Below are 57,671 nucleotides of genomic sequence, written 5' to 3'. Positions count from 1 at the left end.
GACGTCGGCGCCGAGGTAGGCCTCGGTCACCAGCGGGTCGTCGCGGACCTGCTCCGGGGTGCCGGCGGCGATGACCTTGCCGAAGTCCAGCACCACGATCTCGTGGCAGACCGACATGACCAGGTCCATGTGGTGCTCGACGAGCATGATCGAGCAGGCGGCGTCGGCCCGGTCGGGCAGCGCGGTGATCAGCTCGGCCAGCTCGCCGATGTCCTCGGCGCCGAGCCCGCCGGCCGGCTCGTCGAGCAGCAGCAGGCGGGGTCGGGCGATCAGGGCGCGGGCGAGGGCGACCCGCTTGCGCACCGCGTACGGCAGGGTGCCGGGCGCGGCCGCGGCGTGCCGCGCGACGCCCAGCTCGGTGAGCAGGTCGAGGGCCGCCTCGCGCAGCCGCCGTTCGTCGCGGTCGCTGCGGGGCAGGCCGAACAGGGCGGTGGTGAAGGCGGCCCGGGCGGCGTGGCTGGCGCCGGCCATGACGTTCTCGACGACGGTGAGGCCGGGGAAGAGGCCGACGCCCTGCAACGTGCGGGCGATGCCGAGGCGGGTGAGTCGGTGCGGACGCGGCCGGAACGGCCGGCCGTCGAGGGTGAGCGAGCCGCTGGTCGGCGGGACGAAGCCGCAGACCACGTTGAACAGGGTGGTCTTCCCGGCGCCGTTCGGGCCGATCACGCCGACGATCCGGCCGGGCGGCACCCGCAGGGAGACGCCGTCCAGCGCGACCAGGCCGCCGAACCGGACGCCGACGTCGCGCAGGACCAGGTCGGTGCCGCCGGCGGGAGTGTCGGTGGGTGGTGGGCTCATCTTCACCTCTTACGGGACGCGGCGACGGGGGAAAGCGCGGTGCGACTCGGGCGAAGCATCGGGGGTTATTACACCGGGAGTGTACTTTTAGCACGGACACCGTCAATGGCTCGTTACGACGCTGTGATCTGGTCGCGTCGTACCAGGACAATGCGGTCGACCCGGATCGTTGCCGAGCCGGGTGGCGGCAGCTATTGCACTTGCTGTGCAGGGGTTTCCAGCAGGTCCTGCTTCAGTTCCCGCTTGAGGAGCTTGCCGGTCGGGCCCTTCGGCAGTTCGGCGACGATGCGGACCTGCCGCGGGTACTTGTACGCGGCGAGCCGCTCCCGGCAGTACGCCACCAGCTCGTCCGGCGTCACCTCGGCGTCCGGCGTGACGCTGAGCACCGCCACGACCTCCTCGCCCAGCTTGGCATCGGGGCGGCCGAGCACCGCCGCCTCGACGACCGCCGGGTGGGCGTACAGGACCTCCTCGACCTCCCGGGGGTAGACGTTGTACCCACCCCGGATGATCATGTCTTTCTTGCGGTCGACGATGAACAGGTAGCCGTCGGCGTCGGCGTACGCCAGGTCCCCGGTGTGGAACCAGCCGCCACGGAACGCCTCGGCGGTCGCCTCGGGGTTCTTGTAGTAGCCCTTCATCACGTTGTGGCCGCGGACCACGATCTCGCCGACGTGCTCCGGCCCGGGCGGCAGCGGCCGGTCGGCGTCGTCGACGATGCGGGTCTCCACGCCCCAGATCGGCTTGCCGATGGAGAGCACCTTGCGCTGCTCGGCGCTGATGTTGAACGTGGTCGTGCTGGCCGTCTCCGACAGCCCGTACCCCTCCAGGATCACCACGCCCGGGAACCGCTCCTCGAAGGACCGGATCACCTCGCCGGGGATCGCCGCGCCACCGGATACGCCGACCCGCAGCGAGGAGAGGTCCCGACCGGTGAGGTCGGCCTGCAACAGGGCGAAGTACATGGTGGGTACGCCGGAGAAGATCGTGCACCGGTGCCGCTCGATGGCGTCGACCACCGGCCCCACCTCGAAGCGCGGCACGAGCACGATGGTGCCGCCGTAGCGCACGGCCACGTTGAGCACGCTGGAGAGACCGAAGACGTGGAACAGCGGCAGAACGGCCAGGCCGATGTCGTCGTCACGGAAGCCGAACAGGTCGCCGCCGACGGTGCAGTTCATGTAGAGCTGGAAGTGGGTCAGCTCGGCGCCCTTGGGCCGGCCGGTGGTGCCGCTGGTGTAGAGCAGCACGGCCGTGTCGTCGGCGTCCGTCGGCACGATCTCGCCGGTGTCCTCGGCCGCGTACAACTCGTCGAAGTGCCGGGTGCCGTCGGGTCGCCGGTCACTGCCCGGCAGGTTGACCACGTACGTCGTCACGCCGTCGACCTCGGCCGCCCCCTTGGCCGCCTCCTGCGCGAACAGCTCGAAGGTGATGAAGACCTTGGTGTCGGAGTCCGCCAGGTGGTACGCGACCTCGCCGGCGCGCAGCAGCGGGTTGAGCGGCACCATGACCAGGCCCGCCTTGAGCACGGCGAAGTAGGCGAAGAGGAACTGCGGCACGTTCGGCAGCTGCACCGCCACCTTGTCGCCCCGGCGCAGGCCCAGCCCGAGCAGGGCGGTGGCGACCCGCCCGGAGATCTCGTCCACCTGCCGGTAGCTGAAGGTCAGGGCGTCGAGGTGGCAGAGCGGCTTGTCGGGATGCGCCCGGCGGGGCTCCCGGAGGATGGTCGCGAGGTTGAAGCTCATCGGTGCTCCTCCTGTGCGGCGAGTCGCGGAACATCGAGCAACGTGGCAGCCGGTCTACGCCCTCCGCCCTCGGGCGTCAAGGCATGACGAGGCCGCCGTCGACCGGCACGGTCACTCCGGTCACGTACGACGAGGCGTCGCTGGCCAGCCAGATCAGCGTGGCGGCGAGCTCCTCGTGCTCGCCGAGCCGCCCGGCCGGGGCGAGCGCCTTGACCATCTCGAAGGTGCCCGGCTCGAGCTGGTCGCTCATCTCCGAGGCGAAGAAGCCGGGGGCGATGCAGTTGACCCGGATGCCCTTGCGGCCGGTCCACTGTGCCGCCAGGTCGCGGGTCAGGCCGATGACACCGGCCTTGCTGGCGGCGTACGCGGCCTGCGGGATGCCGCCCGGGCGCAGGCCGATGACGCTGGAGATGTTGACGATGGCGCCGCCGCCGGTGGCCGCCCGGGCGAACGCCTGGGCCATCCAGTAGCTGCCCATCAGGTTGACGTCGACCACCGAGCGGAACTGCTCCGGGGTCTCCCGGGAGGCGGGCACGGCGCTGCCGACCCCGGCGTTGTTGACGAGCACGTCGACCCGACCGAAGGCCTCGATGGCGGTGGCGACCAGCGCCTGGCAGTCCTCCGGCCGGCTGACGTCGGTGGCGCGGGCCGCGTACCGCCGGCCGGCGGCCTCGACCAGCGCGCCCGTCTCCGGCAGGCGCTCGACGCGGCGGGCGCCGAGCACGACGTCGGCACCGGCCTCGGCGAGCGCGCGGGCGAACGACACCCCCAGGCCGGAGGAGGCGCCGGTGACGACGGCGACCTTCCCGTCGAGGCGGAACCGGTCCATCACGCTCACCCTGGGGCTCCTCACGGTCACGGTGCTCTGGACGCCATACCGACCAGCCGGTATGTTCGGCGTCCGGCGACGGTAGCGAGCCGCCGACACAGCCGTCAATGGGGAGACAGCCATGGACTTCGAACCGAGCGCACGGTCCGCCGAGTACCTCAAGCGGCTCCAGGAGTTCATGGACGACCACGTCTACCCCGCCGAACCGGTCTACGCGGCCCAGCGTGCCGAGCTCACCGAGGCCGGCCGCCGCCACCACCTGCCCGCGGTCGTCGAGGAACTCAAGGCCGAGGCGCGCCGCCGGGGGCTGTGGAACCTGTTCCTGCCCGACATCTCCGGACTGACCAACCTGGAGTACGCCCCCCTCGCGGAGCTGACCGGCCGCTCCATCGAGCTCGCCCCGGAGGCCGTCAACTGCGCCGCCCCGGACACCGGCAACATGGAGATCCTGCACATGTTCGGCACGGACGAGCAGCAGGAGCGCTGGCTGCGCCCGCTGCTCGACGGCGAGATCCGGTCGGCCTTCGCGATGACCGAGCCGGATGTGGCCTCCAGCGACGCCACCAACGTCCGCACCCGCATCGAGCGCGACGGCGACTCGTACGTCATCAACGGCCGCAAGTGGTGGACCACCGGCATCGCCGACCCGCGCTGTGCCGTCATGATCGTGATGGGCAAGACCGACCCGTCGGCCGACACCCACCGGCAGCAGTCGATGATCCTGGTCCCGGTGGACACCCCCGGCGTCGAGGTGGTGCGCTCGCTGCCCGTCTTCGGCTACCACGACCAGCACGGCCACGGCGAGGTCGTCTTCACCGACGTCCGAGTCCCGGCGTCGCACCTGCTCGGCGAGGAGGGCGGCGGCTTCGCCCTCGCCCAGGCCCGGCTCGGCCCCGGCCGCATCCACCACTGCATGCGCGCCATCGGCCTGGCCGAGCGGGCGCTGAGCCTGCTGGTCCGCCGCGCCACCACCCGGGTCGCCTTCGGTCAGGAGCTGGCCCGCCAGGGCGTGGTGCAGCAGCAGATCGCCGAGTCGCGGATGGCGATCGAGCAGGCGCGGCTGCTCACCCTCAAGGCGGCCTGGATGATCGACCGGTACGGCGCCAAGGCCGCCCGCACCGAGATCGCCGCGATCAAGGTGATCGCGCCCCGGGTCGCGCTGGAGGTGCTCGACCGGGCCATCCAGGTGCACGGCGGGGCCGGCGTCTCCGACGACTTCCCGCTGGCGGCGATGTACGCGGGCGCCCGTACCCTGCGCATCGCCGACGGCCCCGACGAGGTGCACGTACGCGACGTGGCCCGCCGGGAGATCCGCCGCCAGCTGGAGTCGCGGTGACCGTGGCGATCGAGGCGGCCGTCAGCCCCGAGCGGCGGCGGGCGCCCCGCGGGTCGGCCCGGCAGAGCATCGTCGCGGCCGCCACCGAGCTGTTCGCCCGGCGCGGCTACGAGGCGACGAGCGTCCAGGAGATCGTGGCGGCGGCGGAGGTGACCAAGGGGGCGCTGTACCACTGGTTCGGGTCGAAGTCCGAGCTGCTGACCAGCATCTACCGGGAACTGCTCGCCGAGCAGACCCGGCGGCTGGCCGAGATCGCGGCCGGCGACGGGCCGGTCGGGGAGCGGCTGCGCGCCGCGGGCCTCGACGTGGTCGAGCACACCGCCGAACACCTGGCCGAGCTGACCGTCTGGGCCCGCTCGGCGCACCTGCTCGACGACGAGCACGCCGAGGCGACCCGCCGGGAGCGCCGGCGCTACCACGACCTGTTCCGCGACCTCGTGCACGAGGCCCAGTTGGCCGGCGTGGTCCGCACCGACGTCTCCGCCACCGTGGTCACCCACACGTTCCTCAGCGCCCTGGGCAACATCCACACCTGGTTCCACCCGGACGGGCCGCTGACCTTCACCGAGGTCGGCCACCAGCTCGTCGCGCTGTTCGTCGACGGCGTGCGCGCCCCGGCGGAGTCCGCGCGAACCGGGAACGCGGCGCGGGGCTGACGCCGGGCCAGGTCAGATGTTCGCCGAGTCGGCCGGCACGTCGGCCGGCAGCGACGGCGAACCCGCCGGCTGGTCGCCACCCGGGCAGGCCAACCCCAGCGTGTACGCGGTCATCGACAGCGACCCGTACGCGTACCCGTCCACCAGCACCTCGGGCCGGGTTCTGGTCGCACCGGCGATGCCGGCGAGATAGAGCAGCGGGATGAAGTGGTCCGGCGTCGGCACCGCCGACCCGAAGTCGCGGTGGGCGTCCAGCCGGGCCGCCTCGCTGGGCTCGTTTCGCATCACCTCGCGGGCCGCGTCGTCGAAGCGCCGCGCCCAGTCGAAGCCCTGGTCGACCCGCTGCGGATCCACCCCGCCCAGGTTGTGCACCACGTTGCCGCTGGCCACGATGAGCACCCCGCGCTCGCGCAGCGGCGCGAGCTGGGCGCCCAGCCCCAGGTGATAGTCCAGCCCCTTGAACGCGTTGATGCTCAGCTGCACCACCGGGATGTCCGCCGCCGGGAAGGCGTGGGTCAGCACCGACCAGGTGCCGTGGTCGATGCCCCACGAGTCCACGTCGGCGCCCACCCAGGTGGGATGCACCAGGTCACTGACCTCCTCGGCCAGCTCGGGCAGGCCCGGCGCCGGGTACTCGACGTCGAAGAGCTGCGGGGGGAAGCCGTAGAAGTCGTGGATCGTGCGCGGCCGGGGCATCGCGGTGACGGCCGTCGCGCCGATGTACCAGTGCGCCGAGATCACCAGGATCGCCCGGGGGCGCGGCACCGCCCGCCCGAACGCCCGCCAGGCCGAGGTGTACCGGTTGACCGCCAGGGCGTTCATCGGGTTGCCGTGGCCGAAGAAGGCGGCCGGCATCGTGCCGGGGCTGGTCTGACCACTCATGCCGCTCCCTCCGGTCGTGGTCCGAGGGTAATCCGGCGCGGTCGGCGTAGCGGCGGATCGGGCGCGGAACGCGCCGTCAGGCGACGAGGTAGGCCGACGGCACCGCGTCGGTCAGCCACACCCCGTTCGCGCTGCGGTAGAAGACGTGCCCGTCGCGGGTCATCGCCGCCGCGTCGACGGTGAGCACCACCACCGCCCCGCTGCGGCGGGCACCGACCCGCCGGGCCGTCGCCACGTCCGGCGAGAGGTGTACGTGGTGCCGCCCACCCCGGTGCAGGCCGGTGGCCCGGATCGAGTCGAGCGCGGCCGCGCCGGTGCCGTGGTAGAGGCGCTCCGGCGGCGCGGTGGGCGCCAACTGGAGGTCGACCGGGATGGAGTGCCCCTGGCTGGCCCGGATCCGGTCCACCCCGTCGGCGCCCCGCTCGACGGCGAAGCGCTGCTTGTCGTTACCGGCCACGACGGCGTCGAGGTCGGCGCGGTCGATCCGCAGGGCGGCGAGCAGGTCGTCCACGATGACCCAACCGGCCCGGTCCGGGGCCAGGCCGAACTTCCCGGGCTGGTGGCGCAGTGCCAGTGACATCCGCTTGCTCAGCCGCACCAGCGCCCGATCGTCCATCGCACCATTGTCGGCCACGGCCGGACGCGGTGGACGACGGGATACCGCCGGCCCCGGACGCGCCGGGGCGGGGCCCCACCACGGCGCCCGGGGCGAGGTCGCTGCCCGCTACGGGTCCCGCCGGCTGAACCGGGTCGCCGCCGGGCCGTCGAGCCGGCCGGACGGGAGCCGGCGCCCGCAGACCACCAGCAGCAGATCCTGGGCGAGCCCGCGCACGGGTGGACCCTCGCCGTGGCACCAGTCGAGGTCGGTCGCTTGGAGCTGGACGCCGGTCAGGTCGGTGCCGAAGAACGCCACGTTGCGTGGCGACATCCCGGTCAGCACCATGGCGATCCGGTCCGGCGGGACGCGGCGGTCCAGCCCGAGGCCGACGGTGATGTCCAGGCCGTGGATGACGTCGTGCGAGAGCGCCCCGCGCACGCCCCCGCCCGGCGGCGTCCACCGGTGCTCGACGTTGTCCCGCAGCGCCGCGAGCAACTGCGCGGGCGACAACGCGGCGGCGTCGCGGCGGGCCGTGCGGTCGGCCATCCGGTTGACGTTCCCGCGCGCCCTGGCCAACTCCATCACGGTCCGCCCGAGCGAGGTCCGGAACGGCATCGTGGTGTGTGCGACGACCTCCCGCACCCGCCACCCCTCGCACAGCGTCGGCGCGTCCCACCGGTCGGCGGGCAGCGCCGCCAGCAGGTCGACCAGTTCCGCCCGTTCCGCCACCACCGCGGCGCGGACTTCGTCGTCGGTCATCCGGATTCCTCCCGTCCAGTGCGGGGCACCCTTCGCCGGGGCCCTCACAGCTGATACGGGCCGGACCCGCGAAACTCATCGGTCGGTGGGCGTATGGTCGCCGGGTGCGGGAGGAAGCGGTCGCCGAGGACGTCCCGGTCGAGCTGCTGCGCACCGAGCTGACCGGCTTCTGCTACCGGATGCTCGGCTCCGGCTTCGAGGCCGAGGACGCCGTGCAGGAGACGTTGACCCGCATCTGGCGGGCCGCCGACCGCTACGACCCGGCCCGCGGGTCGCTGCGGACCTGGGCCTACCGGATCGCGACGAACGTCTGCCTGGACATGCTGCGCGGCGCGCAACGCCGGGCCCGGGCGATGGACCTCGGCCCGGCCGCCGAGGCCGGTGCGGCGCTCGGGGCCCCGGCGCCGGAGCACGTGTGGATCCAGCCGGTCCCGGACGACCGGGTGCTGCCCGGGTACGGCGACCCGGCGGAGCACGCGCTGCGGCGGGAGAGCATCCGGCTGGCGTTCGTGGCCGCCCTGCAACACCTGCCGCCCCGCCAGCGGGCCGTGCTGATCCTGCGCGACGTGCTCTGCTGGCGGGCCGACGAGGTGGCGCACCTGCTGGAGGCGAGCGTCGCGTCGGTGAACAGCGCGCTCCAGCGGGCCCGGTCCACCCTGCGCACGGTCGCCCCGGACCCCGGGGAGCGGGTCCGGCCCGCCGACGCGGCCCAGCGCGAGCTGCTGACCCGGTACTGCGCCGCGTTCGAACGCCACGACGTACCAGCCCTGGTGGCGCTGCTGCACGCCGACGCGACCATGTCGATGCCGCCGTTTCGCTGGTGGCTGCGCGGCCGGGACGCGATCGCGCAGGCGCTGTCCGATCCGGCGGCGTCGTGCGCGGGCGCGCGGCTGGTGCCCACCGCGGCGAACGGCGCGCCGGCGTACTGGCAGACCCGACCGGGGCCCGACGGCGTCCACCGGCCCTTCGGGCTGGTCATCCTGGACCTGACCGGCGACCGGGTGCGGGGCATCACCACCTACCTCGACGCGGACCGGCTGCTGCCGCTGTTCGGCCCGCCGGCCCGCTCGACCGGTCCGGCGCCGGCAGCCTGACGCCCCGGGCCCGGCCCGGGAACTGGCGGGGTCACGTGGAGCGGACGGACGGTGCGAGTCGGGTACCGGCCGCGTAACCGGCATATCCGATGAGATACTGCCACGCCTGGTCGCGCGTGCTCACCGCCGGCACCCCCGACACGACGTGGCTCATCGCCTCCACCGGCGGTCGTGCCTTGTCATGCGGCCGACTTCGCCTCGTCGGGTAGTTCGACGCTCTGCTGCCCGACCGCTGCGGCGGCCCGGCGGACCGCGAGGGTCTCCCGGATCCGCCGCCGGGCCGATCGACATTGTTGCTCATCGCGGTAGCTGCGACGAACTGGCCCGAAAATCATGTCCGACTCCTGATCGACACGGGGCGCGGTGGGCATCTGGATGTGCGGAACGGTACGGAAGCCACGGGTCCGGCGGTACGGAGATCCCGCTCGCAGGACTGCCGGAGCCCAGCCCACGTCGACCCTCGGCTTTACTTGCTTGACGAAGCAAAATTAGCCGTAGGTTGGCTGATCGACCAAGCATTACCCGTATGGCTACGGTCACAGAGCGTGGCGTCCGGATGGTGTGGGGCCGGGGCGGCAGTGCCACTCCGGCCCCACGACGAGCCGTGCCTACCGTACGGTCAGCGGCACCTCGATCTTGTCGATGTCCGGTGAGTAGACCGGCGTCGTGCTGTCGATCTCGATCGTGTTGGCGCCGGCACGCAACTGCATCGCTACGGTCAGGGTAGCCGGGATGTCCCAACCACCGCTGGGCGGGAAGGCCAGGGTGACGGCATTCTGGCCGTTGGCCGAGACGGTCGCCGAGCGCGGGTCGTTCGTGGTGTAGCGGATGTTCACCTGGTAGGTGCCCGTCTTCGGCACGGTGACGCCGTTGATGCGCAGGGCGCCGCCGTTGTAGAGGTTGCCGACCTTCGCGCCGCCGGAGCAGTTGGCGCAGCCGCCGACCGAGGCGCCCCGCACGAGGGTGTTCGTGCTGGCCTCCGCCTCGTAGCTGGCCACCTTGGGGGCAACACCCGTCGGGGTGACCTTGAACAGCCGGGAACCGTGCGACGGTAGGGTCGCCGAGATCGCGCCGTTGTGCACGCCCAGTTCTTCGCTCCGCCACACGTCACGGACGGTGGCGGTGCCGCCGAAGCCGAAGCTGCTCCAGTTGGCGGTGACCTGGGCCGGGAGGCTGCCCATGTTGAACAGCGCGACGGTGTACGAGTTGTCGGCGTTCTTCATTCCCCAGACCTGCGCGGGGCCGGTCGGGGTAACCGGCCGGGCCGGGATGCCCTGCTGGTCGATCGCGATCACCTCGCGGTTGGTGAGCAGGGAGAGGCCGTACGCGTCGAGCTTGGTGAGGTCGTCCCCGATGTAGAGCGGGGCCGCCGAGATGGCCCACAGCGTCATGTAGCTCTGCCGCTCGTCCTCGGTGAGGCCGTCCATCTCGCCGTTGCCGACATTGAGGGAGTCGAGGTTGTTCCAGCCGCCGGGGCCAGCCCAGGGCGTCCAGCCGGGTACGTTGTCCCACCGGACCTTCACGGAGTTGTTCCAGGTCACCAGCGTGTCGCAGTAGCACTCCACGTCGGTGTCGATCCGCCAGCCGTTGGAGTACCGCTTCCAGTCGGCGGCGTGGTTGCGATCGAGCGACCAGGACAGGAGAAACTCGATCGGGCGTCCGGTCCTGGCGATGGCCGCATGCCAGGCGGCGACGTCCGCGACGTTGTTGTAGTTGTCGCCGCTGCGGAACGAGCCCGGCCCGACGCCGTCGAACTTGAGGAAGTCATAGCCCCAGTCGGCGATCAGCTGTGCCTGCGAGTCGACATACTTCTGCGCGCAGGGCTTCGAGAAATCGATCTTGTACGCCCCGTCCCAGCCGTTGGTCGTCCGCAGGTCCGGGTAGACGATGTCGGCGGTGGTGCAGCCGGGAGCGTTCCAGATCGGCACCGTGCCGCCGCCATACAGGGGCTTGTTCAGCCCGACGGTGAGGTAGATGCCGGCTTTGAGGCCCTTGGCGTGGACGGCGTCGGCGACGTACTTCATGCCGTGCGGGAACCGTTCGGGCGAGGCGATCTCGCGCCCGTACCCGTCGGAGTTGATCTCCCATTGGTAGTTGGTGGACCAGCCGGCGTCGATGTTGACGTACTCGTAGCCGTAGGGCTTGAGCTTCGTGGCGAGCACGTCGGCCTGCTGGAGGACGTTGGCCTCGTTCAGCCAGCTCGCGGGGCCGTTCGGGTTGACCCCCGGGTATTTGGTGGCCTGCAGGCTCCAACTGCTCCACCCCAGGTAGGGGCGGGCCGCGACGCCCTGCTCCGCCGCCTCGGCGGCCGCCTTCTGCGCGGCCGCCCGGTCGGCGGGCGACGGGTCCTTCGTGGTGGCGCCGGCCCCCGCGCTGTTCGGCGCTGGGCTCGGCTTCGGACCGGGTGCGGCGGCCCGCGTCTTCGCGCCGGGTGCGGCAGCCTGCGCCGGGATCGCGCCCGCGCCGATGGCCACCGCGAGGGTGGCGGCGAGCGCCACGCCGGTGCGGACCCGGCTCTCGCGCCGGATGGGCGGTTCGACTCGCTGCGCGGTGGTGCGTAACGGTGACTTCACAGTCACACCTCCTGGTTGTGGGGGGCCGAGGGTGGTGCCTGTTGCGATATGGCCGGCCGGGGGCCGGATTGACGCCGATGGTTCAGGGAACGACGAGCGACTGGATGCTCACGGCAGCCGCTCCGCGCGCCCACTCCTCGAAGGGCAGCGGGCGGATGGAGAGCGGGCACTGGGCGGCGGCACCGAACGCCTGGCGCTCGAAGCCGGTGCGGATGTGCGCCTCGAACAGGTCGTAGGCGGCCAGCCCCTCGCCGGACACGACGATCCGGGCGGGGCCGACCAGGTTCGCCACGGCCGCGATGCCGGAGCCGATGGCGCTGCCGGCACGGGCGAAGACGGCACCGACCCGCTCGTCACCGGCGCGGGCCAGGGCCACCGCGGCGTCAATGGTGAGTTCGGGCCGACCGGTGCGTTCCCGGGCCTGCCGGACGATGGCCTGGGTGCCGGCGATGGCCTCCACGCAGCCGCGACCACCGCAGTGGCAACTGGGGCCGTTGGCGTCGACGGCGAGGTGACCGATCTCGCCGGCGACGCCGTGCGAGCCGGAGACCAGCCGGCCGTGGACGACCAGGCCGCAGCCGATGCCCGTGCCAACGGTGACGAGGGCGAAGGACTCGGCGCCCACCCCCTCGCCGAACCAGTGCTCCGCGGCGGTGAGCGCCTTCACGTCGTTCTCCACCGTGGCGGCGAGCCCGGTGATCCGGGCCGCGCGTTGGCCGAGCGGGACGTTGCGCCACCGCAGGAACGGCGAGTACCGGACCAGCCCGGTGGTGCGATCCACGTCGCCGGAGATGGCGAGTCCCAGCCGGCGGGTGCGGACCCGGTAGTCGCCGGGGCCGTCGAGCAGCCCGTCGACGAGCTGGCCGAGGTCGGTGAGGACGGCCTCGACGTCGGGGGCGGTCAGCGGCCGGCGGGCCGTGGCCCGTACCGTCGCACGGAGGTCGCAGACGACGCCGATGAGTTCATCGGCGGTGATCTTCACCCCGACGAAGAACTCGCGGTCCGCGCGTACGGCCAGTGGACTGGCCGGGCGTCCGGCGCCCGGACCGGTGCGTTCGGTCGCGGCCAGCTCATGCAGGTAACCCGTGTCGATGAGCGGGCGCGCGGCCTTGGTGACGGCGGCGGAGGACAGCCCGAGCCGGCGCGCGAGACTGACCCGGCTCAATGGACCTTCGGTCAGTACGGCGGTGAACACCGCCGTTGCCGCCGGGGCGACGGCGAGCGAGGCCACGCCGCTCTCGGGAAACATAGCCGAAACCTAGGTTCATTAATTAACTTCGTCAAGTATTGATTTCGGTTCAGCACGAGTCCTACGCTCAGCCAGCCCGTCACGCGCGCTCACCGGGGACGACACCGTGCGGCACGTCCATTCCGGAGCCGCGCCGGGCTGACCAGGGCGGTGCAGGTTGCCGAGCGGACGTACCGGCAGCGAGCAGCAAGAAAGGCAATCCCCGTGGCCCTGTTCGACCTGCCCCTCGCCGAGCTGCGCGCCTACCGCCCGCAACGCGCCGAGCCGGACGACTTCGCGGCGTTCTGGCACGCCACGCTCTCCGCAGCGGCCGAGCACGACCTGGCGACGGAGTTCACCCCGTACGACGCCCTGCTACCCCGGGTGGCCATCCACGACGTACGGTTCAGCGGCTCCGGCGGGCAGCGGGTAGCCGGCTGGTTCCTCACCCCGGCGGACGTGGCCGGGCCACTGCCGTGCGTCGTGCAGTTCATCGGCTACGGCGCCGGCCGGGGCCGGCCCCACGAGTGGCTGCTGTGGCCGGCGGCCGGGTACGCGGTGTTCGTCATGGACTCCCGCGGCCAGGGCGACGGCGACACCGTGGATCTGCCGGGCAGCGACTCGCCGCAGCACGGCGGCGTGCTGACCCGCGGCGTGCTGGACCCCGAGCAGTACTACTACCGCCGGTTGTTCACCGACGCGGTGCGGGCGGTGGACGCGGCGGCCAGCCATCCGGAGGTGGACGACAGCCGGATCATCGTCGCCGGTGCCAGCCAGGGCGGCGGGATCGCGCAGGCGGTGGCCGGCCTGCACTCCCGGATACGAGGCGCGCTCATCGACCTGCCGTTCCTGACCCACGTCCGGCGGGCCACCGAGATCACCGACACGCACCCGTACCAGGAGCTGGCCGACTTCTGCGCGACGAACCGCGACCGGATCGAGCAGGTCTTCCATACGCTGAGCTACTTCGACGGCGTGCACTTCGCGGCGCGGGCCACCGCACCGGCGCTCTACTCGGTCGCGCTGATGGACGACGTATGTCCACCGTCCACGGTGTTCGCCGCGTACAACCACTACGCCGGCCCGAAGGAGCTGCAGATCTGGCCGTACAACGGGCACGAGGGCGGGGCGACGTTCCAGCCACCGATCCAACTGCGCTGGCTGCGCGACCTGTTGGCGGCCTGAGCCCTCGATCGCCGGCGCCGGCCGCTCAGCTGTGCCGTGCCGGGAGCCGCAGACCGGCCATGCCGCCGTCGACGGCGAGAGAGGTCCCGGTGACAGCTCCTGCGGCGGGTGAGGCGAGGTACACCACTGCCGCCGCGACCTCCGCGGCGCTGACCAGGCGGCCGGTCGGCTGACGCGCGGCGAGCAGCCGCCGCTCCGCGGCCGGGTCGTCGGCGCCGGCGAGCAGCCGGGTGACCCAGGGGGTGTCCACCGTGCCGGGCGCCACGCCGTTCACCCGTACGCCGTCGCCGATCAGATCTGCGGCCATGGCCAGGGTGAGGGCGTGCACGGCGCCCTTGGACGCGGAGTACAGCGCCCGGCGGGGTAGGCCGGCGGTCGCCGCGATGGAGGACACGTTGACGATGGCCGCCGCCGGTGACCGGCGAAGGTGGGGCAGCGCGACTGCGCTGGTGCGGGCCACACCGGCGACGTTCACGTCCAGCACGCGGGCCCACTGGGCGTCGTCGTTGTCCTCGACGGCGCCGACCGCCGAGATGCCGGCGTTGTTGACGAGGATGTCCAGCCGGCCGAAGGCGTCCACTGCGGCGGCGATGCCGGCCGCCAGGGAGGCGCGGTCCGCCACGTCGGCCCGCACGGCGCGGACCGCCGGTCCGGACGGCGCACCTGACGGGTCCAGGTCCAGCACGACCACCCGGGCCCTCGCGGCGAGCAGCGCATCGGTGCAGGCGCGGCCGATCCCCGAACCACCCCCGGTCACCACGGCGACCAGTCCGTCACATGTCATGAACGTCTCCTTCTCATCTGAGCAGTCGTCGGAGCCGCTGCACCGCCGCGGTGAGGCGGTCACGGTCCAGCCGGTCGAGGTGGTGGTCCGGCAGGGTGTCCGCGCCGGGCGGTCGGACCGCCGGCCGGCCAGTGGCGAGGTCGATCAGGCCCACGCGGGTCCGTCCGGGTAGGCGTACCGGGCGAGGCTGTCGGCGTGCATCTCGGCGGAGAAGCCGGGTGCGGTCGGCGCGTGGTAGTGGCCGGCGCGCACCACCACCGGGGTGCGGAAGTGCTCGTGCAGGTGACCGACGTGCTCGATGACCCGGTCGTCGGTGCTGCCGGAGACGGCCACGAAGTCGAACATCGAGAGGTGCTGCACCAGTTCACACAGGCCGACTCCCCCGGCGTGCGGGCAGACCGGTACGCCGTACTTCGCGGCCAGCAGCAGGATCGCCACGTTCTCGTTCACCCCGCCCACCCGGGCGGCGTCGATCTGCACCACGTCCACCGCCCCGGCCTGGAGCAGTTGCTTGAACACCACCCGGTTCTGCACGTGCTCGCCGGTGGCCACCCGGATGGCCCCGCCCGACGGCGCGGCGGTGGCGAGCGCGGCCCGGATCGCGGCGTGCCCGAGCACGTCGTCGGGGCTCGTGGGCTCCTCGATCCACCAGGGGTCGTAGGGCGCCAGGTCGCGCATCCACGCGATCGCGTCGGGCACGTCCCATCGCTGGTTGGCGTCCACGGCGATGCGGATGTCCGGCCCGACCGCCGCCCGGGCCGCCCGGAGCCGTCGGAGGTCGTCGGCCCGGTCGGCGCCCACCTTGAGCTTGATCTGGGTGAACCCGTCGGCGACGGCCTGCTTGGCCAGCCGTACCACCTTGTCGTCGTCGTAGCCGAGCCAGCCCGGCGAGGTGGTGTACGCGGGGTAGCCGCGCTCGGTCAGGACCGCCGCGCGGCCGGCTCGGCCCGGTTCGGCGGCGCGCAGCATCCGCAGGGCCTCCGCCGGGGTCAGGGCGTCGGTCAGATACCGCCAGTCGACCAGGTCGACGATCTGCTCGGGGCTGAGCTCGGCCAGGTACCGCCAGACGGGCTTGCCGGCCCGCTTGGCGACCAGGTCCCACATGGCGTTGATGACCGCGCCGGCGGCGAGGTGCACCACTCCCTTCTCGGGGCCCAGCCAGCGCAACTGCGAGTCGTGGGTGAGGGAGCGGGCGAACGCGCCCAGGTCGACGGTGTCCGGGTCCAGGCCCACCACGAACGGGACGAGGGCGTCGATCGCCGTCCGGCAGATGTCGTTGCCGCGGCCGATGGTGAAGGTGAAGCCGTGGCCGTCCGGGCCGTCGTCGGTGCGCAGCACCAGGTACGCCGCCGAGTAGTCGGGATCGGGGTTCATCGCGTCGGATCCGTGGAGCTCCCGTGAGGTGGGGAACCGGACGTCGTACGTGTCGACGCGGGTGATCCGGGCCATCAGGCGCTCCTCATCGTGCTGCGCTGCCGGCCCAGACCGCCGATCTCGACCTCCATGACATCCCCGGGCGACAGGTACGGGAACCGGCCGGACAGTGCCACCCCCTGCGGCGTTCCGGTGTTGATCACGTCCCCCGGGTCGAGCACGGTGTACTGGGACAGGTGCCAGACCAGGTACGCGATGTCGAAGATCATGTCTTTGGTGGTGGAGTCCTGGCGGGGCTCGCCGTTGACCCAGGAACGCAGGCGCAACGCCTGCGGGTCGGGCACCTCGTCGGTGGTGACCAGCCAGGGTCCGAGCGGCTGGAAGGTCTCGCACGACTTGCCCTTGGACCACTGCCCGCCCGAGGCGGTGAGCTGGAAGTCGCGTTCGGAGACGTCGTTGGAGAGCACGTAACCGGCGACGTGGGCCAGCGCCTCGTCGGGCGAGGACAGGTAGCGGGCCCGACGGCCGATCACCACGGCCAGTTCGACCTCCCAGTCGGTCTTCGTCGACCCCCGTGGAATCAGCACGTCGTCGTACGGGCCGACCACCGTGTTGGGGGCCTTGTAGAACACGATCGGCAGCTCGGGTGGCACCGAGCCGGATTCCGCGGCGTGGGCCGCGTAGTTCTGTCCGACGCAGAGGATCGCGCCGGGGCGAGCGATCGGGGGGCCGATCCGCTGGCCGGTGACGTCGATCTCCGGAAGGTCGGTGGCTTCGCGGGCCCGCCGCAGTCCGTCGCCGGCGAGAAAGGTCGCGTCGATGTCGGCCGTCAGCGGCGACAGGTCGACGTAATGACCGTCGTCGTACCGTACGGGCCGTTCCTGACCCACCGGCCCGACGCGCATGAGTCTCACGAACCAACCTCCAGTGCGTAGGTGCGAATCGCGGTGCCGGCCCTGACCGCCGACCGCTCGCGCGGCGACAGCTCCGCCAGGCAGGCGTCGAGCGCCGCCAGGGCACCCGCGTACGTGGTGACCAGCTCGCACACCGGCCAGTCGGAGCCGAGCATCAGCCGCTCGGGGCCGAAGAGCTCCAGCGCGGTGTCGACGTAGGGCCGGATGGTGTCCGGGCCGGACCCGGGCCCGGTCTCGGTGAGCAGGCCGGACAGCTTGGCGGCGACGTTGTGGCAGGCGGCCAGCGGGGCGATGGCCGCCCGCCAGCGGGCGTGGGCGCCCGCGGCGATCGGTGGCTTGCCGAGGTGGTCCAGGACGAAGGTGGTGCCCGGGGTGGCCCTGGCCGCCTCGGCGCAGGCCGGCAGTTGTCCGGTGTGGACGATGAGGTCGACGGTCAGTCCGGCGGCGCCGACGGCGGCGAGGGCGGCCCGGACGTCGCGGCGGGCCAGATGGTCCGGGTCGGTGACCGCCTGCACCTGGTCGCGGACGCCGACGAGTTTTGCGCCGCCCGGCAGGGCGCGGTAGCCGGTCAGGGTGGCGGTGAGGTCGGGGTCGGTCAGGGACGCCCAACCGACGACGCCGGCGATCCGCGGCGTGCCGGCGGCGAGGGCCAGGAACTCGGCGGTCTCGGCGCTGTCGCAGCGGCCCGCCTCGACCAGGACGGTCGCCGTCACGCCCGCCTCGGCCAGGCTGGGCGTCAGGTCGCCGAGGGTGTAGTCGCGGCGCAGCGGCTCCAGCCCGGGTGCCGCGAGCCAGGGGTAGTCGGCGGTCCACACATGGTGGTGGGCATCGACGATCACGGTGTCGGCACCTCCTCTGCCAGCAGTCCCTCGGCCTTCAGGTCGGCCCACAGCGCACCCGGGACGTCCCACTGGAACATCGCGACGTTGTCGGCGACCTGCCCCGGGTCGCGGGCGCCGATCACGACGCTGGTGACGGCCGGGTGTCCGAGCGGGAACTGGATGGCCGCGGCCCGCAGCGGCACCCCGTGCCGGTCGCACACCGCCCGGATGGCGGCGGCCCGGTCCAGGACGGTGTCGTCGGCCGGGGCGTAGTCGTAGTGAGCGCCCGGGCGCGGGTCGGCCAGGAGACCGGAGTTGTAGACGCCCGCGGCGAGGACGCCGACGCCCCGCCGCGCGCACAGCGGCAGCAGCTCCGCCAGGCCGGACTGGTCGAGAAGCGTGTACCGACCGGCGAGCATGACGCAGTCGAAGTCGCCATCCCGGACCAGCGTGACGAGGCCAGCAGCCTGATTCATGCCGGCGCTGACCGCACCGATCTCACCGGCGGCGCGCAGCTCGGCGAGAGCCGGGTAGGCGCCGGTCATCGCCTCGGCGAGGTGGTCGTCCGGGTCGTGGAGGTGCGCGATGTCGATCCGGCCGAGTCCCAGCCGTTCCAGGCTCTCGGCGTGGGAGCGGCGGACCCCGGCGGCGGAGAAGTCGAAGACCGGGGCGAGGTCGGTCGACTCGGCCCAGAACTCCTGCCGGTCGCGGCCGTCGGGCACGAGCAGGCGACCGACCTTGGTGGAGAGGGTGAACTCGTCGCGCGGTCGGCCGGCGAGCACCGCCCCGGCCCGGCGCTCCGACAGCCCGCACCCGTACAGCGGGGCGGTGTCGAAGTAGCGCAGTCCGAGGTCCCAGGCCGCCTCCACGGTGGCCCGGGCGACGTCGTCGCCGACGGCGGTGAACAGCCCGCCGATCGGCGCCAGCCCGAGCCCCAACCGGGTCACCGTCAGGCCGGTGCGCCCCAGGGGAACCTTCTCGGTTGCCTTCACGCGCCGACCTCCCCGCGATGCTATTTCCTATAGGATATTGCTCGGATAGTGTGTCTACTCTGTCCGAACCGAGCCAGTCAAGGGGGCGCGAGGAAGCGATGACGCACCAGACCGGAGGCCGCATCCGCCCCGCCCGGCGGCTCACCCTCTCCGAGGACGTCTACGAGGCTGTCAAGGGGCTGATCATGGACCACACGCTGCCTCCGGGCGAGCGGGTGACCATCGACGTGCTCGCCCGGCAGCTCGACGTCTCCCCCACCCCCGTCCGGGAGGCCCTGGCCCGCCTCGAGTCCGACGGGCTGGTCCGCAAGCGGCCGCTGTCCGGATACACCACGACCCCGCTGTTGAGCAGGGCCGAGTTCGACGATCTGTTCGACATGCGCATCCTGCTCGAGGGCGCGGCGGCCGGCCGCGCGGCGGTGCACGCGGCCGCCGCGGACCGCGAGCGGATCGGCACGGAGGCCGGGGCGACGGTCGGCGTGGAGGCGGGCGAGGACTACCGCCGCCACGCCGCCTTCACCGCCCTCGACGCACGGTTCCACGACCTCGTCGCGGAGGCTGCCGGCAGTCCCCTGCTGCGCGACGCGATCACCCGCCTGCACGCGCACCTGCATCTGCACCGCCTCTACTTCCCCGCCGCGACCGCGTCGGAGACGGCCGCCGAGCACCAGCGCATCGCCGCCGCCATCGCCGCTGGCGACCCCGAGGGCGCCACCGAGGCGATGCGGGCCCACCTGACCTCGGCCCGCGAGCGCCACCTGCCCGCGTTCCACCGGCTGCCGGCGTCGGGCGCTGGCAGCGCGCCCTGACCACCCCCCGAACGTCCCGAGGACCCGCCGTGCGCATCGCCCTCTTCATCACCTGCGTCAACGACCTCGCCTATCCGCAGACCGGCATCGCGGTCACCCGCATCCTGCGGCGGCTCGGTCACACCGTCGAGTTCCCCGTCACGCAGACCTGCTGCGGTCAGCTGCACGCCAACACCGGGTACCGCGACGAGGCGGTGCCGATGGTCCGCGGCTTCGCCGACACCTTCGACGGCTACGACGCCGTCGTCGCGCCGTCCGCCTCGTGCACCGCCATGATCCGCGAGCAGTACCCACGCCTGCACCCGGCCGCGGCCTCCGTCGCCGGCCGCACCTACGAACTGTCCGAGCTGCTGGTGGACGTCCTCGGCGTCACCGATGTCGGCGCCGCGTTCGCACAGCCGGTCACCTACCATCCGACCTGCCACGGCCTGCGGATGCTGCGGCTGGGCGACAAACCGCTCACCCTGTTGCGCCACGTCCGGCAGATCCGCCTCGTCGAGCTCGACGACGCCACCGAATGCTGCGGCTTCGGCGGCACCTTCGCGCTGAAGAACGCTGCGGTGTCCACCGCGATGCTGGCCGACAAGTGCGCCCGGGTACGCGAGACGGGTGCGGCGGTGCTCGCGGCGGCGGACAACTCGTGCCTGGCCCACATCGGCGGCGGCCTGGAGCGCGCCCGCTCCGGCGTCCGGGCGATGCACTACGCCGAGATCCTCGCCATGACGGGAGACGACGCGTGAGCCACCACGCCGCCCCCGCCGGAGTTCCGGCCACCGGCGGGGGCCGCATCCGCACCCCGCTGCCGTTCCCGACAGCCGCCCGAAGCGCGGTCGCCGACGACCAGCTGCGCGCCAACCTGCACCGGGCCACCCGCACGATCCGCGGCAAACGGGCCCGCGTCGTCGACGAGGTCCCGGACTGGGCGGCGTTGCGCGACGCCGGGGCGGCGATCAAGGCGGATGTCCAGCGGCGGCTGCCCGAGCTGCTGGAACGGTTCGAGGCGGCGGCCACGGCCGCCGGCGCCCGGGTGCACTGGGCCCGGGACGCGGCCGAGGCGTGCCGGATCGTGGTCGAGTTGACCCGCGCGGCGGGCGCCGACGAGGTGGTGAAGGTCAAGTCCATGGCCACCCAGGAGATCGAGCTCAACGACGCCCTGGCGGCGGCCGGCATCGCCGCCCACGAGACCGACCTCGCCGAGCTGATCGTGCAGCTCGGCGACGACACCCCCTCGCACATCCTGGTGCCCGCGATCCACTACAACCGGGAGCAGATCCGGGACATCTTCCGCCGCCGGATGGCCGACGCCCCTGCCGACCTCGGCGCGGAGCCGCGGGAGCTGGCCGAAGCGGCCCGCCAGCACCTGCGGCGCCGGTTCCTGGAGGCGAAGGTCGCGGTGTCCGGGGCGAACTTCGCGGTCGCCGACACGGGCACGCTGGTGGTGGTGGAGTCCGAAGGCAACGGGCGGATGTGCCTCACCCTGCCGCAGACCCTGATCAGCGTCGTCGGGGTGGAGAAGCTGGTGCCGAGCTTCGCCGACCTGGAGGTCTTCCTGCAACTGCTTCCGCGCTCCTCGACCGGGGAGCGGATGAACCCCTACACGTCGATGTGGACGGGGGTCACGCCGGGCGACGGCCCGCAGGAGGTGCACGTGGTGCTCGTCGACAACGGACGTTCGGCGGTGCTGGCGGATCCGGTCGGCCGGTCGGCGCTGTCCTGCATCCGCTGCTCCGCCTGCCTCAACGTCTGCCCGGTCTACGAGCGGGCCGGTGGGCACGCGTACGGGTCGGTGTATCCGGGGCCGATCGGGGCGATCCTCTCGCCGCAGTTGACCGGGGTCGCCGACAACGCCTCGCTGCCGTACGCGTCCACGCTCTGCGGCGCCTGCGCCGACGTCTGCCCAGTCAAGATCGACATACCGGAGATCCTCGTCCACCTGCGCCAACAGGCACCGCACGCGGCGGCGGAACGGACGGCGATGCGTACCCTGTCGTGGATCATGCGCAGCCCACGACGGTGGGCCCTCGCCTTGCGGGTTGCCCGCCGCGCCGCCGGCCCCCTGGGCAGCTGGCGGCAGCGGCGAGCCGGGGCCCGCACCCTGCGCAGGCTGCCGTGGCCGGCGTCGGCCTGGACGCGGTCGCGCGACGCACCGCTGCCCGCGCCGCAGACCTTCCGGGAATGGTGGGAGAAACAGTGAACGCCCGAAACGAGATCCTCGCCCGCCTGCGGGCAGCGCTGGTCGACGCGCCGGCGCCGGTCGACGTGCCGCGCCACTATCGCCGCGTCGCCGAGTCCGTCGATCTGATCGAGCTGTTCGTCGACCGGCTGGTGGACTATCGCGCGGTGGTCCACCACGGTCTCGATGCCCTTCCGCGTGTGCTGGCCGGCGTCGACCGACTCGCGGTGCCCGACGACATCCCCGGGCACTGGCTGACCGGCTTCGCCGGGCAGGTCCGCCGGGACACACCCCCGCTGTCGCCGGCCGAGCTCGACGGTGTGGAGGCCGTGCTGACCGGCTGCGCGGTGGCGGTGGCCGACACCGGCACCATCGTGCTGGACGCCGGTTCCACCCAGGGGCGCCGGATGCTGACGCTCGTCCCCGACCGGCACATCTGTGTGGTCCGAACCGGCCAGATCGTGGGCCTGGTGCCCGAGGCCGTCGCCCGGCTCGACCCACGCGCACCGCAGACCTGGATCTCCGGCCCGTCGGCGACCAGCGACATCGAGCTGAACCGGGTAGAGGGGGTGCACGGGCCCCGCCGACTGGATGTCGTCCTGGTCCCCGACGACGCCGCCACCGCAACCGGCCGCTGACGACGGCGGCGGCGCCGGACCGACCGATCGGGACCGGCCGCGCTTCAGATCCGGTTCTCCACCAGCCGACGGACAGCCGAGGCTGCGGCGCCGCGTGCCCAGTCCTCGAAGGTGTGCGGGCGCGTGAGGATCCGGCAGCGGCCCGCCGCGCCGAAGGCGTGCTCGGCGAAGGCGGCACGCAGGTGCGCCTCGAAGAGGTCGAAGTCGCTCACCGCCTCGCCACCGATGATGACGAGTTCGGGCCCGGCGAGGTTGACCAGTGTCGCGATCGCGGTGCCGATCACGGTCGCTGCCTGCTCGAACGTCCGCACGGCGACGGGGTCACCGCGGTGCGCCAGGTCGAGGACCTCGTCGATCGACAGTTCCCTGCCGTGTCCGCGCGAGACCTCGGCGACGATGGCGGGGGTGCCGGCGACCGCCTCGACGCAGCCGCGGCGGCCGCAGGGGCAGATCCGGTCAGGTGAGGTCAGCGGGAGGTGTCCGATTTCGCCCGCGACGCCGTAGGCGCCTTCGACGACCTCGCCGTTGACGTGCAGTCCGCTGCCGATGCCGCGACCGATCGTGACGATCGCGAACGAGGCGGTGCCGACGCCCACGCCGAACCAGTGCTCGCCGATCGTGAGGGCCCGGACGTCGTTCTCGACCAGGACGTCGCGGTCGAGGCGACCGGTGAGGATCTTCGCGAGGGGCACATCGGTCCAGCCCATGATCGCGGACTCGCGGACGACGCCGCTGTGCGCGTCGACGTCGCCGGAGACGGTGACCGCGACGGCGCAGATGCGTTCGGCTCGCCCGCCGAGCGTGTCCACGAGTGTGGTCGTGGTCGCCTCGATGGCGTCGACCACGACGTCGAGCTCGGTGGAGTGCAGCGGGCGCCGGTCGCTGGCGAGGACGCTCGTCGTCAGATCGGTCGCGACGCCGACGATCTCGTCGGCATTGACCTTGATGCCGATGAGGACCAGCGCGTCGGCAACGACCATGAGGGGGTTCGCCGGCCGCCCCGGCTGCCCGTCGCGCTGGGACTCGAGCTGGTCGGAGACGAGCCCCGCCCCGATGAGTGGTGCGACCGCCTTCGTGACCGCCGCCTGCGAGAGTCCGGCGAGCCGGGCGATGTCGATGCGGCTGATCGGGCCCCGCGTGAGGATGCTCCTGAAGACCTCGGCCGCCGCCGCCGACGCCCCTCGGAGCAGCGAGACCGCGGCGTCTGCGTCGTTCATTCCGGGATTCCTCTTGGTTGGACGCCGGTCAGGGCGTGGTAGCGCGTCGTCCGGGCACCATCGTAGTCAGCGAGCGGGGCGGAGCCGGCATGCGCCGACTCCGCCCCGGCATCGGTGTCACCCGGCGAGGATCTTCTCCGTCTTCGTGGCCATCTCCGGGAACACATCCTTGTCACGTTCGCCGCTGAAGTACGCCTCGAACATCGGCTGGATCGTGTCGGAGAGCTCCTGGCCGTTGGCCGTCGGCGGCGCCGGGTACAGCTCGCCGTTGTTCAGTGCGGCGACGAAGCCGGACAGGTCGAGCCCCTGCGCCTTCTGGGCGTCGACCGCGACCTGGAGCGACTTGGCGATCGACGGCAGGAACGTCGCGTCCGCGCCGGCGGCCGACTGGCAGGCCTCCGAGCCCATGTACGTGACCCACTTCCAGGTCGCGTCGAGGTTCTTCGTGCCGGCGTAGATGTTGTTGGCGTTCGAGTTGCTGATCATCGAGCGGCCCTTGGGGCCCTTGACCGTCGGCGCGATGCCCACCTTGGCGCCCGGGATCTTCGTGATCGAGGTGGCGTCCCACGTGCCGCCCTGCACCATCGCGACCGACCCCGAGCCGATCTGCTGGCTGCCCGCGACCGTCAGCTGCCCGAACTTGGGCATCAGGCCCCGCTCGCCGAGACCGCGCACGTACTCCAGAGTCTTGACGAAGTCGGGGTTGTCGTACGGGAACCGGGTCGGCCAGGCCGGCTTGTCACCGAGCCGCCAGCCGAGGGTCGACACGAACGGGTTCCACGAGGTCTGCCCGTTGAAGTCAGCGGCGGCGAGGCTGCCGATGCCGTAGGTGGCCACCTTGGTCTTGTCGAATCCGGGCTGGTCGCCGCGGACGCCGTTCTTGTCGACGGTGAGGCGCGCGACGACGTCGTCGAAGGTGCCGCCGTCGTCTGGGTTCCACGTCATGCCCATGATGTCGGCGTCGGTGAGGCCCGCCGCGGCGACCTTGTCCTTGTTGAAGTAGATCGCGGCGGCCGCCCAGTCCAGCGGGATGCCGTACTGCTTGCCGTCGGTGTACTTCCACGAGTCGACTCCGATGTCGAAGACCGACAGGTCGTACCCGGTCTTCTTGATCTGGTCGTCGAGGGCCAGGATCTGCTTCTGCCCGGCGTAGGCGCCCAGCAGGGGGACGCTGTTCTGGAACGCGTCGGGCGCCGCGCCCGAGACGAATCCGGCCGTGAGCTTCGTGAAGTAGTCCTCCACGCCGTACTGGGAGATCTTGACGGTGATGCCGGGGTTGGCCTGCTGGAAGCCGGGCAGGCACTTCTGGTACGAGGCGGCCTGCCGCTCGTCCCAGGTCCACCAGTTGACCGTGCCGCCGCTGCTGCTGCCGGAGTCTTCGCCGGTCGAGCAGGCGGTGAGTGTGACGGTCATGGCGACGAGCGCCAGCACCGCCGCGATCCGCTTCGGTTTCACGAGTTCCTCACTATGGGTGGCGGGGCGCCGTCACTGACGCCCGGTTGGGTGGGTGTGGGTGTGGTGGGTCTGCGGCGCCGGCGCGTTCGTGCGCCTGGCGGCGGGGCCGGTGGCTGCGCCTCCGCCGCCGGCCTGGATGCGGTGTCAGGTCGGCGCGGGATGGTGAGCGGGCCGTAGCGAGACTTCGCCGTGTGCCGGGACCTCGATTTCGAGCAGCCGGTCGCCGTGCTGGACAACGACCCGGTGAGGGGCGCCGCGAACGTCGCGGATCACGGCGCTGGCGACGGCGCCGTCGGCCCAGGCGAGGTCGACCTCGAGCCCGCCGCGAGCCCGCAACCCGGCTACCCGGCCGCTCGGCCATTGCGCGGGCAGTGCGGGCAGCAGCCGGATGCGGCCGTGGTGGCTCTGCACGAGCAGCTCGGCGATGGCCGCCGTGAACCCGTAGTTGCCGTCGATCTGGAAGGGCGGGTGCGTGCTGAACAGGTTCGGCAGGAGCCCGCCCCATTCGGACCCGTCGACGGGGGCCAGCCGGCGGTGGTCGCGGTCGAACGCGGTGCTGGCCTCGAGCAGTAGCGCTCGGGCTTCGGCGGCGTCGCCGAGCCGGGCTCGGAGCGCGATCTTCCACGCCCACGACCAGCCCATCGCCCCGGGTCCGCGGGCGTCGAGGAAGCGGCGCGCCGCCTCGGCGAGGTCAGGCGTACGCACGGGGTCGATGAGGTCGAGCGGGTAGAGCGCGACGAGCGGAGACAGGTGCCGGTGGCGCGGGTCCGCGTCCGCGACATCGGTCGACCATTCGCACAGCCGGCCGTCGGGGCCGACCCTGAGCTCCGGAAGACGTTCGAGGGCGACGGTGAGGTCGCGGTCGAGCGGGTCGTCGAGGCCGAGTACGGCGATCGCCGAGCGGGCGCGCTCGAACAGCGCGCGGATGAGGGCGATGTCCGTCGTCGTCGAGACGCTGAGCGCCTCGGGCCTTCCGTCGGAGCCGACGAACAGGTTCTCGGGCGAGGTCGAGGGGATGGTGCGCAGCCGGCCGCTCGCGGGGTCGTCGACGAGCCAGTCGAGGCAGAACAGCGCCGCCCCGCGCATGAGCGGCCACACGGTGTGCTCCAGCAGCTCGCGGTCGCCGGCGAACTCATAGCGGTCCCAGAGGTTGTGGGTGAGCCAGACGCCGCCCATCATCCAGCTCGCCCAGCTCGGGGCGCCGTGACCCATGCCGACCGGCAGGCTCCAGCCCCAGAGGTCGCTGTTGTGGTGGGCGACCCAGCCACGGGCGCCGTAGAGGCGGGCCGCGACGTCGGAGCCGGTGCTGGCGATTCGCCGTACGAGTGCGGTCAGCGGCTCGGTCGAGTCGTCGAGTCCCACGATCGGTGCGGCCCAGTAGTTCATCTGGGTGTTGATGTTGATCGTGTAGTTGGACGACCACGGCGGTCTGAGCTCGTCGTTCCAGATCCCCTGCAGGTTCGCGGCGGGGCTGCCCGAGCGCGACGACGCGGCGAGCAGGTAGCGGCCGTACTCGGCGAGCACGGTCGCCCGGAGGCCTTCGTCGTCGCCGTGCAGGATGTCGCGCTCGACGTCCCAGGTGCCGGCGCGCCGACCGCCGATCGCGAAGCGCGCCCCCGAGGCATGCTCCCGCACGTCGGCGAGATGCTCGGTGAACCGCTCGTGCGCCGTCTGCCGCAGGGCGGCCGTGACGTTCGAGCGGGCGCGCTCCCGGATCTCCTCCGGGGAGGAGTTCCGCCAGCCGGCGCCGTCAGGGTCGGCCCACCACAGTCCGGCCCTGCTCGACGTCGACAGTGCGATCAGCAGCCGGCTCGCCCCGCGGATCCGCAGGGTGTCGCCGGCGGAGCCCACGGTTCCGTCGCTTCGCAGCGCGACCGCCGCGGCCGCGAAGTGGTCGAAGCCGTCGGCCTCCGAAGACAGGTAGCGATGAGCCGGCTCCACCGCGGGCTCGTGCAGGGGCGCACCGTCGATCGGCGCGACCACGTCGAGGGTGATGCCGGTCGCGGCGGTGTCCCGGCCCGCCTCGCGCAGGCGCGTCGACAGGCGGAGGTCGACGTCGAGCACCGGCCGGTCGGCGAGGTACTCGACGAAGAGGCAGCCGGCGGGCGCGGAGGCGAAGGTGCGGCGCGTGACGGCGGCGCCGTCGACCACGAGCGGTTCGGTCACGTACGCCTCGTCGAGGTCGAGGACGCGGGCGGGCCGGCCTTCCGCCACGGCCGCGCCGCGCGTCTCGAGTTCCAGGTCGACGAACGGCAGGAACTCCTGGGAGTACGGGCCCTCGACACTCATCAGGAGCGCTTCGGCGCGTCGGAGGTCCCCGGCGTCGATGGCCGACCGGATCTCGGCGAGACGTTCGGGTCCGGCTCCGCGCGCGACGAGGTCGGCGAGCGCGTCGGCCGGCCCGTCGGGGTGACCCGACCAGATGGTCGCGTCGTTGACCTGGATGCGGGTTCGGGCGCCGCCGAAGACCATCGCGCCGAGGCGGCCGTTGCCCAGCGGCGTGGCCTCGACCCAGTCGCGTGCGGGTTGCCGCCAGGCGACGCGGAGGGTCCCGGCCGTCACTTGATCCCCGAGAAGCCGATGGAGTTGACGATGCGCCTGCCGAAGACCATGAACAGCCCGAGCATCGGCAGGGCCGCGACGAGCGTCGCCGCCATCAGTCCCGCCCAGTCGGGCTGGGCCTGCGGCGACGACTGCTTGAACACGGCCAGCGCGAGGGTGAGCGGTTGCACGGACTCGTCACTCGTCACGAGCAGCGGCCAGAAGTAGTCGTTCCACATCCCGATGAACCCGAGGATCGACAGCGTGATCATGGGCCCGCTCGTCATCGGGAGGGTGATACCGAAGAGGATCCTGACGCGGCCGGCGCCGTCCAGCAGGGCCGCCTCCTCGGTCTCGGTCGGCAGGCCGAGCATGAACTGCCGGAGGAAGAAGATGTTGAAGGCCGAGAAGAGCGCCCCGGGCAGGATCATCCCGGCGAAGCTGTTGAGCAGGCCGAGCTCCTTCACGAGCACGAAGTTCGGCAGCAGGGTGAGGATGCCGGGAACCATGAGCGCGCTGAGGAAGAGGCTGAACATGAGGTCGCGGCCCCGCCATTGCAGGCGCGCGAAGGCGTACGCGGCGATCGTGGAGAAGAACACGATGAGCGCCGTCGAGACCGTGGCGTAGATGAGGGAGTTGACGAGGAAGTGGCCGATCTCGACCGATGCGCCCGAGCCACCCTCGGCGATGGACTCCTCGGTCGTCGCGAGCCCGAGCACCCGCTTGAAGGGTCCGAGGGTGAAGCCGACGGGCAGGATCGAGGCCGGGTTGGCCATGAGCGCGTAGTTGTCGGAGAGCGCGGTGCGCAGGATCCAGTAGAACGGGAAGATCGTCACGAAGAGGATGCCGATGAGGTACGCCCAGGCGATGGCGCGACCGGTGGTGAAGCGGCGTCGACGGGTGGCGGAGGTGCTCATGCGCTGGTGTCCGATTCGCTCGCGCGCAGCAGGCGCATCTGCAGGAAGGTGATGACGATGAGGATCGCGAAGAGGGCGAACGACATCGCGGAGGCGTAGCCGAAGTCGAACTGGCCGAACGCCTTGCTGTAGATGTACATCTGCAGGACGTTCGAGGCGTTGGCCGGGCCGCCCTTCGTCGTGACCTGGACGATGTCGAAGACCTGGAACGCACCGATGACGTTGAGCACGAGCACGAGGGCGAGGATCGGGCGCAGCAGGGGGAGCGTGAGTCGGCGGAACATCTGCAGCTCGCTGGCCCCGTCGATGCGTCCGGCCTCGTAGACCGTGGCCGGAATGGTCTGCAGGCCGGCGAAGATGATGATCGAGGTGTAGCCCATCTGCTTCCACACGTTGATGAGCGCGATCGACGGGATCGCCCATCCGCGGGAGGTCAGGAACTGTACGCCGTCGCCGCCGAGCGCCTCGATGAGGATGTTGACGATCCCGAGCTGGGTGTCGAGCAGCCATGACCACACGGTCGCGGCGACGACCGCGGAGATGAGGAAGGGCAGGATGATGAGGCCGCGGACGACGGTCGAGGACGTGAGGCGGTGCAGCACCGCCGCGGTGACGACCGACACGGCCAAGCTGAGGGTCACCGAGAGCAGGACGAAGTAGACGGTCACGCCGAGCGAGGACCAGAAGACCTCGTCGTCCGCGAGCTTCACGTAGTTGTCCAGGCCGACCCAGGTGGGCGGGGTGAGGACCTGGAAGTCGGTGAAGCTCAGGTAGAGGCCGCGGAGCGTCGGGTAGACCGCGAAGACGGCGAATCCGATGAACGAGGGCGCGATGAGCACCCACGCGAGCCGTGCGTCGCCCCGGTGGGCCGGGGAGTTCGCGTTGATCGGGCGGCGGAACGCCGTACGGCGCCGCGCCGCCTGTTGCGGTGGCCGCGTGTCGCGAGCCGTTGATTCCAAGAGCGCCATTGGTCTTCCTGCTCCCGCATGTTCGACCTGTCGTGCCGACTCGGCGGCGAGGTGCCCGATCTCGTCCTGCGCTTGCCGCGCCAGACTAAACATGATTAATTTACGGCGTCAAGTAACTCTCTTGTAACCGTCCACGGAGGCCGTGACCCATGCTTTCCGGCGCCGAAGCCGTACTCGCCCTCCGTGCCGGAGGCACCGCCCTCATCGTCGAGGTGCGCCATCCCACCCCCCGAGTCCTGCACTGGGGAGCGGATCTCGGAGACCCGACGGAGGTCCACGGGGACGATCTTCGGCTCACCGCGGAACCCGCGATCCTCAACAACTCTCCCGACGAACCCCGGGTCCTGTCCGTGTGGCCGAGCGAGTACGACGGCTGGTCGGGCACGGCCGCGCAGTCGGGGAACGCGGCGGGGTACGCGACGACCCCGCGGCCCCTGCTCGAATCGCATCGCATCGACGTCCCCGACGACGGAGTCGGCGGCAGGATCGAGTTCGGATTCGTCGACCGGGTGACGGCCACCCGGTCCTCGCTCGTCTACGAACTGGACCGCTTCGGCGTGCTCGCCGTGCGGATGAGCATCGAACGCGACGCCGCTCTCCACCCGTCGACCGGCGGCGCCCCGTACACGCTCGACGGCCTCCTCGCCCTCATGCCCGTGCCCGAACGGGCCACCGAGCTGCTCGACTTCACCGGGAAGTGGTGCCGTGAGCGCGCCCCGCAGCGCACGCCGTTCGGGTTCGGTACGCACGCCCGCGCCACCCGTCGCGGCAAGCCCGGACACGACTCGCCCTATCTCCTCGTCGCCGGCACGCCGTCGTTCGGTTTCGGCCACGGCGAGGTCTGGGCGATGCACCTGGCGTGGAGCGGCGAGCAGCGCTACCTCGCCGAACGCCTTCCCGAGGGAGCCGGTGCGTTCTCCGCCGTCATCGGCGCGGGTGAGTCCCTGCGCTCGGGTGAGGTCCTGCTCGCCGACGGCGACCGCTACGAGGCGCCGACGGTGCTGTTCGTCTGGTCCGATGCCGGCACCGACGGCCTCGCGGATCGCCTGCACCGCCGACTGCGCAGCCGGCCGAACCACCCCTCGACGCCCCGGCCGCTGGTGCTGAACACCTGGGAGGCCGTCTACTTCGACCACGATCTCGACCGGCTCACCCAGCTCGTGAAGCGAGCCGCCGAGGTGGGCGTCGAGCGGATCGTGCTCGACGACGGCTGGTTCCACCGCCGCCGCCAGGCCGACGCCGGCCTCGGCGACTGGTTCGTCGACCGCGACGTGTGGCCGGACGGCCTCGGCCCGTTCGTCGAGGTCGTGCGTTCCCATGGCATGCAGTTCGGGCTCTGGTTCGAGCCCGAGATGGTCAACCTGGACTCGGAGCTCGCCGGATTGCATCCGGACTGGATCCTCGGGCCGAGCGCCGGTCTCGGGCCGACCTCCAGGCAGCAGTACGTGCTCGACATCGCCCGCCCCGAGGCGTACGGATACCTTCTCACCCGCATCGACGCTCTCGTCCGTGAGCACTCGATCGACTACCTCAAGTGGGACCACAACCGCGACCTGATCGAGGCGGTCAGCCGCGAGGCGAGCGGCGACCGGCCCGGCGTCCGCCGGCAGACGCTCGCGCTCTACCGGCTCCTCGACGAACTGCGCGAACGGCATCCGGGCCTGGAGATCGAGACGTGTTCCGGCGGCGGCGGGCGGGTCGATCTCGGCATCCTCGACCGCACCGACCGGGTGTGGGCCTCGGACTGCAACGACCCGGTGGAACGCGTGCAGATCGAGCGGTGGACGCGGGCACTCGTACCGCCGGAACTGATCGGCTCGCACCTCGGATCGGCCCGGGCCCACACCACCTCCCGAACGACCGACCTGTCGTTCCGGCTCGTCGCGTCGCTCACGGCGCACCCGGGTATCGAGCAGGACCTCACCGCCGCCAGCGACAGCGAACTCGCGACGATCGCCGCGTGGTCGCGGCTGTACCGGGAGATCCGGCCGCTCCTGCACACGGGACGGGTGGTCAACGCCGACCTCGCTGACGACGCGACCGCGCTCTACGGCACCGTCGCCCGCGACGGCTCGAGGGCCGTGTTCACCTGGGTGCGGTTCCAGAGCTCCGCGGCCGGTCAATCCGGCCGGGTCCGCTTCCCCGGACTCGACCGCACCGCCCGCTACCGGGTCGCCATCCGGGAGGAACTCGGCGCGGCGAGCCGGCACCAGGGGCGAGACCCCGAGTGGGTGGCCCGCGCCGCCGAACACCCGATCGAACTCTCCGGCGCCGTGCTCGCGGGCGCCGGCGTTCCCATGCCGACGCTCAACCCACAGCAGGCGATGCTCATCGACATCGAAAGGATTCCATGAACAAGCCGACCATCCTCTTCGCCGGCGACAGCGTCACCGACTGCGGGCGGCGTGAAGACCCGGCCGGGCTCGGCGACGGATACGTGCGCCGGATCGCCGAGACGCTGGGCAGCGAGGCACACTGGGTCAACCGCGGCATCAGCGGCGATCGGAGCCGCGATCTCCGCGAAAGGTGGGACCGAGATGTGCTGGCGGCGCGGCCGACGCTCGTGAGCATTCTCGTCGGCGTCAACGACACCTGGCGACGCTACGACAGCGACGACCCCACCCCGACGGCGGACTTCGAGACGAACTGTCGCGCGCTGCTCGAGCCACTCGCGGCCGACCAGGTCGGACTCGTGCTCATCGAGCCGTTCCTGCTCCCGGTTCGGGCGGAGCAGATCGCCTGGCGCGACGACCTCGAACCGAAGATCACGATCGTACGGAGCCTCGCGCGGGAGTACGACGCCGCGCTCGTGCCGGCGGACACGGCCCTCAACGCCCTCGGCGACGCAGTCGGCCTCGCGCCCGACGGCGTACACCCGGGTCATCGCGGTCACCAGGTGCTCGCGTCGCTGTGGCTGGAACACGCGACTTCCCAGTTGACGGCGGTGCTCCGGCGTCGGGGGGACGCGCCGCCTCGCCCCGTGCCCGAAGCACCGGTGCCCGCGACATGATCAAGCTGCGATTCGCCCTGCCGCCTGCGCCCCTCTGCTCAGCGGGTGGGCCTGCTCCCCCGCCCCACCGCTCTGCGGCGGCGGAACCGCGGTCCTCGAACTCATATGTCGTGGTCAGGGCCTCGGGCAGGTCAGGAACCAGGGCGTTCGGGCCGTCGACCACCTGAACGTAGCGCCGACCCTGGAAGATCGGGTAGCTCCCGTCGGTGACCCGCTCGATCCTGAAGAGCTGCGTCTGCGCCTCGGTCAGCATCCCGGCCATCGCTCTCCGACCGCGAGCGAGGTACGTCTTGACGGTCCCGACGGGTACCTGCATCTCGGCTGCCACGTCGGCGACGCCACTGCGCCTGACGGCCACCGACACCGCAGGCAACACGGTGACGCAGACGATCCAGCGGGCCTACCGCATCGCCTGATCAACGGCCGAAACCGGGGGCGGCGGCGTGCCGGCGCCGCCCCCGGACTGCCGCCGCCGTCGATCGGCCGCATCCGACGTGCGCGCCGTCTCCGGCCCGCCCGGATCGGCCCAGGTGCCACTCCACCGTGCGTGGACTGATTGCCCGAGGCAAGCCAGCTGTGCCGGCGCTGGGAGCTCTCGCCGGCCTCCACCCAGCCACCCTGGTGCTACCCAACCGGGGTGACAAGAAGGACGAAGAGGAGAAGGACGACGACCGCCAGTCCCCGACGCCAGTTATGGGGACTGTAGGACAAACGGTGCCGGGCAGAAGCAGCAGGACCTGACGCCGCAGATCCCACCCGGTGTTACATGCCAAGTAGGGCCGAGGTTCTACTTGCCCGTACTCGAGCAGGAGACAGAGAAGATGGCGAAGGCATACTGGATCAACACCTTTCGGTCGATCAAAGACGAGAAGAAGCTGGTCGCCTACGTTGAGTTGGCCGGGCCGGCGATGCGCGCCGCGGGTGGCAGGTTCCTGGCGCGCGGACTTCCGGCTCGAGCGTTCGAGTCCGGAATCATGGAGCGCACCACGCTGATCGAGTTCGACAGTGTCGACGCCGCGGTCGCGGCCTACAACAGCCCCGCCTACCAGCAGGCGCTCCGGGTGCTCGACGACGGAGCCGAACGCGACCTGCGCATCATCGAGGCGGTTTCCTGAACGCACGCCGCCGGCGTCGAAGCCCCGCCTCCGGTTTTCAGCGTTGTGGGCCGATCCTGCACACCTGGTATTGACGGATCCGCCAGGAACCCTCTACTGGCGGCGCCGGGCGTCGGCCTCGACGTCGAGCAGGTCGTTCAGCGCCAGTGCCGAGTTGATCAGGGAGAGGTGGCTGAACGCCTGCGGGTAGTTGCCTATTTGCTCACCGGTCGCGGCGATCTCCTCGGCGTACAGGCCGAGGTGGTTGCTGAAGGTGAACATCTTCTCGAAGGTGAGCCGGGCGTCGTCCAGGCGACCGGAGCGGGCCAGTGCCTCGACGTACCAGAACGTGCACATGTTGAAGGTGCCCTCGTGCCCGGGAAGGCCGTCGGGGGAATGGACCGGGTCGTACCGGTGGACCAGGCTGTCGGAGACCAGCTCGCGCTCGATCGCGCTCAGGGTGGACTGCCAGAGCGGATCGCTCGGCGTCATGAAGCCGACCGCCGGCATGGCGAGCAGCGCCGCGTCCAGCACGTTCTCGTCGTACGCCTGCACGAAGCTCCCGCGTTCCCGGTGGTATCCGCGGGCCATGACCTGGTTGTAGATCTGGTTGCGTTGCTCGGCCCAGCAGGTGATGTCGCCGGGGCGGCCGGTGCGGGTGGCGAGGCGGATGGCCCGGTCCAGCGCGACCCAGGACATCACCCGGCCGAAGGTGTAGTTGCGGGGGTGGTGGCGGCTCTCCCAGATGCCGGCGTCGGCCTGGTCCCAGTGGTGGCAGAGCCAGTCGACGAGCCGGACGGTGCTCTTCCACACCTGGTGCGAGACGCGGATGCCCTGCTCGTCGGCGAGATGCATGGCGTAGAGGGCCTCGCCGTGGATGTCGAGTTGGAGCTGGTCGGCGGCGCCGTTGCCGATCCGCACCGGTCGGGAGCCGCGGTAGCCCTCCAGGTGGTCGAGAATCTCCTCGTGCAGGTCGGAGGAGCCGTCCACCCGATACATGATCTTCAGCGGGTCCTGGTGGTCACCGGCCTCGCGGATCCGCTCGTCCAGCCAGGTCATGTACCGGCTGACCTCCTCGGTGAAGCCGAGGCCGAGCAGCGCGTGCACCGAGAACGACGTGTCGCGTACCCAGGTGTAGCGGTAGTCCCAGTTGCGGGTGCCGCCGACCAGCTCGGGCAGCGCGGCGGTGGGCGCGGCGATCATCGCGCCGGTCGGCGCGTACGTCATGAGCTTCAGCGTGATGGCGGAGCGCTCGACCATTTCCCGCCACCGCCCGGTGTAGCGGGAGCGCTCGACCCAGCGCCGCCAGTAGTCCCGGGTCCACTCGAACATCCCCTGGACCTCTGCGGGCGGGATGATCCGTGGCTCCGTGTCGGCCGTCTCCAGGACCACCCCGCCGGTGTCACCCTCGTTCAGGGTGCCGTACGCGACCAGGTCGCCGTCCTCCAAGCGGACGTCGCCTCCCTGCGAGATCAGCTGCCGCACCGGGTCAACCGGGTTGAAGGTGAGCGTCGCTGACCGGCTGCGGAAGACGTACCCATGGCGGTGGCGTTCCAGTTGGTGCTTGTCCCGGGCGTAGTCGAACCGGGGCCGGCACTCCACCCGGAACCGCATGCTGCCCCGGACCATGTTGACCATGCGGACCAGGCGGTGCGCGTCAGTGGCCCGATCGCCGGTGACCGGCATGAAATCCATTACCTCGGCGACGCCGTCCGCGCTGATGAACCGGGTGATCAGGATCGGAGTGCCCGGCAGGTAGAGCTGCTTGGTGACGTACCGGACGTCGTGCGGGGCGATGCGAAAGTAGCCACCCCGCTCGCGGTCCAGCAGCGCGGCGAAGATGCTCGGCGAGTCGAAGCGCGGCGCGCAGAACCAGTCGATCGTTCCGTCGCACGTCACCAGCGCGGCGGTCTGCAGGTCGCCGATGAGCCCGTGATCCTCAATCGCCGGATAGCTCTCCACGTCGCCTCCCGGTCTCGACAGCCTCCTGCGCAGTAACCTAAGGGAGGAATTGTCGAGTCCGGCTCGATTCGTGGTCAGCCACCCTCTCGCGCGCCCTGGCGCGCCTCGACCAACCCAGAGGGTGAAGGCCCGCATCCGCAAGGCCGTCTGCGCCAACGGGAACTTCTTCAACGGGGTCTGTGGGCCTGACGGAGACCTCTCTGCTGCCAACGCCTGATGGCATGAAGGAGCGGGGCCTCGCTCCTCGTGGGTCCCGGGCGGGATGCTCGGGGTGCTCACGTCTCACGACGAAGGAGGCCCCTCATGCAGGCAGAATACGACGGCCGGCGGATCGTGGGTATCGATCTGCACCGGCGCCGGTCGGTGATCGTGCGGATGACCGAGACGGGCGAGAAACTCGACACGGTGCGGACCGACACTGACCCGGTCGGCTGGGGTTGGAGATCGCCAAAGCCGGCCCCGACCCGGAGGTGGTCCTGGAGGCCACCTACGGCTGGTACTGGGCGGTGGACGTGCTGACCGCGGCCGGCGCCCGGGTGCATTTGGCGCATCCGTTGGGGGTGAAGGGGTTCGCCTACCGTCGGGTGAAGAACGACGCCCGCGACGCCGCCGACCTGGCGGATCTGCTGCGCACGGGCAGGCTGCCGGAGGCGTATGCGGCCTCGCTGGCGGTGCGCCAGCTGCGGGAGCTGGTGCGGTATCGAGCCAAGCTGGTCGCCTGGCGCAGCGGCCTGAAGGCATCCGCGCATGCGGTGTTGGCCAAACAGGGCGTGCACATCGCTGTCTCGGATCTGTTCGGCTTTGGTGGGCGGGAACTGCCAGCCCGGGCACCGCTGGACGGCGCCTACCGGGGCGGGTGTCCTCGCTGTGCCGGCTGATCGAGACGGTCGACTTCGAGATCGACGCGGTCGCCGGGCCGATCCGGGCCAGACCTGCCGGGCACCTGGTTACACCGCGATCCAGGCCATCCCCGGTGTCGGTCCGGGGGGTGGTTGGTGCAGGGGGCGGGTCAAGGATGCGCCAAGTCTGCGGCCGGCGGCGTTAAGAAGCCGTCAAGATCTCCGGCGAGGCTGGTTTGTGGGGCTTGACTCTGTGGTGTGTTGAGTTCGTTGAAGCGGCTGGTGGTTGGTCGTCCGCTGCGCAGTGACCGGCTGGGTGAGACGTTGCTGTCGAAGCGGCTGGCGTTGCCGATTTTCGCCAGCGATCCGCTGTCGTCGGTGGCGTACGCCACGCAGGAGATCCTGCTGGTGTTGACGTTGGGCGGCTTGTCGTACCTGTTCCTGGCCCCGTGGGTGGCCCTCGGCGTGGTGGTGCTGCTGGCTGTGGTGGTGGCCTCTTACCGGCAGGTGGTGCGGGCCTATCCCAGCGGCGGCGGCTCCTACGAGGTCGCCTCGCGCAACCTGGGCCCGTCGGCGGGCCTGGTCGTGGCCGCGGCGTTGATGGTCGACTACATCATGACGGTGGCGGTGTCGGTGGCGGCCGGCGTCGACAACATCATTTCGGCGGTGCCGTCGCTGAACCCGCATCGGGTGGTTATCTGCGCGGGGTTCGTGGTGGCGCTGATGGCGATGAACCTGCGGGGTGTACGGGAGTCGGGTAAGACGTTCGCCTGGCCGACGTACCTGTTCATCGGCGGCGTGCTGACGATGATCAGCGTCGGTATCGGGCGGGCGGTCCTCGGCGACGCGCCGGTGGCCGAGTCGGCCGGCTGGCAGGTACGCCCGGAGCAGGTCGGGCTGACCGGGCTGGCCCTCGCCCTGCTGACCCTGCGGGCGTTCGCCTCCGGATGCACGGCGTTGACCGGGGTGGAGGCGATCTCCAACGGGGTGCCGGCGTTCAAGCCGCCGAAGGCCGAGAACGCCGCCCGTACCATGCTGGCCATGGGGGTCACGGCGATCACGATGTTCGCCGGGATCACCGCGCTGGCGCTGGTCGCTGAGGTCCAGGTGGCCGAGCACACCTGCGATCTGGTGGGTTTTCCCGGCAACTGCGAGACCGACCCGCAGCGCACCGTCATCGCGCAGCTGGCCGCGGCGGTGTTCGGCGGCGGCAGCGTCGGCTTCTACCTCATTCAGGCCACCACCGCGCTGATCCTGATCCTGGCGGCGAACACTGCGTTCAACGGGTTCCCGCTGCTGAGCTCGATTCTGGCTCAGGACCGGTACCTGCCGCGGCAGCTGCACACCCGTGGCGACCGTTTGGCGTTCTCCAACGGCATCATCGTCCTGGCGGTGGTCGCCGGTGCGGTGATCTGGCTTTTCGATGGCTCGGTGACCCGCCTGATCCAGCTTTACATCCTCGGCGTGTTCACCTCCTTCACCCTCAGCCAGGCCGGCATGGTGCGGCACTGGAATCGGGCGCTGGCTGCCGAACGCCATCCCGCGGCGCGACGACGGTTGCACCGGTCGCGGGTCATCAACGCCCTCGGCGGGTTGCTCACCGGACTGGTCCTGGTCATCGTCCTCGCGACGAAGTTCACCCACGGCGCCTACCTGGTCGTGATCGCCGTGCCGGTGCTCTACGGGCTGATGCGCACCATCCGCCGCCACTACGAACGGGTCAGCGCCGAACTCGAACCCGAGCCCGGCGGCATCGTCATGCCATCGCGGGTCCACGCCGTGGTGCTGGTCTCGCGGGTGCACCGCCCGACCCTGCAGGCGCTGGCCTACGCCCGGGCCACCCGCCCGGACAGCCTCACCGCGGTCACCGTGGCGATCAACGGCGACGACGTGGCCCGGCTGCAGCAGCAGTGGGCCGACCGGGACCTGCCGGTACCGCTCACGCTGCTGGAGTCGCCCTATCGGGAGATCACCAACCCGGTTCTCGACTACGTCAACCGACTCCGCCAGGAAGGCCCGCGGGGCCTGGTCGTGGTCTACATCCCCGAGTACATCGTGGGCCGCTGGTGGGAGCAGCTGCTGCACAACCAGAGCGCGCTGCGGCTCAAGGCCCGGCTGCTGTTCCAACGCCGCGTCATGGTCGTCAGCGTGCCGTGGCAGCTGGAATCCAGCCACGGGCAGGACGGTAGGGAGACCGTCACGGCCGGGCACCGCCAGCGGTAGCGGTGGATCGGGTAGAAATGCCGGACATGGAGTTGTCTACGGCCGCACCCGGTGCCGGGGGGCGCCGCTGGCGGGGCGCGGGCCTCGGCGCGGGCGTCGCGGTGGCGGGCCTGGCCGCCGTCACGCTGGCGCTGGTACCGGTGCGGGCCGAGGTGTCGTTGGCCAGCGTGGTCCTGCTCTACCTGGCGCCGGTGGTCGTCACTGCGGCCGTGGGCGGCTGGGGCCCGGCGGTGGCCGCGGCGATCGCCGCCGACCTGCTGGTCAACTACTTCTTCGTCCCGCCGTTTCACACCTTTGCCGTGGAGACCGGCGACAACATCGTCGTCCTTGCCGTCTACGTCGGGGTCGCCACCGCGGTCAGCGTCGCCGTCGACCTCGCGGCCCGGCACCGGGCCACGGCCGCCCGTCGCGCCGTGGAAGCGGCGTTGCTCGCCGGCGCCAGCGCCGAACCGATCGAGCAGGCCTCCCTCACCCGGCTGCTGGACCAGGTCCGCGCCACCTACCAGATGACCACCGTCGCCCTCACCGAAGGCGGACAGGCCCTCGACCAGGTCGGCCCACCACCGCAGGGGACACCGGCGCTGTCCGTCGCCGCCGGCGGTGGACTGCGCCTGGACGCCTGGGGCCCACGATTGTTCGCCGAGGACCGCCGTGCGCTGGCGCGCCTGGCCGCGGCGGCAGCCCGCACCCTGGAGACCCAGCGCCTGGCCGGGCAGGCCGCCCGCGCCGTCGAACTCGCCCACATCGACCGGCTGCGCGCCGCGCTGCTCGGCGCCGTCGGCCACGACCTGCGCACGCCACTGGCCTCGATCAAGGCGGCCGTGTCCAGCCTGCGCCAGCCCGACATCGACTGGAGCACCGAAGACCGGGCGGAGCTGCTCGCCACGGTCGAGGAGTCCACCGACCGGCTCACCACCGTGGTCGACAACCTGCTGTCGCTGAGTCGCCTTCAGGCCGGGGTGCTGTCGGTCGACGCGCGGCCGACCGCGGTCGACGGAGTCGTGGCCCAAGCCGTCCTGAGCACCGACACCGGTGGCGTGAGCGTCGATGTCGACGTGCCGGATGACCTGCCTCTGGCGTGGGCCGACGCCGGTCTCCTCGAGCGCGTAGTGGCGAACCTGCTTACCAACGCGTGCACGGCCAGCCCACCCGGCCAGCGCGTCCTCATCCGGGGCCGCGCCGGCGGCGATCATCTGCGCCTCGACGTCGTCGATCACGGGCCCGGTATCGCCAGCGCCGACCGTGACCGCGTCTTCGCGCCGTTCCAACGTCTGGACGACCACAGCGGCACCGGCCTCGGCCTCGGACTAGCCATCGCCCGCGGCTTCACCGAGGCCCAGCGGGGCACCCTGACGGCCAGCGACACCCCGAACGGCGGCCTGACCATGACCATCCGCATCCCGGCGGCGCCATGAGCCGTATTCTCGTCGTCGACGACGACCAGCAGCTGCTGCGGGCCCTGCGGATCAATCTCACCGCCCGCCGCTATGAGGTGCTCACCGCCGCCGACGGCACCACCGCCCTGACCGTCGCCGCCCGCACCCCACCGGATCTGGCCATCATTGACCTTGGCCTGCCCGACCTCGACGGCGTCACCGTCGTGGAGGGCCTCCGCGGCTGGACCAACATCCCGATCATCGTGCTGTCCGCCCGCGACACCGAAACCGCCAAGGTCGACGCCCTCGACGCCGGCGCCGACGACTACGTCACCAAACCCTTCGGCATGGACGAACTCCTCGCCCGGGTCCGCGCCGCGCTCCGCCGCGCCCATCCCACCCCGGACGCCGCCACCATCACCACCGCCGCGTTCACCATCGACCTCGCGGCGAAACGCCTCACCACCGCCGCTGGCGAAGTCCGCCTCACCCCCACCGAATGGCACCTCCTGGAGGTACTGGCCCGCCACCCCGACAAGCTCGTCGCTCACCGGCAGCTGCTGCGCGAGGTGTGGGGACCGGCCTACGAGACCGAAACCAACTACCTCCGCGTGCACCTGGCCAACCTTCGCCGCAAAATCGAACCCGATCCGGCCCGCCCCCGATACCTGATCACCGAACCCGGCATCGGCTACCGGTTCGTCCCCTGAGCCGGTGCCGGTCGCAGCTGGGGCCTGCCCAAGCAGCTCTACAAGCGGCGCAACGTAGTCGAGCGCTGCTTCAACCGGCTCAAGCAGTGCCGCAGCGTGGCGACTCGCTACGACAAGACCGCCACGTCGTATCAGGCGTCGCCCTGCTCGCCGAACAGCGCGGAAGTACAGCAACCCACGGCACCGATACAGCCCTCCGCCGACCGGCCGGGGCTCGCGACCTGGGTACCCGGCCATCAGCAACCGCCCCGCCGACAGCCCCTAGGCCAGGACTACGACCAGGAGCAGCCTCTTGGCAACTGTGATCGTGCGGACGATGGCGTGACCAACGGCGAATTGTCGATCATGACAGAGCCGCGCGGCCTCTGCGCGGCAAGTCAAGTAAGGAGTCCTGTTGTATCGTTCCGAGCTCGCCGCAACCAGCGCCGTCGCTGCTCTGGCCCTCGCACTGGGAGGCTGTGGCAACAGCCAGCCGCCATCCGCTCCAAGGCCGTCGACGGTTGTGAGTGCGCTGGTGTCGGCCGCCGGCGCTTAGCCGACGACCATGGCGGACGAACCGGCAAGTCGGGTGATCTTGAACTGCGAGGTGAACCTCACCGCGCGGTGCCGAATGGAGCATCGCAGACCTCGCCGAAAGGACGTTGTCGCCTCGTCCCAGATCGGCGGCTGCGGCAGCGCACATAATCAGATCTCTGATGTTGTCGGCAGCCTCATAGATTTCCGCTTGCTGCAAGAGGCCATATTTCGACGACCCAGCAGTCAATTGCGGGTGTCGAGCAGCCGGGCCGGGCTCAGCGGGACGAGCCGGCCCGCCGTGGCGTCAACGCGCCGGTGAGGTACCCGGCCACGTCCGCGACCAGGTGCAGGCTGGTCTTCGTGTACAAGGTTTACCCGGCCGGTCCCGGAAAGCGGGACGACGACCAGGTTCGGGATGACCTGACCGGCGGTCTCGATGTTCAAGTTGCAGGCCATCGGCCGGGGCTGGTCCGCCGGCCACACGGTGACGTAGCCACCGGCTGCGGGGGCGACCGCCGTCACGTTCAACGCCACCGCGGTCGCACCGGTCTCCGGTACGCATCCGCGCCCGGTGACCTGGAGAGTGATCGTCGCCCCCGCGCCAGGCTTGCCGCCCGCGCAGCCGGTCGGACCTGGTGTCCAGGATCCGGGCCGGCTGGAGCCCCACGAATCGGGTCGTGCCGGCCGGCACCACCACCTCGGTCGCCCCCGGCCCCGCGTCAGCGGCGGCGAACGTGCGTCACCCGAGTACCGCGCGCCCACCCGCCAGGCCGGACACGGATGCCGCTCCCTTGCCGCCGATCAGCTCGACCCGCGCCCCGTACGTCGCCCCGTCCACGGTGAACTGCGCGGTGCCCGAGGGCACGTCCGACGGGTGTGCGCCGGTCACCATGACGCACTCCAGGGCAGCAACGCTCACGGTCACGGCGAGCGGGTCGCGGCGGGGCTTGCGCTGGAACACGACCTGACCGCCCCGCATGTCGGGGACAATCCCTCTCCCCCACGTCAGCCACATTGTCCATGATTCTGACTATCTGTTTGATAAGCGTTGCTGGATGCGAAAACCACCCGTTGGATGACGTGGGGTCGACACACGAGGAAGCGGGAGCCTCAATGCTCACGGAGTTACTGGCTCAGGACGCTGTCCCTGCGGACCTGATGGCGGCACGGGTGCAGATGGCGCTGTCGCTGGGTTGGCACATCGTGATCGCCTCGTTCGGTGTAGGCATGCCCGCCGTCACCGTGTTCGCCGAATGGCGTGGCTTGCGAACTGGCGACGCGGTGTTCACCCGGCTGGCGAAGCGGTGGGCCAAGGCGATGGGTGTGCTCTTCGCCGTCGGCGCGGTGTCCGGGACGATTTTGTCGTTTGAGATGGGGCTGCTGTGGCCTGGTCTGATGGGCCGCTTCGGTGACGTGATCGGGCTGCCGTTCGCTCTGGAGGGCATCGCGTTCTTCGTCGAGGCGATCTTCGTCGGTGTCTACCTGTACGCGTGGGACAAGGTGCCGCCCCGTGCGCACCTGTTCGCCGGCCTGCCGATCTGTGTGGCGGGAGTGGCGTCGGCGTTCTTCGTGGTGTCGGCGAACGCGTGGATGAACCAGCCTCGCGGTTTCGACCTGGTCTCCGGCGAGGTCACCAACGTCCGGCCCTGGGAGGCGATGTTCAACCCGGCTACCCCGCCGCAGACCGTGCACATGATCGTCGCCGCGTTCATGGTCACCGGTTTCGGCATCGCCAGTGTGTACGCGGTGGCGATGCTGCGCGGTCGACGCGACCGTTACCACCGGCTCGGGTTCGCCATTCCGTTCACTCTCGCGGCTCTGCTCACCCCGGTGCAGGTGGTGGTGGGCGACTGGGCGGCACACTTCGTGGCCGAGTACCAGCCCACCAAGCTCGCCGCCATGGAGGGCCTGGCTGAGACGCAGGCCGGCGCGCCGCTGTCCCTCGGCGGGGTTTACGTCGACGGGGAACTGCGCTACGCCGTCGAGGTGCCCAACGCCCTTTCACTGCTGGCGAAGTGGGACCCGAACGCGGTGGTCATGGGCCTGGACCAGGTGCCCGACGACCAGGAGCCCCCCGTGACGGTCGTGAAGTGGGCGTTCCAGCTGATGGTCGCCATCGGGTTCGGGTTGCTGGGCCTGTCGCTCTGGTGGGCGCTGGCCCGGTGGCGGCGCCGGGGCCCGCCCCGCTCGCCCTGGTTCCTGCGTGCCGCCGCGCTGGCCGGGATCGCCGCCGCCGTCGCGGTGGAGGCAGGCTGGGTGGTCACCGAAGTCGGCCGGCAGCCGTGGATCGTATACGGGGTGCTGCGTACCGCGGAGGCGGTGAACCCGGCGCCCGGGTTGGCCACCGGGCTGGCGCTGGTCGCCGGCGTGTACCTGCTGCTCACTGTGGCGACGGTGCTGGTGCTGGTGCGGATGGCCCGGCATCGGGATGCGCCGGTCGCCCCGCAGGAGGGCGTACCCGAGCCGGTGGACAGCCCCCGATGACTGTCGCCGACGTCCTGCTCGCAGTCCTGTTGGCCGGCCTCACCCTGTATACGCTGCTCGCCGGCGCCGACTTCGGCGCCGGGATCTGGGACCTACTCGCCGGCGGCACCCGCCGCGGCGCCGCTCGCCGGGAATTGATCGCACACTCCATCGGCCCCGTGTGGGAGGCCAACCACGTGTGGTTGATCCTGGTGATCACGCTGTTCTGGACCACCTTCCCACCGGCGTTCGCCGCGTTCGCCTCCACCCTCTACATCCCGCTGACCCTGGCCGCGTTGGGCATCATCGGCCGCGGCGCCGCCTTCGCCTTCCGCAAGGCCAGCCACACTCTCGTCGAGCAGCGCCTCTACGGAGCCACCTTCGCGATCTCCTCGCTGGCCACCCCGTTCTTCCTCGGCACCATCGTCGGAGCGCTCGCCTCCGGTCGGGTGCCAGCTGGGATCGCCGAGGGCGACATCTGGCGTAGTTGGCTCAACCCCACCTCGATCTACGCCGGTCTGCTGGCGATCGGCGTCTGCGCGTACCTCGCCGCGGTCTACCTCATCCACGACGCCCGCCGCGCCAACGCCGACGTCCTCGTCGCACAGTTCCGCCGCCGCGCCCTGGCCACCGGCGTACTGGTCGGGGCGGCCGCCGTCGCCGGGCTCGCCGTGGTGGCCGCCGACGCACCCGACCTGTTCGCCGACCTACGAGGACGCGCGCTGCCGCTGGTGCTGCTCTCCCTCGCCGCCGGAATCGTGTCGCTGGTGCTGATCACCACCGGCCGCTACCGCCTCGTGCGTGTCACCGCCGCACTCGCCGTCGCCGCCGTGCTGTGGGCGTGGGGGGCCGCCCAGTACCCGGTCCTTCTCTCCCCCGACCTCACGGTCGCCGAGGCAGCTGGCGACCCGACCGTTCTCACCACCGTGCTCGTCGTACTCGGCGTCGGCGCGCTGCTGCTCGCACCGTCCCTGCTCTGGCTGTTCAGTATCTTCCAAACCTCCCGGCGGCACGCCGACACCTCACCACTGAAGCGTGGAACCTGAGCCGGCGTCGACGTTCAGCCCCGGCGACGCCTGCGTCCTGCTCCGCCTTCAGGGCAGCGGCCTGGTTGCGAATGCCGGACGGGCACCGCAGACCAGCGCCTCCGCATAGACGCCGCATCCGGCCACCGTGCGCGCCGCGGTGGCCGGATGCGGGTGGTCGTCAGGGTTTGAGGACAACCTTCTCGCAGTCGTCCTGCTTGTTCTTGAAAATTTCGAAGCCGCGTTCCGCCTCGTCGAGCGGCAGGGTGTGGGTGATGACCCGGGTCGGATCGATCTCCCCGCGCTCGATGCGCTTGAGCAGCGGCTTCATGTAGCGCTGCACGTGGCATTGCCCGGTACGCAGGGTCAGCGCCCGGTTCATCCACGCGCCGACCGGGAACTTGTCGAGGAAACCGCCGTACACGCCGATCACCGACACGATGCCACCGCTGCGGCACGACAGGATCGCCTGCCGCAGCGCGTGCGGGCGCTCGGTCTCCGAGCGGACCGCCTGCTTGACCCGGTCGTAGGCGTGGACGTGCGCACTGCCGTGGCTGGCCTCCATGCCGACCGCGTCGATGCACTTGTCCGGTCCCCGCCCACCGGTCAGTTCCAGCAGCCGGGACCGCACGTCCACCTCCTCGAAATTGATCGTCGTGTAGCCCGCCCGTTCCGCCATCTGCAGCCGGTACGGCTCCTTGTCGATGGCGATGACCTTCGCGGCGCCGAGCACCCGGGCGCTGTCCATGGCGAACTGGCCGACCGGGCCGGCGCCCCACACCGCCACCACGTCGGTGGACTGGATGTCACACAAGTCCGCACCCATGTAGCCGGTCGGCAGGATGTCGGAGAGGAACAGCACCTGCTCGTCGGTCAGATCGGACTCGATCTTCAGCGGACCGACGTCGGCGAACGGCACCCGCGCATACTGTGCCTGACCGCCCGCGAAACCGCCCGTCAGACGGGAATAGCCGAACATCCCGGCGACCGGGTGACCGAACATCTTCTCCCCGATCCCGGCGTTGGGGTTGGAGTTCTCGCAGCAGGAGTAGAGCTCGGCGGCGCACGCGCCGCACGCGCCGCAGGCGATCGGGAACGGCACGACAACCCGGTCGCCGACCCGTAGCTTGTCCGCGGGCACTCCTGAGCCGACCTCGATCACCTCGCCCATGAACTCGTGGCCCATGACGTCACCGTCCTGCATCGTGGGCACATACCCGTCCACCAGGTGCAGGTCCGAGCCGCAGATCGCGGTGGAGGTGATCTTTACGATCGCGTCGCGGTTGTTCAAGATCTTCGGGTCCGGCACGTCACGGACCTTGACCTTGTTGCGGCCCGCCCAGGTGTTCGCCCTCACGCCTGCGCTCCCTTCGCGAGCTCGGAATCCGGCAGCGGTTGCGCCGGACGCTGCGGGAACTCCTTGCGGGCCCGCTTGCCCCACGGGGCGCCGTCGGAGCGGACCACCTCGCCGGTCTCCAGCACCTGCTTGAGCCGGCGCAGATCGTCGTCGAGCTGCTGGTGCGGTTCCTCGCCGAAGTACTTGGCGACCGCCTTGCCGACCGCACCACCCGGAATGTCGTAGGTCAGCAGGACCTGCACCTCGGTGCTCACACCGTCCGGGGCGGGCACGAACCGGACCGTACCGGCGTTCGGCACGTCGGCGTTCCCGGTCGACCGCCACGCGATCTTCTCGCCGGTCGCCTCGTCGATGATCTCGGCGTCCCACTCGACGTTCTTGCCGAACGGAGCGCTGGCGGACCAATGGCTCGTACGGTCACCGGTGGCGCGGACCTCCTCGAGATGCGCCATGAACGTCGGGAGGTTCTCCAGATCGCGCCAGAACGCGTAGACCTCCGGCGGAGGTTTGCGAATGGTTGTCGTGGCTGTCAGCTCCATGGATCCTCCTTTGCGTGAGCCTCGTACCGCCGGCATGGAGCCGATCTCCCTCGCCCGGGTGGCCTGCATGGCGGTCAGCAGGTCCACCACCGTGATCCCGACGACGGCGCCGGTGACAGCGACGAGCCGCCGCCTGCGCCGCCCGCCACGGTGGGCGATGGCCATTCCGAGCGAGGTCAGGTCCATCGCGTCGCCCACGACTCGGGTCCACGCCCAGACGCTCTTCCGCCGGCTCGTCAGGAGCCCGGCCGCGTGTATCAGCTCCCGCGCCCCGACGAGCGGCACCACCGCCCGGGACGTCGGGGAGTCGTCCACGCCGCTGATCCGGCGCACCGTGTCCGGCGCCGCCAGCTGTGCCACGCCCAGGCCGAGACTCATCCAGCCGAGCCCGCGCCCCCGCCGCTGCACCTCGTCCTGCCTGGCCTTCACTGCCTCTCGGGTTGCCAGTCGAGTCACGGGTAGCCTCCGTATCCGATCGCACCCAGCCGAGCGTCCCGGTCCACGGCGACCCGGGGCGCGGCGCATTGGGGCCGGGATACCCCCCGGAAACCACCTGAACCCGCCAATCGACCGCTGCGTGGAGACTGCACCGCCGCCCCGGGCCAAGCGGCACTTCCGGCGGGTGGTGGCGACGCTGAACGGCCTGTGCTGGGCAGAAGGCCACTCGCTCGGGCGGTTCGGTGCCGACTCGGGGCATGCGCTGGCTTGACCCGCCCGCGGTGGCTTACGCATCCTTCTCGTCCCGCCAGCCGCCGGGTTCGGGATGGTAGCCGTAGGCGGCGGCCCGCACCGTGTCCTCGTTCTCCAGCCCGGAGCCGATCGCGCCACCGACGGTGGCCAGCGAACTGATGATCCAGGCGAGCGTCAGGTAGTCGGTGAAATCGACCGGCCGCTGCAGGGTCTGTTCCAGCACGGATGTGTCGATCAGCAGCGCCCCGGCGAGCACCGTTCCGGCGAACAGCACCAGGTAGGACACTGCCGTGGCCAGAGTGAGGGTGAGAATCGTACCCAGGTTGAACAGCCGGGCCAGCTCAGCCGGTGTCGCCCCGTCTGGTTTCTCCCATAGGTCGTGCGCGACGATCAGCCAGGCCACCAACGCGGTCAGCCCGAGTAGCATGATCACGGCGAGCCGGAGTCCGCCGAGCGCATCGCCCATCTGCCAGATGGTATTCGTGGTGAGCGCGAACGCGGCCGTGCCGAACGCGCCGACCAGCAGCTTGGACAGGCCCAGCAGGGCGCGCCCCGGGCGGTTGGCCCTGACCATTCCGGTCAACAGCCGCACCCGGCCGGTCAGCCGCGAGGCGACGTAGCGCTGTTCCCCGGCGTCGGCCTCGCCGACCACCCGGTGGACGGCGGGAACCCGGCTTGCCATCTCGGCCGGTGCCCAGCCGGCCGGCGGCACCCGCTGGTCGGAAGCGTCGGTGAGTAGTCGGCTCACCAGATCCGGAACGGCCGCGCGGGCCGCGCGCAGCTGGCCCAGTCCCAGCGCGGGCAGGGACACCATCGCGACTCGGCGCCGGGCGGAGGTCTGCGCGACCAGCGGCACCCGCTCGGTGTGCAGCGGCAGGTCGGTCAGGCAGATCGCGACGTCCCACCGGTCGTCGGTGCGCCGTTGGGCAAGATCGTCGAGCAGCGCCTCAACGCCGCCGTCGCGGCGCGGCGCCACCTCACCCCAGCCTTCCCGGACGGTCCACCGCACGCCGGCGTCCACCCGCTCGGAGAGCCGGCCGGCCAGCTCGGCGGTGAGCCGCGCGGCCACCCGGGCCGGGTGGTCCGGCGGGGTCGCCACCAGTCCGACGACGATCTCCGGGCGGTGCTGTTCACTGTGGGTCATCGGTGCTCCTCACCGGTAGCCGGGCTCGTCGTAGGTCTCGCCCATGGCGGCCCACCCTGCTGGCACGCCGGCGGACGGCCACCGGCCTTCGACAAGGTGATCTACCAGCAGCGCAACGTCGTGGAGCGCTGCTTCAACCGGCTCAAGCAGTGGCGTGTCGCCGGACGTCCGTCACGGCCGTCCGGCATTCCCGATATCCGCCGCTTGCCACCGGATCCGATGACACCCTGAAGCGGGGAGTGCGGTCGAGCTCAGGAGAGGCGGCATCGGGATCACGGTGAACGGCTTCTGATGCGTACCGCGTTGATCGTGTTGGCCGCGCTGACGGCGGCCCTGGTGGTGGACCTGGTCTCCGGCGTGCTGATCCGCCGGGCTGCCCGTGGCCGCTACAAGTGGCTGCTGGAGCCGCTGCGGCACGCCTGCCGCCGCCCGGCGGCCGCGGTCCTGCTCGTCGGGGCGCTGTACTACGCGCTGCCGCCCGGGCCGGCCGAGTGGCAGCGTTATCTGCGGCACACCATCCTGCTGGTCCTGATCGCCCTCAGCTCGTGGCTGGTGATCAGGACATTGAACGTCGTCGAAACGGTGGCGTTCAGCAAGCTGCCGAGCGATCTGGTCAAGAGCCGGCGCATTCGGCGGGCCCGGACCCAGATCCGCCCCGTGCGGCGGCTCACCGTCGCCGTGATCACGATCGTCGCCATCGGCCTGATCCTGATCACCTTCCGGCCGGTACGCCTCGCCGGCATCTCCGTCCTGACCTCGGCCGGCGTGATCGGCGCGGTGATCGGCCTCTCCGCCCGAACCGCGCTCGGCAACGCGTTCGCCGGCATCCAGATCGCCTTCGCCGACGGGATGCACGTCGGCGACGTGCTGGTAGTGGACGGCGAGTGGGGCCGGGTCGAGGAGGTGAAGCTGACCAACGTGGTGATCCGCCTCTGGGACGACCGGGTGCTCATCCTGCCGACCACGTACTTCACCGAGCGGCCGTTCCAGAACTGGACCCGGAACGCGTTCCGGGTGCTCGGCAAGATCCAGATCCATGTCGACCACACCGCCGACCTGGACGACCTGCGCCGGGAGGCACGCCGACTGGTCGAGGCCTCACCACTGTGGGACCGAGACCAGTGGGCGCTCCAGATGGTCGACGCCACCCCGCAGGCCGTGGTCATCCAGGTGCAGGCCTCGGCCGCGGACGGTGCCAGCGCCTGGGACCTGCGCTGCGACCTCCGCGAGGGACTGATCCGCTACCTGCGGGACCACCATCCCCAGTGGCTGCCCCGCACCCGCAGCCAGTACCAGCCCTGACCGGCGGGCCGGGTCGGGCGCAACCAGCCCCCGCCGCAGTACACCGGCTGCCTGCCGAGGAGCGGCAGCCGATCGACGTACGCATCCAGCTCGACGGCGAGGACGGCCATGCTGCGGTGAACCTCTGGGAGCGTCCTGTCGGCGAGCAGGAGCGGGACATCACGGCGGCGTGGCCGGGGGCGCTGCACCCGACCGTCGCGTCGCCGCGGCTCTGGTCCGGCTCGCCGTGGATCTGGGCGGCCCGCACCCCCTGCACGACCCGTTCTGCGGCAGCGGCACCCTCGTCGGCGAGGCCTCCCGCTGCGGCCTGCCCGTCTACGCTGCGGACCGCTCGGACACGCGGCCCGCCTCACCCGCGAACGCCTGACCCGCGCCGGCCTGACCGCGGACGAGCTGCACCACCGGGTGTTCGTCCGCGACGTGTACGCCGGGCCGGACCCGCGTGTCGACGCCCGCCTGCTGGTGACCAACCCGCCGTGGGGGAAGCAGGTGGGAGTGAGCGACTGGATCGCCCTGTTCAACGCCCTGGCGGCTGGTCGCCCACACCCTGCGCGTCGGCGGGGCCGCCGTGCTGCTGACCACCCACGAGGAGCAGCTGATCGCGCGGCTGCGACGTCACGGGCTGAACGGCGCGTCGTGGCCCATCGGGCTGCTCGGTCAGACTCCTGGCATCGTGACCTGCACCTGGGGACGTTGACGGTGGCATCCAGTAACGGCTGCTCTGAGACGGAACGTGGATCGTGGCCACTACGGCAGCAACTTCCGGCGGCGCCGGCGCTTCGTCGTCACCGACCGCACCACGGCGTGGCGCTCCCGTGGCCCGTACACCCGTCAGGACGGTTCATAGGCCAGATTGGGTCGCAGCCACCGCTCGGCGGCGGCGACGCTGATGGCGCGGCGGGCGGCGTAGTCTTCGATCTGGTCCTTGCCGATACGGCCCACTGTGAAGTATTTCGCCGCCCGGTTGGCAAAGATCAGCCCACTGACGCTGGCTGCCGGCGCCATCGCGAAGGACTCCGTCAGGCCGATGCCGAGCTCGGCGGCCTTCAGCAGGTCGAACAGTTCCCGCTTCTCGCTGTGGTCCGGGCTGGCGGGATAGCCGAGCGCCGGTCGGATGCCCCGGAAGCGTTCGGCGTGCAGGTCGCCGAGGTCCGGCGTGGCGTCTGGTTCGAACCAGTCGCGGCGGGCCTTCAGGTGGATGTATTCGGCGAAGGCTTCGGCAAGCCTGTCGGCCAGCGCCTTGACCATGATTGCGCGGTAGTCGTCGTGCTGGGCCTCGTAGTGCGCGGCCAGGGAATCGGCGCCGTGGATGGTCACGGCGAAGCCACCCAGGTGGTCACCGTCGGGGGCCACGTAGTCGGCCAGGCAGCGGTTGTCGCGGCCGGCCGGTTTGACCGTCTGCTGGCGTAGCATCGGCAGGCGCACCCCGTTGCCGAGGACGATGTCGTCGCCCTCGGAGTGCGCGGGCCAGAAGCCGTAGACGCCTCGGGCCTGGAAGGAGCCATCCTTCGTGATCTTGTCCAACAGGGTGTTGGCGTCGTCGAAGAGCTCGCGGGCGACCGGCTGATCCAGGATCGCCGGGAACTTGCCCTTGAGTTCCCAGGCCAGAAACAGGAACTGCCAGTCGATCATCTCGCGCAGCTCGGGCAGGGTGGGCTGGACCGTCCGCCGGCCGGTGAAGGCCGGGGTCGGCAGGTCGCTGAAGTCGACCTTCTCGCGGTTGGCGCGGGCCTCAGCCAAGCCGAGCATCGGCTGGGAGTGCCGGTTGGCATGCGCCTCGCGCAGCTGCTCCTGCTCGACGCGGTTGGCGCGGTCCAGCTCGCGGGCCCGGCCGTCGTCGAGCAGGTCGGAGACCACGCCGACGACCCGGGACGCGTCGAGCACGTGCACGGTTGTGCCGTCGTACGAGGGGGCGATGCGCACGGCGGTGTGTTGACGCGATGTCGTGGCCCCGCCGATCAGCAGGGGCACCTTGAGGCCGCGGCGCTGCATCTCGGCGCCGACTGAGACCATCTCGTCCAGCGATGGCGTGATCAGGCCGGACAGGCCGATGGCGTCGGCGCCCTCGGCGACGGCCATGTCCAGAATCCGGCCGGCCGGAACCATCACGCCCAGGTCGATGACCTCGTAGTTGTTGCAGCCCAGGACCACGCCGACGATGTTCTTGCCGATGTCGTGCACATCGCCCTTCACGGTCGCCAGCACGACCTTGCCCTGCCCGCGGCCCGGGTCGATCCGGCCCTCCAGGCGGGCCTGCTCCTTCTCGGCTTCCATGAACGGTTCGAGGTAGGCGACCGAGCGCTTCATCACCCGGGCGCTCTTGACCACCTGCGGCAGGAACATCTTGCCGGCGCCGAACAGGTCGCCGACGATCTTCATTCCGTTCATCAGCGGACCCTCGATGACATCGAGGGGTCGGGCGAGGCCCTGCCGGGCCTCCTCCGTGTCCTGTTCGATGAAGTCGACGATGCCGTGGACCAGCGCGTACGACAGCCGCTCGGTCACCGGCGCCTCGCGCCAGGCCAGGTCGACCTCGCGTTTCGTGCCGGAACCGGTAACGGTCGACGCGAAGGTGACCAGGCGGTCGGTGGCGTCCGGGCGCCGGTCGAAGATCACGTCCTCGACGAGTTCGAGGAGGTCGGCGGGGATATTGGCGTACACGGCGAGCTGGCCGGCGTTGACGATGCCCATGTCCAGCCCGGCGCGGACAGCGTGCAACAGGAACGCGGAATGCATGGCTTCGCGAACCCCGTCGTTGCCTCGGAAGGAGAATGACAGGTTGGAGATGCCGCCGCTGGTGCGGGCACCCGGGCAGCGCGCCTTGATCAGCGGGAGGGCGTCGATGAACGCCTTCGCGTATCCGTTGTGCTCGGCGATGCCGGTGGCGACCGCGAGGACGTTCGGGTCGAAGATGATGTCCTCCGGCGCGAACCCGGCCTGCTTCACGAGCAGATCGTAGGCCCGGCCGCAGATGGACACCTTGCGTTCGGCGGTGTCGGCTTGACCCTGTTCGTCGAAGGCCATCACCACCACGCCGGCGCCGTAATCGCGGATCCGGCGGGCCTGAGCCAGGAATGGTTCCTCGCCCTCCTTGAGGCTAATCGAGTTGACCACGCCCTTGCCCTGCACGCACTTGAGGCCGGCCTCGAGGACGGTCCACTTCGAACTGTCGATCATCACTGGGATCCGGGCCACCTCCGGCTCGGTGGCGATGAGGTTGAGGAAGGTCGTCATGGCGCGCTCACTGTCGAGCAGGTCCGCGTCCATGTTGACGTCGAGCAGGTTGGCGCCGCCGCGGACCTGCTCGAGGGCCACGTCGACCGCGCCCTGATAGTTGTCCGACTCGATGAGCCGGCGGAACTTGGCCGAGCCGGTCACGTTGGTGCGCTCACCGATCATCACGAACCCGGTGTCCGGTCCGATCGCGAACGGCTCCAACCCGCTGAACCGGGTGGTGTCCGGCAGGGCGGCAACCGCCCGCGGCGGTGTGCCAGCCACGGCAGCGACGATCCGGGCGATGTGGTCCGGTGAGGTGCCGCAGCAGCCGCCGACAATGTTGACCATGCCGGACGCGGCAAACTCGCCGACCAGGCCGGCGGTCTCCTCCGGCCTCTGGTCGTAGCCGCCGAATGCGTTCGGCAGACCGGCGTTGGGGTGACACGCCACGTAGGTACCGGCGATCTTGGAAAGCTCCTCGACGTGCGGGCGCATCTCGGCCGCGCCCAGCGAGCAGTTCACGCCGACGACCAGCGGATCAGCCCGCTCTATCGAGCGCCAGAAAGCCTCCACGGTCTGCCCCGACAGGGTCCGGCCGCTGAGGTCGACGATGGTCACGGAGATCCACAGCGGCAGTTGCGGCGCGACCTCACGGGCTGCGGCGATTGCGGCTTTCGCGTTCAACGTGTCGAAGATCGTCTCGATCAGAAGCAGGTCGACACCGCCCTCGGCCAGGGCCGAGATCTGCTCCGCGTACGCCGCGCGCACTTCGTCGAAGTCGACGGCGCGATACGCCGGGTCCTCGACCCGCGGCGACAGCGACAGCGTCACGTTCAGCGGCCCGACCGAGCCGGCCACGAACCGGCCACCGAACTCGTCCGCCGCCTGCCGGGCCAGCCGCGCACCCTGAACGTTCATCTCGCGAACCAGTGACTGGAGCCCGTAGTCGGCCTGGCCGATGCTCGTCGCCGTAAAAGTATTGGTGGTGGTGATGTCGGCGCCGGCGGCCAGATACCGCCGGTGTACGTCAAGAATGACGTCCGGCCGGGTGAGGTTGAGCAGGTCGGGATCACCGCCAACGTCCCGCGGATGGTCGACGATCAGGTCGCCTCGATAGTCCGCGGCGGTGAGCTTCGCGCCCTGCAACATCGTTCCCCAGGCGCCGTCCAACACGAGAACACGCTGGGACATCAGCTGCCGCAACGACGATGCCGTGCTTTTCTGGCTCAATAACGCGCTCAAGCGGCCGCCTCCGAAGCTCGGAGGCGCCCTTGTTGAAGAAATGAAGGCCGAGCGTGGCGGGCTCCGCCCGTCGCAGCGCCTCTCGACCCGGCAGGCAGATAGTACCCGACCCGCTTGCCTGGGCGTCCCCCGTGAGGCGTCGGCATCTGGCTGCTGCGGTCACGCGGCAAGCCCGATCATGACGAGCACCGCCCTTCACGGGCGATGTAGCGGCGGGGCCACATCGCCGTTACGAAACGACGACGCCGCGTTATCCGCTCGGTAGGAGGTCCGAACTCGGCACCATCCCGCCGGCACGGATCGCTTCTGAGCTGCGGGTTTGGAGAAGTCGGTGTGACAGTGGCGGCGCCGATGGACGGTCAGAGGGCTGGCTGCTCTGGCTCGTCCGGGCCCGGCGGCGCGGACTGCAAACTCATGGCTGAGCAGGGCGCGAACAGTTTGCCGGGTTGCTAGACGAAGGTCTTGTCGTGCCGGGGTCGGTTGACGCTCCACGGCGGTGGCGTACTCGGGCCAGGTGGCGACCGCGTCAGCGATGGTGTGCAACGCGGCCACCGGGCCGCCGCCGAACTTGACCGGGTACCAGGTGTGCACGGCGGCCTGGTTCTTCGCCTCCCACGGCGGATCCGGCCCAGGCACTCACCAGCCGCCGGGTGGCCCGGTCGTCGTTGTCGCGGCTCAGGTCCGCCGCGTCGAGGAAGACGACGTCGACGTCCCGCACCGACGACGGGTCGAAGCCGTCGCCGTACCGCTCGCCCCAGACCAGGTCACGGATGGCGCCCGCGCCGATCCAGGCGTCCGGCAGGCCGCAGTCCCGAACGACGCCCAGCCCCCGCACCAGCCACCGGCTGCGCTGGACCAGGTCCCGCAGACGTGCCGACGCTGGATCTCGAAGCGGAGCGGGCTGATGTCGTACTCGACCTCCCCCAGCTTGCGCACGACGGTGAAGCCCCTCAGTCCGGTCTCTTCGCGGGCCTCGCGCAACGCCGCGTCCGCCGGGTCCTCCCCCGGCCGGACGCTGCCGCCCGGAACCTGAATGCCCACCTCCTCGTAGCTGAAGTCGGTGTGCCGGAAACGAGACGGGGAGTGGGTGGCACCTCGAATGTCAGCCACCGGCACGGCGGGCCACACAGAGCCATACCCCACCCCCAGCCCTGCGGGAGTGGCAGCGCCAGCCTGCCGCCGTCGCCGGCAGGCACCTCGGACACGATGTGCGAGAACTCCGGAGACTCAGGGCGTCTTCACCGCCGCGGCTCCCGGCCAGTGTCGTCAGGACCACGCGGGCCAGGGGCTGAGGTGGATCAGCTGGCGACGGCCGACCGGGGCGCAAGACCGGCCGCGGCTCAACCCGGAGCCCGGTTGCGGCGGTCGCGAACCGGCCGAGCCAGCTCGTCCACGATGACGTCGGTCAAGGCCTGCCGGTGAAGGCGACAGGTCAGCGTCTCCGTGGCGCGGAAGCTTCCGTGCTCGGTGAACCGGTTGGACTGAAACGCCGCGCCGCAGACCGGGAAATAGCCGCACGCTTCCCGGCAGCGGTTCCGTCCTACCGCGATATCGCGGTGCAGCCGCTGGAACGCGACGCCTTGCGCGACCTGGGTGGGCGTGTCGGTCACGACATTGCCCAGCACGAACGCCCCATACTCCGGACTCGGCGTGGAGGCCAGTTCAGGGGAGAAGGTGCCGATGGCACCGTCGCGGCGAATGGTGAGGATCCGGAAGGGCACGGTCTCCGCCGGTTCTCGGACGAAGGAAGCGTCCTGGCGCAGCTTCACGAGGCAGCCCAACAACTGGTGGAACTCTCGGATCTCGATGGCGCACCGATCGCTCCACCATCTTTGCCAGATGCGTCTCATGAACGCCACGTAGGACTGACGGATATCACCCGGCCTCGCTCGGAGCAGCTCCGACCGGAGGTACACGCCCTCGGACTCCTCGACGTCGACAGTGAAGGCTTCGACTTCCGGGTCGCCGACAATGGGTTCGTCTGGTCCTACCCGGAGCGCAGACCCGGTACGCCGCGTCGCATTCGGATCGATGCCGCGGTGCTGTACGTCGGCGGCGAAGCGGAGAAGCAGGCGTTACTCCTCGGCGAGCCGGAGGTTTTCTTCACCACGCCGGCGTATGACGGATTGCCCCTGGTCGGCAGAGGTGGGGCAGTGGGCGGTGGACGGCCGCGATGTCGTCCTGCGGTTGGCACGGGTGAGCGTCGATCGTCTGAAGGAGCTCGTCACCGACGCGTGGCGCATGCGTGCCCCGGACTCGCTGGTTGGTGACCTCGACGACGGCAGCGACTCGTTGAGCCCGGATCTGAGCAGAGCCGATCAGGAGGCCGAGGTAGCGCTCCCGATGCCGGAGGCGGAGCCTGCGGAAGGGTGCTCGACCACCGTCCGCGCCAGCCGCAGCAAGATCGCGCGTCCCGCACGATCGGCGGCAGATGCGGATACCCGCGCGACCGCCAACGCTTCGCTGTGACGGCCACCCGGTGTGGGTGGCGCACCGGTTCAGGCGGATGGAGGGTGGGCCATGCATCACGTCGGGCACGACCAACGCCGGGTCAGCGGCTCTAGACTAGAAGAGGACGTCGCGAGGGGCGGGTCTCGTCAACAGGGCGCTGCGACCGCAGAATAACGGGGTGACTTCGGAAGCCGCCCTCGACGAGGTGCTGCGCAGCGCCGCCCGAGTTCGGGTGACCGATGGCGGGGTGTCCGGTGTCCGGGTACTGGGCGAGGATGTGCTGCTGGAGGTGGCTGAGCCGGCGGCAGTTCGCCAGCTAATCCAGGCCTTGGCCGTCGAGCAGACGACCGACGGGTACTGCATGTGTCACGGCGACCTCGCCTTCGAGTTCTTCGACCGCAGCGGGCGGCTGACCGCGGCCGTGGGATTTCATCACGCCAACTGCCTGCGCTGGTCGGGCTGGGACGGCGACGCCATGCTGCGCGATGGCGGCGCGGTGCTGCGCTGGCTCGCTGAGCAGGGGGTCGAAGGTCCGTTGGTGCAGGAGGAACAACGGCAATGGGAACGCCACGAGCAGCGGCTCGCGGAGCAGCGGTGGAGGGCCGCTGCACCCGCCTCAGTACGTGACCTCCTAGATGTGGCAGTGGACGCCGGCAGCACCGACGGACTACTTCCCGAGGGGATACACCGGCTGGTCGCCCAGCGCCTTGGAGAAGCGATTCCGGATCCGGTCGAACGGGCTGGCGTCATGCTTGCCTGGTATGGCTCCGGAACGGGGCGCTGTTCCGGCTTCCCAGTACACGAAGGACTGCCGGAACGGGCGCTCGCCGAAACGCCGCTCGCCCACCTCGTCCAAGCCCTGCAGGCCTACCCCACGGACGCGCGCATCGACGCTGGCGCCGTGCGGCACCTGTGCGGCTGGAAGACCCGCAAACACCAGGCGAGGGATATCGCCAAAGTCCCGGCAGAGCTGCGGGTACGCCTGCTGACGGCAGCGAGGGAGTCCGGCGACGACGACAAACGCCGCCGGGCGGAGCGATGGCTGAGCGCACCTTCGGGACACCGGCCACGGTAACGCGCTCGCCCGCCACTTCGAACCGCCTCCCGACGCACGCCGCGCATAGTTCGGTCGCGCCTCCGCGTGTAACAGCGACACGCACTGTTCGCGGCTACCTGTTAGCTGGTGGTACGACCGCAGCCCGGCCAGGCTTGGTCGAGGTGACCGG

At 71.0% G+C, this 57,671-nt stretch carries 50 protein-coding genes, 3 pseudogenes and 1 riboswitch (1 of these 54 running past the window's edge); of the genes and pseudogenes, 24 read left to right on the top strand and 29 right to left on the bottom strand.

Annotated elements, in window-relative coordinates:
- From V6U89_RS20410 to V6U89_RS20400, 3 genes are all read right to left on the bottom strand, one after another.
- Positions 1–798, bottom strand: the 5' portion of a protein-coding gene (locus V6U89_RS20410; protein WP_334572947.1) for an ABC transporter ATP-binding protein. Its footprint begins 48 nt before the window's first position; 798 of the gene's 846 nt are visible here — the first part of the coding sequence; the start codon lies at positions 796–798; the stop codon falls past the left edge of the window.
- Positions 799–989: 191 nt separating this feature from the next.
- A complete protein-coding gene (locus tag V6U89_RS20405) occupies positions 990–2,543 on the bottom strand; it encodes a long-chain-fatty-acid--CoA ligase (protein ID WP_334572946.1) in 1,554 nt (517 codons plus the stop codon).
- A gap of 76 nt (positions 2,544–2,619) precedes the next feature.
- Positions 2,620–3,372, bottom strand: a complete 753-nt coding sequence (locus V6U89_RS20400) for an SDR family NAD(P)-dependent oxidoreductase (protein WP_334573013.1) — start codon at positions 3,370–3,372, stop codon at positions 2,620–2,622.
- Positions 3,373–3,493: 121 nt separating this feature from the next.
- On the opposite strand from V6U89_RS20400, the gene V6U89_RS20395 reads away from it, so the two are divergent.
- Positions 3,494–4,708 (top strand): acyl-CoA dehydrogenase family protein, encoded by a 1,215-nt coding sequence (locus tag V6U89_RS20395; protein WP_334572945.1) that lies wholly within the window; start codon positions 3,494–3,496, stop codon positions 4,706–4,708.
- Positions 4,705–5,364 carry a TetR/AcrR family transcriptional regulator gene (locus tag V6U89_RS20390; protein WP_334572944.1) on the top strand — a complete coding sequence of 220 codons (660 nt, stop codon included), beginning with the start codon at positions 4,705–4,707 and terminating at the stop codon, positions 5,362–5,364. The genes V6U89_RS20395 and V6U89_RS20390 overlap by 4 nt, the downstream gene beginning before the upstream one ends.
- Positions 5,365–5,376: 12 nt before the next feature.
- Here V6U89_RS20390 and ygiD read toward each other — a convergent pair whose 3' ends face one another.
- The 3 genes from ygiD to V6U89_RS20375 form a co-directional block, all read right to left on the bottom strand.
- Entirely contained in the window at positions 5,377–6,246 is an 870-nt protein-coding gene (gene ygiD / locus V6U89_RS20385) for a 4,5-DOPA dioxygenase extradiol (RefSeq protein WP_334572943.1), read from the bottom strand.
- 76 nt (positions 6,247–6,322) lie between these two features.
- Positions 6,323–6,862 (bottom strand): RNA 2'-phosphotransferase, encoded by a 540-nt coding sequence (locus tag V6U89_RS20380; RefSeq protein WP_334572942.1) that lies wholly within the window; start codon positions 6,860–6,862, stop codon positions 6,323–6,325.
- 108 nt (positions 6,863–6,970) lie between these two features.
- On the bottom strand, positions 6,971–7,603 hold the full coding sequence (locus tag V6U89_RS20375) for a maleylpyruvate isomerase family mycothiol-dependent enzyme (protein ID WP_334572940.1): 633 nt from the start codon (positions 7,601–7,603) through the stop codon (positions 6,971–6,973).
- Between the two features lie 104 nt (positions 7,604–7,707).
- Between V6U89_RS20375 and V6U89_RS20370 the strand changes: the two genes are divergently transcribed.
- On the top strand, positions 7,708–8,697 hold the full coding sequence (locus V6U89_RS20370) for a sigma-70 family RNA polymerase sigma factor (RefSeq protein ID WP_334572939.1): 990 nt from the start codon (positions 7,708–7,710) through the stop codon (positions 8,695–8,697).
- Between the two features lie 608 nt (positions 8,698–9,305).
- Here V6U89_RS20370 and V6U89_RS20365 read toward each other — a convergent pair.
- Positions 9,306–11,270 (bottom strand): alpha-galactosidase D, encoded by a 1,965-nt coding sequence (locus V6U89_RS20365; protein WP_334572938.1) that lies wholly within the window; start codon positions 11,268–11,270, stop codon positions 9,306–9,308.
- Positions 11,271–11,352: 82 nt separating this feature from the next.
- Positions 11,353–12,519, bottom strand: coding sequence for an ROK family transcriptional regulator (locus V6U89_RS20360; protein ID WP_334572937.1), 1,167 nt, complete (start codon positions 12,517–12,519; stop codon positions 11,353–11,355).
- A 204-nt stretch (positions 12,520–12,723) separates the two neighbouring features.
- Here V6U89_RS20360 and V6U89_RS20355 point away from each other — a divergent pair, with 204 nt between their 5' ends.
- The gene (locus V6U89_RS20355; RefSeq protein ID WP_334572936.1) at positions 12,724–13,683 is read left to right on the top strand and encodes an acetylxylan esterase; all 960 of its coding nucleotides are present in this window, start codon (positions 12,724–12,726) and stop codon (positions 13,681–13,683) included.
- A gap of 25 nt (positions 13,684–13,708) precedes the next feature.
- Here the strand turns inward: V6U89_RS20355 and V6U89_RS20350 are convergent, their stop codons facing one another.
- Genes V6U89_RS20350 through V6U89_RS20325 form a run of 6 tightly spaced genes read right to left on the bottom strand, consistent with a single transcriptional unit; the run spans position 13,709 to position 18,568 of the window.
- The gene (locus V6U89_RS20350) at positions 13,709–14,467 is read right to left on the bottom strand and encodes an SDR family NAD(P)-dependent oxidoreductase (protein ID WP_334572935.1); all 759 of its coding nucleotides are present in this window, start codon (positions 14,465–14,467) and stop codon (positions 13,709–13,711) included.
- Positions 14,468–14,480: 13 nt separating this feature from the next.
- Positions 14,481–14,621, bottom strand: a complete 141-nt coding sequence (locus tag V6U89_RS20345; protein WP_334572934.1) for a hypothetical protein — start codon at positions 14,619–14,621, stop codon at positions 14,481–14,483.
- The gene (locus tag V6U89_RS20340; protein ID WP_334572933.1) at positions 14,612–15,916 is read right to left on the bottom strand and encodes an enolase C-terminal domain-like protein; all 1,305 of its coding nucleotides are present in this window, start codon (positions 15,914–15,916) and stop codon (positions 14,612–14,614) included. The genes V6U89_RS20345 and V6U89_RS20340 overlap by 10 nt, the downstream gene beginning before the upstream one ends.
- On the bottom strand, positions 15,916–16,755 hold the full coding sequence (locus V6U89_RS20335) for a fumarylacetoacetate hydrolase family protein (RefSeq protein ID WP_334572932.1): 840 nt from the start codon (positions 16,753–16,755) through the stop codon (positions 15,916–15,918). The genes V6U89_RS20340 and V6U89_RS20335 overlap by 1 nt, the downstream gene beginning before the upstream one ends.
- Complete coding sequence (locus tag V6U89_RS20330) at positions 16,752–17,594, bottom strand: amidohydrolase family protein (protein WP_334572931.1); 843 nt, start codon at positions 17,592–17,594, stop codon at positions 16,752–16,754. Before V6U89_RS20330 ends, V6U89_RS20335 begins: the two co-directional genes overlap by 4 nt.
- Positions 17,591–18,568, bottom strand: coding sequence for an aldo/keto reductase (locus V6U89_RS20325; protein WP_334572930.1), 978 nt, complete (start codon positions 18,566–18,568; stop codon positions 17,591–17,593). The genes V6U89_RS20330 and V6U89_RS20325 overlap by 4 nt, the downstream gene beginning before the upstream one ends.
- Positions 18,569–18,666: 98 nt before the next feature.
- Here V6U89_RS20325 and V6U89_RS20320 point away from each other — a divergent pair, with 98 nt between their 5' ends.
- From V6U89_RS20320 to V6U89_RS20305, 4 genes are read left to right on the top strand one after another with little or no spacing between them, the layout of a single operon-like run.
- The gene (locus V6U89_RS20320) at positions 18,667–19,377 is read left to right on the top strand and encodes a GntR family transcriptional regulator (protein ID WP_334572929.1); all 711 of its coding nucleotides are present in this window, start codon (positions 18,667–18,669) and stop codon (positions 19,375–19,377) included.
- A gap of 29 nt (positions 19,378–19,406) precedes the next feature.
- Positions 19,407–20,117 carry a (Fe-S)-binding protein gene (locus tag V6U89_RS20315; protein ID WP_334572928.1) on the top strand — a complete coding sequence of 237 codons (711 nt, stop codon included), beginning with the start codon at positions 19,407–19,409 and terminating at the stop codon, positions 20,115–20,117.
- The gene (locus V6U89_RS20310) at positions 20,114–21,571 is read left to right on the top strand and encodes a LutB/LldF family L-lactate oxidation iron-sulfur protein (RefSeq protein WP_334572927.1); all 1,458 of its coding nucleotides are present in this window, start codon (positions 20,114–20,116) and stop codon (positions 21,569–21,571) included. The genes V6U89_RS20315 and V6U89_RS20310 overlap by 4 nt, the downstream gene beginning before the upstream one ends.
- Complete coding sequence (locus V6U89_RS20305; protein ID WP_334572926.1) at positions 21,568–22,188, top strand: LutC/YkgG family protein; 621 nt, start codon at positions 21,568–21,570, stop codon at positions 22,186–22,188. The genes V6U89_RS20310 and V6U89_RS20305 overlap by 4 nt, the downstream gene beginning before the upstream one ends.
- A 44-nt stretch (positions 22,189–22,232) precedes the next feature.
- Here the strand turns inward: V6U89_RS20305 and V6U89_RS20300 are convergent, their stop codons facing one another.
- The 5 genes from V6U89_RS20300 to V6U89_RS20280 form a co-directional block, all read right to left on the bottom strand.
- Entirely contained in the window at positions 22,233–23,405 is a 1,173-nt protein-coding gene (locus tag V6U89_RS20300) for an ROK family transcriptional regulator (RefSeq protein WP_334572924.1), read from the bottom strand.
- 117 nt (positions 23,406–23,522) lie between these two features.
- Positions 23,523–24,860 carry an ABC transporter substrate-binding protein gene (locus tag V6U89_RS20295; RefSeq protein ID WP_334572923.1) on the bottom strand — a complete coding sequence of 446 codons (1,338 nt, stop codon included), beginning with the start codon at positions 24,858–24,860 and terminating at the stop codon, positions 23,523–23,525.
- Positions 24,861–25,004: 144 nt separating this feature from the next.
- Positions 25,005–27,422, bottom strand: a complete 2,418-nt coding sequence (locus V6U89_RS20290; protein ID WP_334572922.1) for a glycosyl hydrolase family 95 catalytic domain-containing protein — start codon at positions 27,420–27,422, stop codon at positions 25,005–25,007.
- On the bottom strand, positions 27,419–28,318 hold the full coding sequence (locus tag V6U89_RS20285; protein WP_334572920.1) for a carbohydrate ABC transporter permease: 900 nt from the start codon (positions 28,316–28,318) through the stop codon (positions 27,419–27,421). The genes V6U89_RS20290 and V6U89_RS20285 overlap by 4 nt, the downstream gene beginning before the upstream one ends.
- Positions 28,315–29,157 carry a carbohydrate ABC transporter permease gene (locus V6U89_RS20280; protein ID WP_334572919.1) on the bottom strand — a complete coding sequence of 281 codons (843 nt, stop codon included), beginning with the start codon at positions 29,155–29,157 and terminating at the stop codon, positions 28,315–28,317. Before V6U89_RS20280 ends, V6U89_RS20285 begins: the two co-directional genes overlap by 4 nt.
- Before the next feature lie 278 nt (positions 29,158–29,435).
- Here V6U89_RS20280 and V6U89_RS20275 point away from each other — a divergent pair, with 278 nt between their 5' ends.
- The 3 genes from V6U89_RS20275 (at position 29,436) to V6U89_RS20265 (ending at position 33,411) form a co-directional block, all read left to right on the top strand.
- On the top strand, positions 29,436–31,640 hold the full coding sequence (locus V6U89_RS20275) for an alpha-galactosidase (protein ID WP_334572918.1): 2,205 nt from the start codon (positions 29,436–29,438) through the stop codon (positions 31,638–31,640).
- Positions 31,637–32,296, top strand: a complete 660-nt coding sequence (locus V6U89_RS20270) for an SGNH/GDSL hydrolase family protein (RefSeq protein WP_334572917.1) — start codon at positions 31,637–31,639, stop codon at positions 32,294–32,296. Before V6U89_RS20275 ends, V6U89_RS20270 begins: the two co-directional genes overlap by 4 nt.
- An 821-nt stretch (positions 32,297–33,117) precedes the next feature.
- Positions 33,118–33,411 (top strand): DUF1330 domain-containing protein, encoded by a 294-nt coding sequence (locus V6U89_RS20265; protein WP_088962268.1) that lies wholly within the window; start codon positions 33,118–33,120, stop codon positions 33,409–33,411.
- A gap of 93 nt (positions 33,412–33,504) precedes the next feature.
- Here V6U89_RS20265 and V6U89_RS20260 read toward each other — a convergent pair whose 3' ends face one another.
- Entirely contained in the window at positions 33,505–35,352 is a 1,848-nt protein-coding gene (locus V6U89_RS20260; protein WP_334572916.1) for a glycoside hydrolase family 15 protein, read from the bottom strand.
- A 437-nt stretch (positions 35,353–35,789) separates the two neighbouring features.
- Between V6U89_RS20260 and V6U89_RS20255 the strand changes: the two genes are divergently transcribed.
- From V6U89_RS20255 to V6U89_RS20235, 5 genes and pseudogenes are all read left to right on the top strand, one after another.
- Entirely contained in the window at positions 35,790–36,230 is a 441-nt protein-coding gene (locus V6U89_RS20255; RefSeq protein WP_334572915.1) for an IS110 family transposase, read from the top strand.
- Between the two features lie 219 nt (positions 36,231–36,449).
- On the top strand, positions 36,450–38,414 hold the full coding sequence (locus V6U89_RS20250; RefSeq protein WP_334572913.1) for an APC family permease: 1,965 nt from the start codon (positions 36,450–36,452) through the stop codon (positions 38,412–38,414).
- 26 nt (positions 38,415–38,440) lie between these two features.
- The gene (locus V6U89_RS20245; protein ID WP_334572912.1) at positions 38,441–39,829 is read left to right on the top strand and encodes a sensor histidine kinase; all 1,389 of its coding nucleotides are present in this window, start codon (positions 38,441–38,443) and stop codon (positions 39,827–39,829) included.
- Positions 39,826–40,500 (top strand): response regulator, encoded by a 675-nt coding sequence (locus V6U89_RS20240; RefSeq protein WP_334572909.1) that lies wholly within the window; start codon positions 39,826–39,828, stop codon positions 40,498–40,500. The genes V6U89_RS20245 and V6U89_RS20240 overlap by 4 nt, the downstream gene beginning before the upstream one ends.
- A 36-nt stretch (positions 40,501–40,536) precedes the next feature.
- A pseudogene (locus V6U89_RS20235) lies at positions 40,537–40,632 on the top strand (IS5/IS1182 family transposase); the annotation flags it as partial.
- A 1,123-nt stretch (positions 40,633–41,755) separates the two neighbouring features.
- Here the strand turns inward: V6U89_RS20235 and V6U89_RS20230 are convergent.
- A complete protein-coding gene (locus V6U89_RS20230; RefSeq protein ID WP_334572908.1) occupies positions 41,756–41,995 on the bottom strand; it encodes a hypothetical protein in 240 nt (79 codons plus the stop codon).
- Between the two features lie 134 nt (positions 41,996–42,129).
- Between V6U89_RS20230 and V6U89_RS20225 the strand changes: the two genes are divergently transcribed.
- A complete protein-coding gene (locus V6U89_RS20225) occupies positions 42,130–43,500 on the top strand; it encodes a cytochrome ubiquinol oxidase subunit I (RefSeq protein ID WP_334572907.1) in 1,371 nt (456 codons plus the stop codon).
- Positions 43,497–44,525 carry a cytochrome d ubiquinol oxidase subunit II gene (locus V6U89_RS20220; protein ID WP_334572906.1) on the top strand — a complete coding sequence of 343 codons (1,029 nt, stop codon included), beginning with the start codon at positions 43,497–43,499 and terminating at the stop codon, positions 44,523–44,525. The genes V6U89_RS20225 and V6U89_RS20220 overlap by 4 nt, the downstream gene beginning before the upstream one ends.
- A 160-nt stretch (positions 44,526–44,685) precedes the next feature.
- Here the strand turns inward: V6U89_RS20220 and V6U89_RS20215 are convergent, their stop codons facing one another.
- The 3 genes from V6U89_RS20215 to V6U89_RS20205 all read right to left on the bottom strand — a co-directional run bounded on the left by V6U89_RS20215 (position 44,686) and on the right by V6U89_RS20205 (position 48,234).
- Complete coding sequence (locus tag V6U89_RS20215) at positions 44,686–45,861, bottom strand: zinc-dependent alcohol dehydrogenase (RefSeq protein WP_334573012.1); 1,176 nt, start codon at positions 45,859–45,861, stop codon at positions 44,686–44,688.
- A complete protein-coding gene (locus V6U89_RS20210) occupies positions 45,858–46,856 on the bottom strand; it encodes an SRPBCC family protein (RefSeq protein WP_334572904.1) in 999 nt (332 codons plus the stop codon). Before V6U89_RS20210 ends, V6U89_RS20215 begins: the two co-directional genes overlap by 4 nt.
- A gap of 268 nt (positions 46,857–47,124) precedes the next feature.
- Entirely contained in the window at positions 47,125–48,234 is a 1,110-nt protein-coding gene (locus V6U89_RS20205) for a hypothetical protein (protein ID WP_334572902.1), read from the bottom strand.
- 69 nt (positions 48,235–48,303) lie between these two features.
- Between V6U89_RS20205 and V6U89_RS30220 the strand changes: the two are divergent.
- The 4 genes and pseudogenes from V6U89_RS30220 to V6U89_RS20190 form a co-directional block, all read left to right on the top strand.
- Positions 48,304–48,390: pseudogene (locus V6U89_RS30220) on the top strand (IS5/IS1182 family transposase); the annotation flags it as partial.
- Positions 48,391–48,525: 135 nt separating this feature from the next.
- Positions 48,526–49,536 carry a mechanosensitive ion channel family protein gene (locus tag V6U89_RS20195; protein ID WP_334572901.1) on the top strand — a complete coding sequence of 337 codons (1,011 nt, stop codon included), beginning with the start codon at positions 48,526–48,528 and terminating at the stop codon, positions 49,534–49,536.
- A gap of 169 nt (positions 49,537–49,705) precedes the next feature.
- Positions 49,706–49,903 carry a hypothetical protein gene (locus V6U89_RS30215; RefSeq protein ID WP_442933957.1) on the top strand — a complete coding sequence of 66 codons (198 nt, stop codon included), beginning with the start codon at positions 49,706–49,708 and terminating at the stop codon, positions 49,901–49,903.
- A 201-nt stretch (positions 49,904–50,104) separates the two neighbouring features.
- Positions 50,105–50,233, top strand: coding sequence for a hypothetical protein (locus V6U89_RS20190; protein WP_334572900.1), 129 nt, complete (start codon positions 50,105–50,107; stop codon positions 50,231–50,233).
- Between the two features lie 134 nt (positions 50,234–50,367).
- Here V6U89_RS20190 and metH read toward each other — a convergent pair whose 3' ends face one another.
- The 5 genes and pseudogenes from metH to V6U89_RS20165 form a co-directional block, all read right to left on the bottom strand.
- The gene (gene metH / locus V6U89_RS20185) at positions 50,368–53,982 is read right to left on the bottom strand and encodes a methionine synthase (protein ID WP_334573011.1); all 3,615 of its coding nucleotides are present in this window, start codon (positions 53,980–53,982) and stop codon (positions 50,368–50,370) included.
- Positions 53,983–54,008: 26 nt separating this feature from the next.
- Positions 54,009–54,084: riboswitch (S-adenosyl-L-homocysteine riboswitch) on the bottom strand.
- A gap of 105 nt (positions 54,085–54,189) precedes the next feature.
- Positions 54,190–54,585 carry a hypothetical protein gene (locus tag V6U89_RS20180; protein ID WP_334572898.1) on the bottom strand — a complete coding sequence of 132 codons (396 nt, stop codon included), beginning with the start codon at positions 54,583–54,585 and terminating at the stop codon, positions 54,190–54,192.
- Positions 54,521–54,829 (bottom strand): nucleotidyltransferase family protein, encoded by a 309-nt coding sequence (locus tag V6U89_RS20175; protein WP_334572897.1) that lies wholly within the window; start codon positions 54,827–54,829, stop codon positions 54,521–54,523. Before V6U89_RS20175 ends, V6U89_RS20180 begins: the two co-directional genes overlap by 65 nt.
- A gap of 32 nt (positions 54,830–54,861) precedes the next feature.
- A pseudogene (locus tag V6U89_RS20170) lies at positions 54,862–55,065 on the bottom strand (NUDIX domain-containing protein); the annotation flags it as partial.
- 269 nt (positions 55,066–55,334) lie between these two features.
- Entirely contained in the window at positions 55,335–55,844 is a 510-nt protein-coding gene (locus V6U89_RS20165; RefSeq protein WP_334572896.1) for a hypothetical protein, read from the bottom strand.
- A 310-nt stretch (positions 55,845–56,154) separates the two neighbouring features.
- Here V6U89_RS20165 and V6U89_RS20160 point away from each other — a divergent pair, with 310 nt between their 5' ends.
- Positions 56,155–56,463: a hypothetical protein gene (locus V6U89_RS20160; protein ID WP_334572895.1), complete on the top strand. Its 309-nt coding sequence runs from the start codon at positions 56,155–56,157 to the stop codon at positions 56,461–56,463.
- Between the two features lie 160 nt (positions 56,464–56,623).
- Complete coding sequence (locus V6U89_RS20155) at positions 56,624–57,520, top strand: hypothetical protein (RefSeq protein WP_334572894.1); 897 nt, start codon at positions 56,624–56,626, stop codon at positions 57,518–57,520.
- Positions 57,521–57,671: the final 151 nt, after the last annotated feature.

It is taken from the genome of Micromonospora sp. CPCC 206171 (assembly GCF_036906755.1).
Classification (GTDB): domain Bacteria; phylum Actinomycetota; class Actinomycetes; order Mycobacteriales; family Micromonosporaceae; genus Micromonospora; species Micromonospora purpureochromogenes.
This window is presented reverse-complemented; position numbering and strand designations above follow the sequence as displayed.

Coding starts and splice junctions, on each gene's coding strand:
- V6U89_RS20395 (WP_334572945.1), top strand. CDS start 3,494: ATGGACTTCGAACCGAGCGCACGGTCCGCCGAGTACCTCAAGCGGCTC.
- V6U89_RS20240 (WP_334572909.1), top strand. CDS start 39,826: ATGAGCCGTATTCTCGTCGTCGACGACGACCAGCAGCTGCTGCGGGCC.
- V6U89_RS20270 (WP_334572917.1), top strand. CDS start 31,637: ATGAACAAGCCGACCATCCTCTTCGCCGGCGACAGCGTCACCGACTGC.
- V6U89_RS20165 (WP_334572896.1), bottom strand. CDS start 55,844: ATGAGACGCATCTGGCAAAGATGGTGGAGCGATCGGTGCGCCATCGAG.
- V6U89_RS20230 (WP_334572908.1), bottom strand. CDS start 41,995: ATGCGGGGCGGTCAGGTCGTGTTCCAGCGCAAGCCCCGCCGCGACCCG.
- V6U89_RS20225 (WP_334572907.1), top strand. CDS start 42,130: ATGCTCACGGAGTTACTGGCTCAGGACGCTGTCCCTGCGGACCTGATG.
- V6U89_RS20275 (WP_334572918.1), top strand. CDS start 29,436: ATGCTTTCCGGCGCCGAAGCCGTACTCGCCCTCCGTGCCGGAGGCACC.
- V6U89_RS20400 (WP_334573013.1), bottom strand. CDS start 3,372: ATGGACCGGTTCCGCCTCGACGGGAAGGTCGCCGTCGTCACCGGCGCC.
- V6U89_RS20350 (WP_334572935.1), bottom strand. CDS start 14,467: ATGACATGTGACGGACTGGTCGCCGTGGTGACCGGGGGTGGTTCGGGG.
- V6U89_RS20320 (WP_334572929.1), top strand. CDS start 18,667: ATGACGCACCAGACCGGAGGCCGCATCCGCCCCGCCCGGCGGCTCACC.
- V6U89_RS20195 (WP_334572901.1), top strand. CDS start 48,526: ATGCGTACCGCGTTGATCGTGTTGGCCGCGCTGACGGCGGCCCTGGTG.
- V6U89_RS20265 (WP_088962268.1), top strand. CDS start 33,118: ATGGCGAAGGCATACTGGATCAACACCTTTCGGTCGATCAAAGACGAG.
- V6U89_RS20245 (WP_334572912.1), top strand. CDS start 38,441: ATGGAGTTGTCTACGGCCGCACCCGGTGCCGGGGGGCGCCGCTGGCGG.
- V6U89_RS20380 (WP_334572942.1), bottom strand. CDS start 6,862: ATGGACGATCGGGCGCTGGTGCGGCTGAGCAAGCGGATGTCACTGGCA.
- V6U89_RS20205 (WP_334572902.1), bottom strand. CDS start 48,234: ATGACCCACAGTGAACAGCACCGCCCGGAGATCGTCGTCGGACTGGTG.
- V6U89_RS20405 (WP_334572946.1), bottom strand. CDS start 2,543: ATGAGCTTCAACCTCGCGACCATCCTCCGGGAGCCCCGCCGGGCGCAT.
- V6U89_RS20220 (WP_334572906.1), top strand. CDS start 43,497: ATGACTGTCGCCGACGTCCTGCTCGCAGTCCTGTTGGCCGGCCTCACC.
- V6U89_RS20340 (WP_334572933.1), bottom strand. CDS start 15,916: ATGGCCCGGATCACCCGCGTCGACACGTACGACGTCCGGTTCCCCACC.
- V6U89_RS20285 (WP_334572920.1), bottom strand. CDS start 28,318: ATGAGCACCTCCGCCACCCGTCGACGCCGCTTCACCACCGGTCGCGCC.
- V6U89_RS20300 (WP_334572924.1), bottom strand. CDS start 23,405: ATGAACGACGCAGACGCCGCGGTCTCGCTGCTCCGAGGGGCGTCGGCG.
- V6U89_RS20360 (WP_334572937.1), bottom strand. CDS start 12,519: ATGTTTCCCGAGAGCGGCGTGGCCTCGCTCGCCGTCGCCCCGGCGGCA.
- V6U89_RS20375 (WP_334572940.1), bottom strand. CDS start 7,603: ATGACCGACGACGAAGTCCGCGCCGCGGTGGTGGCGGAACGGGCGGAA.
- ygiD (WP_334572943.1), bottom strand. CDS start 6,246: ATGAGTGGTCAGACCAGCCCCGGCACGATGCCGGCCGCCTTCTTCGGC.